At 64.5% G+C, this 57,671-nt stretch carries 45 protein-coding genes and 1 pseudogene (1 of these 46 running past the window's edge); 24 read left to right on the plus strand and 22 right to left on the minus strand.

What is annotated here, in order from left to right; all coding sequences use genetic code 11:
• Positions 1–67 precede the first annotated feature (67 nt).
• Positions 68–856, minus strand: coding sequence for an undecaprenyl-diphosphate phosphatase (locus BM125_RS15560; RefSeq protein WP_092409643.1), 789 nt, complete (start codon positions 854–856; stop codon positions 68–70).
• A gap of 152 nt (positions 857–1,008) precedes the next feature.
• Between BM125_RS15560 and glnA the strand changes: the two genes are divergently transcribed.
• The 3 genes from glnA (at position 1,009) to BM125_RS15575 (ending at position 4,802) form a co-directional block, all read left to right on the plus strand.
• A complete protein-coding gene (glnA, locus tag BM125_RS15565; RefSeq protein ID WP_092409645.1) occupies positions 1,009–2,418 on the plus strand; it encodes a type I glutamate--ammonia ligase in 1,410 nt (469 codons plus the stop codon).
• 288 nt (positions 2,419–2,706) lie between these two features.
• The gene (locus BM125_RS15570) at positions 2,707–4,305 is read left to right on the plus strand and encodes a tetratricopeptide repeat-containing sulfotransferase family protein (protein WP_092409647.1); all 1,599 of its coding nucleotides are present in this window, start codon (positions 2,707–2,709) and stop codon (positions 4,303–4,305) included.
• Between the two features lie 191 nt (positions 4,306–4,496).
• On the plus strand, positions 4,497–4,802 hold the full coding sequence (locus BM125_RS15575; RefSeq protein WP_139225057.1) for a hypothetical protein: 306 nt from the start codon (positions 4,497–4,499) through the stop codon (positions 4,800–4,802).
• A 45-nt stretch (positions 4,803–4,847) separates the two neighbouring features.
• Here the strand turns inward: BM125_RS15575 and BM125_RS15580 are convergent, their stop codons facing one another.
• The 5 genes from BM125_RS15580 to BM125_RS15600 form a co-directional block, all read right to left on the minus strand.
• A complete protein-coding gene (locus BM125_RS15580; protein WP_092409650.1) occupies positions 4,848–5,750 on the minus strand; it encodes an ROK family protein in 903 nt (300 codons plus the stop codon).
• Positions 5,751–5,754: 4 nt separating this feature from the next.
• On the minus strand, positions 5,755–6,780 hold the full coding sequence (locus BM125_RS15585; RefSeq protein ID WP_092409652.1) for a LacI family DNA-binding transcriptional regulator: 1,026 nt from the start codon (positions 6,778–6,780) through the stop codon (positions 5,755–5,757).
• 91 nt (positions 6,781–6,871) lie between these two features.
• On the minus strand, positions 6,872–8,257 hold the full coding sequence (locus tag BM125_RS15590) for an MFS transporter (RefSeq protein WP_092409654.1): 1,386 nt from the start codon (positions 8,255–8,257) through the stop codon (positions 6,872–6,874).
• Positions 8,258–8,359: 102 nt separating this feature from the next.
• Positions 8,360–9,757 carry a GH1 family beta-glucosidase gene (locus tag BM125_RS15595; protein ID WP_217647893.1) on the minus strand — a complete coding sequence of 466 codons (1,398 nt, stop codon included), beginning with the start codon at positions 9,755–9,757 and terminating at the stop codon, positions 8,360–8,362.
• 180 nt (positions 9,758–9,937) lie between these two features.
• Positions 9,938–12,370: a TonB-dependent receptor gene (locus BM125_RS15600; RefSeq protein ID WP_092409656.1), complete on the minus strand. Its 2,433-nt coding sequence runs from the start codon at positions 12,368–12,370 to the stop codon at positions 9,938–9,940.
• A gap of 235 nt (positions 12,371–12,605) precedes the next feature.
• Between BM125_RS15600 and BM125_RS15605 the strand changes: the two genes are divergently transcribed.
• Positions 12,606–14,162, plus strand: a complete 1,557-nt coding sequence (locus tag BM125_RS15605; RefSeq protein WP_092409658.1) for a tryptophan halogenase family protein — start codon at positions 12,606–12,608, stop codon at positions 14,160–14,162.
• A gap of 161 nt (positions 14,163–14,323) precedes the next feature.
• On the opposite strand, the gene BM125_RS15610 is transcribed toward BM125_RS15605, so the two are convergent.
• Positions 14,324–15,480, minus strand: a protein-coding gene (locus BM125_RS15610) for an IS3 family transposase (RefSeq protein WP_092409660.1) whose coding sequence is annotated in 2 segments (ribosomal slippage) — positions 14,324–15,240 and positions 15,240–15,480 — 1,158 coding nt in all. Because the reading frame shifts where the segments join, the coding sequence is not laid out codon by codon here.
• Positions 15,481–16,145: 665 nt separating this feature from the next.
• Between BM125_RS15610 and BM125_RS15615 the strand changes: the two genes are divergently transcribed.
• The 3 genes from BM125_RS15615 to BM125_RS15625 are packed head-to-tail and all read left to right on the plus strand — an operon-like array spanning position 16,146 to position 25,416.
• Positions 16,146–18,881, plus strand: coding sequence for a hypothetical protein (locus BM125_RS15615; protein WP_139225058.1), 2,736 nt, complete (start codon positions 16,146–16,148; stop codon positions 18,879–18,881).
• Entirely contained in the window at positions 18,878–19,954 is a 1,077-nt protein-coding gene (locus tag BM125_RS19935; protein ID WP_139225059.1) for a hypothetical protein, read from the plus strand. The genes BM125_RS15615 and BM125_RS19935 overlap by 4 nt, the downstream gene beginning before the upstream one ends.
• On the plus strand, positions 19,951–25,416 hold the full coding sequence (locus BM125_RS15625) for a DEAD/DEAH box helicase (RefSeq protein WP_092409666.1): 5,466 nt from the start codon (positions 19,951–19,953) through the stop codon (positions 25,414–25,416). The genes BM125_RS19935 and BM125_RS15625 overlap by 4 nt, the downstream gene beginning before the upstream one ends.
• On the opposite strand, the gene BM125_RS15630 is transcribed toward BM125_RS15625, so the two are convergent.
• Positions 25,402–26,583, minus strand: a complete 1,182-nt coding sequence (locus tag BM125_RS15630; RefSeq protein WP_217647894.1) for a Druantia anti-phage system protein DruA — start codon at positions 26,581–26,583, stop codon at positions 25,402–25,404. The genes BM125_RS15625 and BM125_RS15630 overlap by 15 nt on opposite strands.
• Positions 26,584–26,666: 83 nt before the next feature.
• Between BM125_RS15630 and BM125_RS15635 the strand changes: the two genes are divergently transcribed.
• The 6 genes from BM125_RS15635 to BM125_RS15660 all read left to right on the plus strand — a co-directional run bounded on the left by BM125_RS15635 (position 26,667) and on the right by BM125_RS15660 (position 32,959).
• Complete coding sequence (locus BM125_RS15635; protein WP_092409670.1) at positions 26,667–27,284, plus strand: ImmA/IrrE family metallo-endopeptidase; 618 nt, start codon at positions 26,667–26,669, stop codon at positions 27,282–27,284.
• Positions 27,281–28,405 (plus strand): hypothetical protein, encoded by a 1,125-nt coding sequence (locus BM125_RS15640; protein WP_092409672.1) that lies wholly within the window; start codon positions 27,281–27,283, stop codon positions 28,403–28,405. Before BM125_RS15635 ends, BM125_RS15640 begins: the two co-directional genes overlap by 4 nt.
• A 321-nt stretch (positions 28,406–28,726) precedes the next feature.
• Positions 28,727–29,746 carry a two-component system sensor histidine kinase NtrB gene (locus BM125_RS15645; RefSeq protein ID WP_092409674.1) on the plus strand — a complete coding sequence of 340 codons (1,020 nt, stop codon included), beginning with the start codon at positions 28,727–28,729 and terminating at the stop codon, positions 29,744–29,746.
• The gene (gene ntrC, locus BM125_RS15650) at positions 29,743–31,143 is read left to right on the plus strand and encodes a nitrogen regulation protein NR(I) (protein ID WP_092409676.1); all 1,401 of its coding nucleotides are present in this window, start codon (positions 29,743–29,745) and stop codon (positions 31,141–31,143) included. The genes BM125_RS15645 and ntrC overlap by 4 nt, the downstream gene beginning before the upstream one ends.
• Positions 31,140–32,489 (plus strand): hypothetical protein, encoded by a 1,350-nt coding sequence (locus BM125_RS15655; protein ID WP_092409678.1) that lies wholly within the window; start codon positions 31,140–31,142, stop codon positions 32,487–32,489. The genes ntrC and BM125_RS15655 overlap by 4 nt, the downstream gene beginning before the upstream one ends.
• Positions 32,486–32,959 carry a GNAT family N-acetyltransferase gene (locus tag BM125_RS15660; RefSeq protein ID WP_092409680.1) on the plus strand — a complete coding sequence of 158 codons (474 nt, stop codon included), beginning with the start codon at positions 32,486–32,488 and terminating at the stop codon, positions 32,957–32,959. The genes BM125_RS15655 and BM125_RS15660 overlap by 4 nt, the downstream gene beginning before the upstream one ends.
• 79 nt (positions 32,960–33,038) lie before the next feature.
• Here the strand turns inward: BM125_RS15660 and BM125_RS15665 are convergent, their stop codons facing one another.
• A complete protein-coding gene (locus BM125_RS15665; protein ID WP_139225060.1) occupies positions 33,039–33,743 on the minus strand; it encodes a hypothetical protein in 705 nt (234 codons plus the stop codon).
• A 176-nt stretch (positions 33,744–33,919) separates the two neighbouring features.
• Between BM125_RS15665 and BM125_RS15670 the strand changes: the two genes are divergently transcribed.
• The gene (locus BM125_RS15670; RefSeq protein WP_092409684.1) at positions 33,920–34,846 is read left to right on the plus strand and encodes a hypothetical protein; all 927 of its coding nucleotides are present in this window, start codon (positions 33,920–33,922) and stop codon (positions 34,844–34,846) included.
• Between the two features lie 9 nt (positions 34,847–34,855).
• Here BM125_RS15670 and BM125_RS15675 read toward each other — a convergent pair whose 3' ends face one another.
• A complete protein-coding gene (locus BM125_RS15675; protein WP_092409686.1) occupies positions 34,856–35,575 on the minus strand; it encodes a 2OG-Fe(II) oxygenase in 720 nt (239 codons plus the stop codon).
• A 72-nt stretch (positions 35,576–35,647) separates the two neighbouring features.
• On the opposite strand from BM125_RS15675, the gene BM125_RS15680 reads away from it, so the two are divergent.
• The 3 genes from BM125_RS15680 (at position 35,648) to BM125_RS20310 (ending at position 40,072) form a co-directional block, all read left to right on the plus strand.
• On the plus strand, positions 35,648–36,928 hold the full coding sequence (locus tag BM125_RS15680) for an acetyl-CoA C-acetyltransferase (RefSeq protein ID WP_245778948.1): 1,281 nt from the start codon (positions 35,648–35,650) through the stop codon (positions 36,926–36,928).
• 71 nt (positions 36,929–36,999) lie between these two features.
• Positions 37,000–38,358: an RDD family protein gene (locus BM125_RS15685; protein WP_092409690.1), complete on the plus strand. Its 1,359-nt coding sequence runs from the start codon at positions 37,000–37,002 to the stop codon at positions 38,356–38,358.
• A 136-nt stretch (positions 38,359–38,494) separates the two neighbouring features.
• The gene (locus BM125_RS20310; protein WP_175498131.1) at positions 38,495–40,072 is read left to right on the plus strand and encodes an RDD family protein; all 1,578 of its coding nucleotides are present in this window, start codon (positions 38,495–38,497) and stop codon (positions 40,070–40,072) included.
• Between the two features lie 93 nt (positions 40,073–40,165).
• Here BM125_RS20310 and BM125_RS15695 read toward each other — a convergent pair whose 3' ends face one another.
• The 7 genes from BM125_RS15695 to BM125_RS15725 all read right to left on the minus strand — a co-directional run bounded on the left by BM125_RS15695 (position 40,166) and on the right by BM125_RS15725 (position 46,596).
• Complete coding sequence (locus BM125_RS15695) at positions 40,166–40,741, minus strand: YkvA family protein (protein ID WP_092409692.1); 576 nt, start codon at positions 40,739–40,741, stop codon at positions 40,166–40,168.
• Between the two features lie 101 nt (positions 40,742–40,842).
• A complete protein-coding gene (locus tag BM125_RS15700; RefSeq protein WP_092409694.1) occupies positions 40,843–42,666 on the minus strand; it encodes a phospholipase D family protein in 1,824 nt (607 codons plus the stop codon).
• Positions 42,663–43,304 carry a YceI family protein gene (locus BM125_RS15705; RefSeq protein ID WP_092409696.1) on the minus strand — a complete coding sequence of 214 codons (642 nt, stop codon included), beginning with the start codon at positions 43,302–43,304 and terminating at the stop codon, positions 42,663–42,665. The genes BM125_RS15700 and BM125_RS15705 overlap by 4 nt, the downstream gene beginning before the upstream one ends.
• Entirely contained in the window at positions 43,295–43,780 is a 486-nt protein-coding gene (locus BM125_RS15710; protein ID WP_092409698.1) for a SixA phosphatase family protein, read from the minus strand. Before BM125_RS15710 ends, BM125_RS15705 begins: the two co-directional genes overlap by 10 nt.
• A gap of 64 nt (positions 43,781–43,844) precedes the next feature.
• Positions 43,845–44,477: a ParA family protein gene (locus tag BM125_RS15715; protein ID WP_092409700.1), complete on the minus strand. Its 633-nt coding sequence runs from the start codon at positions 44,475–44,477 to the stop codon at positions 43,845–43,847.
• A gap of 63 nt (positions 44,478–44,540) precedes the next feature.
• Entirely contained in the window at positions 44,541–45,512 is a 972-nt protein-coding gene (locus BM125_RS15720) for a hypothetical protein (protein WP_139225061.1), read from the minus strand.
• A 193-nt stretch (positions 45,513–45,705) separates the two neighbouring features.
• Complete coding sequence (locus tag BM125_RS15725) at positions 45,706–46,596, minus strand: hypothetical protein (protein WP_175498132.1); 891 nt, start codon at positions 46,594–46,596, stop codon at positions 45,706–45,708.
• A 450-nt stretch (positions 46,597–47,046) separates the two neighbouring features.
• Between BM125_RS15725 and BM125_RS15730 the strand changes: the two genes are divergently transcribed.
• Positions 47,047–47,367 carry a PGPGW domain-containing protein gene (locus BM125_RS15730; protein ID WP_092409706.1) on the plus strand — a complete coding sequence of 107 codons (321 nt, stop codon included), beginning with the start codon at positions 47,047–47,049 and terminating at the stop codon, positions 47,365–47,367.
• Positions 47,368–47,586: 219 nt separating this feature from the next.
• On the opposite strand, the gene dinB is transcribed toward BM125_RS15730, so the two are convergent.
• Positions 47,587–48,651, minus strand: coding sequence for a DNA polymerase IV (gene dinB / locus BM125_RS15735; RefSeq protein ID WP_092409708.1), 1,065 nt, complete (start codon positions 48,649–48,651; stop codon positions 47,587–47,589).
• Positions 48,652–48,887: 236 nt separating this feature from the next.
• Between dinB and BM125_RS15740 the strand changes: the two genes are divergently transcribed.
• Together BM125_RS15740 and BM125_RS15745 are read left to right on the plus strand one after the other, a co-directional pair.
• Positions 48,888–49,412 (plus strand): DUF4124 domain-containing protein, encoded by a 525-nt coding sequence (locus tag BM125_RS15740; protein ID WP_175498133.1) that lies wholly within the window; start codon positions 48,888–48,890, stop codon positions 49,410–49,412.
• A 74-nt stretch (positions 49,413–49,486) separates the two neighbouring features.
• A complete protein-coding gene (locus BM125_RS15745) occupies positions 49,487–50,203 on the plus strand; it encodes a hypothetical protein (protein ID WP_139225062.1) in 717 nt (238 codons plus the stop codon).
• A gap of 97 nt (positions 50,204–50,300) precedes the next feature.
• Here the strand turns inward: BM125_RS15745 and BM125_RS15750 are convergent, their stop codons facing one another.
• The 4 genes and pseudogenes from BM125_RS15750 to BM125_RS21005 form a co-directional block, all read right to left on the minus strand.
• Complete coding sequence (locus BM125_RS15750) at positions 50,301–50,501, minus strand: CsbD family protein (protein ID WP_092409714.1); 201 nt, start codon at positions 50,499–50,501, stop codon at positions 50,301–50,303.
• A 953-nt stretch (positions 50,502–51,454) separates the two neighbouring features.
• Complete coding sequence (locus tag BM125_RS15755; protein WP_092409716.1) at positions 51,455–52,627, minus strand: nucleotidyltransferase domain-containing protein; 1,173 nt, start codon at positions 52,625–52,627, stop codon at positions 51,455–51,457.
• Positions 52,628–52,640: 13 nt separating this feature from the next.
• A complete protein-coding gene (locus tag BM125_RS15760) occupies positions 52,641–53,423 on the minus strand; it encodes an SAVED domain-containing protein (RefSeq protein WP_245778949.1) in 783 nt (260 codons plus the stop codon).
• 126 nt (positions 53,424–53,549) lie between these two features.
• Positions 53,550–53,834, minus strand: a pseudogene (locus BM125_RS21005) (HNH endonuclease); the annotation flags it as partial.
• Positions 53,835–53,915: 81 nt separating this feature from the next.
• Between BM125_RS21005 and BM125_RS15765 the strand changes: the two are divergent.
• The 4 genes in view from BM125_RS15765 to BM125_RS15780 are tightly spaced (at most 17 nt apart) and all read left to right on the plus strand, a layout consistent with a single transcriptional unit that may run on beyond the window.
• A complete protein-coding gene (locus BM125_RS15765) occupies positions 53,916–54,503 on the plus strand; it encodes a restriction endonuclease subunit S (RefSeq protein ID WP_092409720.1) in 588 nt (195 codons plus the stop codon).
• A 17-nt stretch (positions 54,504–54,520) separates the two neighbouring features.
• Positions 54,521–56,032, plus strand: coding sequence for a type I restriction-modification system subunit M (locus BM125_RS15770; RefSeq protein WP_092409722.1), 1,512 nt, complete (start codon positions 54,521–54,523; stop codon positions 56,030–56,032).
• Complete coding sequence (locus tag BM125_RS15775; protein ID WP_092409724.1) at positions 56,025–57,101, plus strand: virulence RhuM family protein; 1,077 nt, start codon at positions 56,025–56,027, stop codon at positions 57,099–57,101. Before BM125_RS15770 ends, BM125_RS15775 begins: the two co-directional genes overlap by 8 nt.
• Positions 57,091–57,671, plus strand: the beginning of a protein-coding gene (locus tag BM125_RS15780; RefSeq protein ID WP_175498134.1) for a restriction endonuclease subunit S. It continues 706 nt past the right edge of the window; 581 of the gene's 1,287 nt are visible here — the first part of the coding sequence; its start codon is at positions 57,091–57,093; the stop codon falls past the right edge of the window. The genes BM125_RS15775 and BM125_RS15780 overlap by 11 nt, the downstream gene beginning before the upstream one ends.

The following is a 57,671-nucleotide window of genomic DNA, read 5'->3' on the forward strand; positions in this document are numbered from 1 at the left end:
CTCCTCGCGCCTTGTCTCGCCATGAAATCCATCCGGAATTTCTTCGCGTTATTTGCGAGACACCACACTAGTTCCCGGGCACCAGCAGCAGCAACAGGCCGCCGAAGACGATGCGATAGACGGCGAACGCGTTGAACGTGTGCGTGCGGATATAGCCAAGCAACCACTTCACGGCGATGAAGGCGGTGATCGTGGCGACGACGAAGCCGACCGCCACCGCCGACCAGTCCTCCTGCACGCCGCCTGAGCGCAACTGCTTGAAGATCTCGTAGCCACTGGCCGCGTACATGGTCGGGATGCCGACCAGAAAGGCGAACTCGGTGGCCGCCGCCCGGTTGTTGGTGCCGGCCAGCATGGCCGCGAAGATCGTCGCTGCCGAGCGTGATACGCCAGGGAAGATTGCCGCGACGATCTGGGCAAGGCCGACCGCGATGACCACGGTCCAGGTGATGCGTTCGCTGTCCGGCCGCTTCGCGCTCCACCATTCGGCAGCGAAGATCCAGAAGCCGCCGACGATCAGTGCGATCGCGATCGGGGTGACGCGATCGGGCAGGGTGAAGCCGAGCTTGGCGACGATCAGGCCCAGGATCGCGGTGATCAGGAAGGCCAGGACAAGCTTGAGCAGATAGTCGCGGTTGTCCGGCTCGCGCCAGCCGGTCGCCAGCATCCACAGCCGCTTCCAGTAGATAAGGGTCACGGCCAGGATCGCCCCGGCCTGGATCACGATGTTGAAGGTGTCCGAACGCGCGCCAAGCCAGTGCTGGGCGATCAGCAGGTGCCCGGTGCTCGAGATTGGCAGGAATTCGGTGATGCCTTCGATGATGCCGAGCAGGATGACATTGATCAGGTCGGACACGGGCCGGCTTCCGGTTGCAAACGCGCAAGGATAAGGCAGAAGGGCAGGGCCGAGGCGGGGGGCCTCTCGGCTGGCGGCGATCGTGCGAGAATTGCCGCCCCGTCGGCGGCCGCAGCCGCCTCCGCCGATACCCACCTTCCCGAGGCCAAGTCATGTCTGTCGCCAACGTGCTCAAACTGATCAAGGACCATGAGGTCGAGTTCATCGACCTGCGTTTCGCCGACATGCTCGGCAAGCAGCATCACGTCAGTTTTCCGGCGCACTCGGTCGATGAGTCCTTCTTCGAGGACGGCAAGATGTTCGACGGCTCATCGATCAGCGGCTGGAAGGGCATCAACGAGTCCGACATGGTGCTGATGCCGGATCCCGACACGGCGATCCTCGATCCGTTCATGGCCGACCCGACCCTGATCCTCACCTGCGACGTGCTCGAGCCGCACACGATGCAGGCCTATTCGCGCGATCCACGCTCGCTGGCCAGGCGCGCCGAAGCCTATCTCAAGTCGACCGGCATCGCCGACACGGCTTTCTTCGGCCCTGAGCCCGAGTTCTTCATCTTCGACGCCGTGCGCTGGCAGAACACCATGGGCAAGGTCGGATTCGAGATCGAATCCGAGGAAGCGGCCTGGTCGTCCGACAAGCGCTACGAGGCCGGCAACAGCGGCCATCGACCCGGGGTCAAGAGCGGCTATTTCCCGGTGCCGCCAGTCGATTCATTGCAGGACCTGCGCAGCGAGATGTGCAAGCTGCTCGAACGTGTCGGCCAGGTGGTCGAGGTGCACCACCACGAAGTCGCCACGGCCGGCCAGTGCGAAATCGGCACGCGTTTCAACACGCTCGTGCGCAAGGCTGACGAACTGATCACGATGAAATACATCGTGCGCAATGTCGCCCACCAGTACGGCAAGACCGCCAGCTTCATGCCCAAGCCGCTGGTCGGCGACAACGGTTCGGGCATGCACGTGCACCAGTCGCTTGCCAAGGGCGGCAACAACATCTTCGCCGGCGACCTCTACGGTGGCCTGTCGCAAACCGCGCTCTGGTACATCGGCGGCATCTTCAAGCATGCGCGCGCGCTCAATGCGTTCACCAATTCGACCACGAACAGCTACAAGCGCCTCGTGCCCGGTTTCGAAGCCCCGGTCATGCTCGCCTATTCGGCGCGCAACCGTTCGGCCAGCTGCCGCATTCCGTTCGTCAACAATGCCAAGGGCCGGCGCATCGAGATCCGCTTCCCCGATCCGGTCAACAGCGGCTACCTCACCTTCGCCGCCCTGCTCATGGCCGGACTCGACGGCATCCTCAACAAGATCGACCCCGGCGCGCCCTCGGACAAGGATCTCTACGACCTGCCGCCCGAGGAGGAGAAGAACATCCCGACCGTCTGCCACTCGCTCGACCAGGCCCTCGAAGCGCTCGACAAGGATCGCGCCTTCCTGACCGCAGGCGGCGTGTTCTCGGACGACTTCATCGACGGCTACATCGACCTCAAGATGCAGGAGGTCACGCGCTTCCGTGCGGCCACGCATCCGCTCGAATACCAGATGTACTACTCGATCTGAGATCGGGGCGACTCGGGGCGAGGGAGAGCGAACCTCGCAGGTTCCCTGAGCGCAGCGGAGCCGTTGGGCATCGCTTGCGCTCTGCCCAACCTACGGGCAACTCGGATGGCGCGGGAAACGCGGCAAAGGTAGGTTGGGGTGAGCGAAAGCGAACCCCAACGTGGTGTTGGGAGGCGCGCCGAAAAGCGTCTGCTGGAGAATCAGGTTGAGCATCGAGCTTTCCGACATCGAGCGGCGATCCAAACCGTCGCGAAGCCATCGCCAGGAAAGCGGTCGGATTTGCCCGACGTGAATGCCGCTTCGATAGCGGCAGCCCTCGATCGCCTGCGCGGCGTGCTGCCCGCCGCCGGTGCCGAGGCGCTGATCGATCGCCTGCGCGATGGAACCGCGAGCGAGACCGATTGGGCGATGTCCGGCGAAGCCTTGCTGCGGTTGGAGCCGCCACTCGCGCGCAACTTTCTCGAAATCGCCGTGCAGCGCATCCCCGAATCGGCAACGCTGCATTACCTGCTCGGCAACGCCTTGCGCATGAGTGCGCGGCCTGTCGAGGCCGAGGCGGCCTTGCGCCAGGCCATCATCCTCGATCCGGCGCATGCCAATGCCAGCCTTTCACTTGCGCACCTGCTGCGCGAGCAGGGCCGCATGCGCGCACTCGCCGAAATCATGACCGCGCTCTGGCATCACGAGCCGCGCACGCTCGAAAGCGATCGGCGCACGCTGGCGTTCCTCTGCGAGTGCGAGCGTTTCGCAGAAGCCGATACCTTGCTCGCGCCGATCCTCGAGGCGCATCCGGGAGACGCCCCGCTTCAGCGCCGTGCCGGCGAAATCGCTCTCGTGCTCGGGCGCTTCGACGCGGCGCGCGACCATCTGCGCGCGGCGATCGACGGCAATCCGGGCCAGGCCTCGGCCTGGTTGCGCTTGGCCCATACGCATCGTTTCGTCGATGCCGATGACCCTGACCTGCAGCGGCTCCGCGCGGGTGCGTCGCGCAGCGATCTCGGTACCGATGTCGAGACCGCGATCGGCTTCGGTCTCGGCAAGGCGCTCGACGACCTCGGTGAATACGGCGAGGCCGCGCGCATCCTGAGGCAGGCCAATGCGCGCTGGCATGCGGCGCATCCTTGGGACGCCGATGCCTGGAAGCGCTTCGTCGATACGCAAGGGGCCGCAGCCAGGCTGCAACCGGTGCCGGCTTCGGCCGAAACCGTGCCGGTCTTCATTGTCGGTCTGCCGCGTTCAGGGACAACCCTGGCGGCCAGCCTGCTGGCGCGCGATCCGGAGGTCCGTGCGCGCGGCGAACTGAACTGGATCGCGGCCCTGGCCGCTCGCATCGGCGCGCAGCCAACAGTCGAAACACTGGCTGCCGCCGGAACTTTCTATCTGCGCCATCTGCGCCAGGACGACGAACCGGCGCGGCTGTTCCTCGACAAGAATCCGCTCAACTTCCGCCACCTCGGCCTGATCGCCGCGATGCTGCCGCAGGCGAAGATCATCCATTGCCGGCGCGACCTGCGCGATACCGCGCTGTCGCTGTGGAGCCAGCATTTCGCCCACGAGGACATGGCCTGGAGCTACGACTTCGGCGACATCGCCGCGTTCGCCGACGGCCATGCCCGACTGATGCAGCGCTGGAAGCTGCAACTCGACCTGCCGATCTTCGAGCTCGACTACGAGGCCCTGGTCGGCGACAGCGAGGCCACCCTGGGCCAGCTTCGCTCGTTTCTCGGTCTCGACGCGACAGCGACTTCATCGCAGCCGGCCGCCGCGGAAGTCTTCGCCACGGCCAGCATCTGGCAGGCGCGACAAGGCATCCACGCCCGCTCGGTCGAACGCTGGCGGAACTATGCCGGGTTCCTGCCCGAACTCGGCGATACCCGCTTCGACTGAAGCCACGGGTGACCGGTCGAGCCAGGCCCCGCTTCGGCGCGGGCCTGCGGTGACGCACCCACCACGCCCGAAGCTGTCGCCAAGCCGCCCGAAAATGTGATGCAGTTCACAGGTCGTCCGTGATCCAGCCGCGCGGAAGCGGCCACGGCGACGGGCATGCTCGCGGTCAGTTCATCGACCCGGGAACCTCCATGACCCACGCCAGCTTCGATCCCTGTCCCTCTGCGAACACCGTGCGACGCATCGCCACTGCGCGCTGGACGCCCTACGTGGCCGCCACGCTGCAGACTTGGTGCCGTACGGCACTGTCCGAACCCGGCGCCTGCATCAGCAGCCGGGCCGGCGAATGCAAGGCCTGCCGCGCCCTGCAGAAGATCGCCGCGCTGCACTGGAACGAGGCCCTCGGTGAACGCATCCAGCAGATCGCCCGCGAGGCTTGCGAAATGAGTGTCATGCGCGCGGTCGTCGTGCACCCGATGAAGTACGCCTCGTTCTGAATTGCCGACCCGGCGCGATACCGGCAAGCCGCGTATCGCGCGGGCCTACTCCCGACACGCAGCCAGCGCCCCGCCGATCAGCGCATGCGCGTCGTCGTCGGGGGCCAGGCGGACCATGGCGTTCCAGTCCTGGCCGCACTGCCAGCCCTGTTCGGGCAGGCGGCGCACGATCGCGGCACGCAGTGTTTCGCCGAGCGCTTCGCTGAGCCCGCCAGAAAACAGGAACAGCTCGAGTCCAAGCGCGTAGTGGAGCATGGCCACGGCGCGGGCCAGCGGTTCGACGAAGCCATCGAGATCGGGCTGCTGTCCATCCTGTTCGGCCGCTGCGCAGACACGTTGCCAGGCGCGTCCCGAGGCCAGCGCGCCGAGATGGCCGCGGCCACCGCAGTCGCAGGCCGGCGCGCCGGGCGAGGGATCGAAGACCATGTGGGTCAGCTCGCCGCCCGCGCCGTGTGGACCGACTTGCGCCTGGCCGTCGATGAAGACCTTGAGGCCGACCCCGCTGCCGAGCGTGAACAGGGCGAAATCGCGATGCTGGCCGACGAAGCGATGGCCGGCGGCGGTGACGTCGTTGAAGAGGCATATCGGCAGACCCGGCAGTCGCGCGGCGAGCAGGCCGTCCAGCGCCAGCGGGCACAAGGCCTGGCCGTCGTCGCCCCATAGCGTCGGCAGGGCGGCGATGCGGCCCGCGGCGTCGACCGGGCCCGGAAACGCCGCCGCCACCGCATCGATGACGTGGCTTTGGCGCGCCTCGCTGACCGCAGCGACGATAAAGTCGAGGACCGCATCGAGCCGTTCGGCAGCGCTCATGGCCGGCAGGATCAGGTGATTCGGGGTCTCCTGACGCCGTTGCGACACGACGCGTGCCGTGCCGTCATCGACGGCGACGACGGCCGCGCGCAGATTGGTGCCGCCGATATCGAAGCTGGCGACGTGGCGCACCGGCATCGGTTCAGGAGGTCTGCGTTCGCGGCGGTGCAATCGACTCGCGCAGGATGACCCGGGCCGGATGCATGCTCGGATGCGGCTCTGCTTCGCCGGCGCGCAACTGCTCGAGCAGGATCTGCGTCGCGGTCTTGGCCATCTCGCGGATCGGCTGCTGGATCGTGCTGATCGACGGCCAGACCTGGCGCGAGATCGGCGCGTCATCGAAGCCGACCACCGAAAGCTGCTCGGGGATGCGCAGGCCCATGGCCAGCGCGGTCTTGATCACGCCGCCGGCCATCTCGTCGTTGGCGGCGAAGATCGCGGTCGGCGGTGACGGCAGCGAAAGCAATTGACGCGCCCCCTCCTCGCCGGCATGGAAGCGGTTGTCACCGAGGGTGACCAGCTCGCCCTGGAAGGCGATGCCGTGCGCGCGCAGGGCCTTGCGGTAGCCTTCGAAGCGCAGGCCGACGGCGCGGTGATCGGGGTGGCCGGTGATGAAGCCGATCCGCCGATGGCCGAGCCCGATCAGCACTTCGGCCAGTTCGAACGAGGCCTCGAGGTCGTTGGTCTCGACGAACGGATGCGCCGTCTTGTCGATGGTCGGCGCAATGCGCACGAGCGGAATGCCGGCCTCGACGAGCAGCCCGATCGCTTCCATGTGGTCGGAGATCGGCGGCGACAGCAACACGCCATCGATGCGGCGATCGAGGATCAGCTCGGATACCTCGTTGACGAGGTCGCCATCGCGGAACTCGCCGGGATGGATGACCAGCTCGTAGCCGTGCGGCCGGCATATCTCGAGGATGCCCTCCTGGATGTCGAGCACGTAATGCGCGCCGGGCTTGCCGTAGATCAGGCCGAGCATGAACGAGCGGTTGCCGGCCAGGCTGCGCGCCGACAGGCGCGGTCGATAGTTGAGCTCGGCGATCGCCGCCTCGACCCGGGCCCGGGTCTGCGGGCGCACGTTGCGCTCGCGGTTGACCACGCGCGAGACGGTCTTGATCGACACGCCCGCGCGCGCGGCGACATCGTCGATGATTGCCTTGCTCATCCGTTCGGCCTCCGCAACGCCACGCGTTGCCCGGCCCGATTGTATCCGCAAGGCCGAGGGCGCTCGGGGCGGGCGGCCTGTTCCGCGCCGATCACGCCGAAGGGCGCACCACCGTGCGCGCCGCGATCTCGGCGACCAGCCGCGCATGGTGGGCCGCATTGAGTTTGTAGAACAGCATCACCGCGCACGAGGCGAGCATGCCGAGCATCGGGAACAGGGTGATCATGTACTTGAGTCCCTCGACCGTGGACGGCGCCTGGGCCTGGTTCGGCACGTAGCCGATCCAGGTCAGGTACAGGCCGACGAAGGCCGAGGAGATGCCGAGCGCCGATTTCTGGATCAGGGTGACGAGGCCGAACACGAAGCCTTCCACGCGCACGCCCGAGCGCCACTCGCCGTACTCGACCGTGTCGGGCACGATCGACCAGAAATTGACCGCGATCGCGGCCGATCCGAACGCGGAGATCGCGATCAGCACGAACAGCGTGGTCGTGTCGGGCTTGCCGACCAGATGCAGCACGGCCAGTGCCGCGGTGGCGATCAGCAGGCCGCTGATCCAGGCCACGCGCTTGCCGGTGTAGCGGCTGATCACGGTCCACGGCAGGATCGCCAGCATCTGCACGAACGGGATCATGCTGGCCAGGTCGCCGGTCATGGTCGCCTTGCCGCCCATGTAGTACTGCACGAAATAGGGCAGGCTGGCGCTGGTCACGGTGCTGGCGAAACCGAACAGGGCGATCGCCGCGGCTGCCTGCAGGAACGGCGTGTTCTTCGCCAGCATGCCCAGCAGTTCGCCGGTCGGCGGATGGCGTTGCTGTTCGCCGACCGGTTCGAGGCGTTCCTCGGTCAGTCCGTAGCTGGCGAAGATGACCAGGGTCGCGAACGAGGACAGGATCGCCGCCGACCAGAAGTAGGCCGAGTCCGGATTGGCGATGCCGAGCCAGGTGACCAGCCGCGGCGTGGCATAGCCGACCACGGCCGAACCGCTGAACGCGAACAGCATGCGCGCGCCGGCCAGCCAGTTGCGCTCCATCGAGTCGCGCGTCATCGAGGCCATCATCGCGCCGTAGGGAATGTTGACGGCCGCGTAGACGGTGCGGAACAGCAGCTGGGTCGCCAGCGCGTAGACGATCAGCGCGGTGTCGTGGAACGGCACCGGCAGGAACACGAAACTGAAACTCGCGGCCAGCGGAATCGCGCCGAACAGCATGTACGGCCGGTAGCGGCCGAACCGCGTGCGCGTCTTGTTGGCGACGATGCCGATCAGCGGATCGACCAGGCCGTCCCAGATCAGGCAGATCATCACGATGATGCCGGCCGCGCCGCTGTCGAGGCCGAGCACGTCGGTGTAGTACTTGAGCAGGAAGACCTGCAGCGGCAGCCAGTAGAAATTGAAGGCGAAGTCGCCGAGGCCGTAGCCGAGGTAGCGCCGCGGCGGCAGGCGCTCGGCGGTCGCTGCAGGAGGAAGGGCGCTCATGGTGTCGGTGGCACTCCGGCGGCAGGCGAAGGGTCGGCGAGGCAGGGTAGCGCGCAGGCGCCGCGGCGCAACGGCGGCGATGCGATCCGGTCGATGTGCGGCTCAGCGGATTGCATGGTCGGCCGCCACCCGCGCGTACCAGTGGCCCGAGGCCTTGAGCTTGCGCGCCTGCGCATGCTCGAAATCGACATGGACGACGCCGAAGCGTTGCGAATAGCCCTCGGCCCATTCGAAGTTGTCGAGCAGGCTCCAGTGGTGGAAGGCGCGCACCGGTACGCCGCGCTGCATGGCCCGGGCCATCGCCTGCAGGTGCCGGCGCAGGAAATCGATGCGGGCCTGGTCGTCGATCTCGCCATCGGCGCCCGGACCCGTGTTGAAAGCCGCGCCGCATTCGCTGATCTCGATCGGCAGGTTGCCGGTTTCCTCGCGCATGCGCAGCAGGATGTCCTCGAAACCCTGGGCGTCGATATCCCAGCCGATGTCGGTCTTCGGCAAGGTGCCACGGCCGCGGGCCCATTCGCCGATGCAGTTCAGGCCCGGAATGTCGCAGCCTTGCGGTGCATCGCTGACCAGCCACGGCGAGTAGTAGTTGAGTCCGACGAAGTCGAACGGCGCCTTGATGCGCTGATCGTCGCCGGGCAGGAAGCCGAGCAGGTCGTCGATCTCCTCGACCGGCAGCACGCCATCCGGATAGCGACCGTGCAACGCTGGCAGCAGGAACCAGAGATTGAGGAAGCGGTGCCAGCGCTCGGCCGCGGCGATGTCGCGATAGGCCGGGCTCTTCGGATACATCGGCGCGACGTCGAAGGCGCTGCCGACTTCGCAATCGGCCCGGTGCGCCTTGAGCGCGCGGAAGCCGAGGCCCTGGGCCAGGTTGGCGGTGTGGGTCGCGCGCAGGAAGGCGCGGGGATCGCTGCGTCCCGGTGCGTGCACGCCGAGCCAGTAGCCGGTCGAGGTGAAGGTCTTCGGTTCGTTGAGGACGACCCAGTGGCGCACGCGATCGCCGAGGCCATCGGCGACAAGGTTCGCAAAGTCGCCGAAGCGCGCAGCGGTATCGCGATTGGCCCAGCCGCCGGCATCCTCGAGTTCCTGCGGCAGGTCCCAGTGATAGAGGGTGACCAGCGGGCGCAGGCCGGCTTCGAGGACGGCGTCGGTCAGGCGCCGGTAGTAGTCCATGCCCTTCGGGTTCGCGCCACCGCGACCACCCGGTTGCACGCGTGGCCAGGCGATCGAATAACGGTAGCTGCCAAGGCCCATGGCCTTGACCAGGGCGATGTCCTCGGCAAAACGATGATAGCTGTCGCAGGCCACGTCGCCGGTGTCGCCGCCACGCACCTTGCCGGGCGTATGCGCAAAGCGGTCCCAGATCGACTCGCCCTTGCCATCGACGTCCCAGGCGCCTTCGATCTGGTAGGCCGCCGTGGCGGCGCCCCAGATGAAGTCCGCCGGGAATCCTGGCCCGTCGTTTCGATTTTCGTCTTTCGGCATGGTCTCGCTCATGGCTGCGGGGTCTCGGACGCCGGCGGTCGACGCGGCGTGCGCAGGAATCGTTCGGATATGGCCCTCGTGCGGGTCCGGACCGGAACCCGCTGGCGCTCTTGGGAAGACGCCAACGGATCCCGATCCTCGCCGGAGAGCGCGGTCGCTCAGTGCATCGGGGCGCGGAGCAGGCGAATGCCGCTAGAACCAGAAGCCGAAGTTCACGCCGACGGTTCGCGGTGGCAGGTATTGCGAGAGGTATTCGAAGCCACTGCCGACGGCGGTGCGCCCGGCACTGGTGCGTACCTTCTTGTTCTCGACGTTGTCGACGTAGGCATCGATGTACCAGGTGCCGGTCGGGTTGAGATAGCGCATGCTCAGGTCGGTGCGGTGGTAGCTGGCCTGCTTGTCGCCGTCGCCGAGGTTGAAGGCGCTGAGCCAGCTCTCGGTCTCGTAGTGCGTGCTGATGCGCGGGGTCAGGCGGGCGCCGCTGGCGAAGCGGAAGTCGTGCTCGTAGACCAGGGTGAACGCGGCGTCCGGTGCGTGCGCGAGTTCGTTGCCCGATACGTCGAGGCAGTTGCCGATGCCCGATTCGGCCGGGCAGGCCGGCAGGCCCTGGTAGTCGTTCGATCCGGCATAGAGCAGGGTGCCGAGCTTCTTGTGCGGAATCGCCGAGAACACGAACTGCAGGCGGTCGTCATCGCTCAGGCGTGCATTCAGTTCCGACTCGAAGCCCCAGACCTTGGTGCTGCCCTTGACGTTCGAGAAGCCGAGGCCGCGGCTGCCGTCGACGAAGGTGATCGGCGCGGCGAGCTGGAAGTCCTTGAAGTCCTCGTAGTAGATCGCGTTGTTCCAGATCACCTGGCCATCGAGGAAGGACGACTTGGTGCCGATCTCGAAGTTGGTCAGCTCTTCGTGCTTGTACGGCACGCCGCCATCCTGCAGGCCGCCGGACTTGTAGCCGGTCGAGACGCTGGCATAGAGCAGCATGCTCGGGCTCAGGTCGTAGTCGGCGCGGACCAGCCAGGTCAGCTGGCCGTGGTCGTATTTGCCGTCGTTGATGCCGCCGACGCCGAAACCGAAACCGGTTTCGGTGCTCGGGATCGTGCCGGGCGCGACCGGCACCTGAGGCACATCGGGGTTGTATTGCCAGCCCCAGCCGCGGCCGCCGATGTTTTCCTTGGCGTCGTCGGTGTAGCGCAGGCCGCCGGTCAGGCGGAACACGTCGGACAGGTTCCAGGTGGCCTGGCCGAAGATGGCCTTGGAGTCGACCGTCTGCTTGGGCTGGATGAACGAGCCCTGCCAGGCGACCGTACCCTGCTGGGTGCCGTTGAAGATCGGGATGTCGAAGCGGATCTTGTTCTTCTCGGCGGCGTAGTAGAGGCCGAGGATCCAGTCCACCGTGTTCTCGCCGTTCGACTTCAGGTCGAGTTCGTGGCTGTGGTTGCGATAGACCGAATAGTTGGTGCGGTCTTCCTGGAAGGTCGCGCCGGTCGTGTAGCTGGTCGGCACCTGCACGCCACCGTCCTGGTCGAAGTCCGACGAACCCTCGAAGCGGCTGAAGCCGGCGGTGTAGGAGAGCGACAGATAATCGCTGAGCTGCCAGTCCATGCGGCTGCGCAGCGTGTGCACTTCGCGATCCAGATACGGCGCGGTATCGGCGAAGGTCGACCAGAACTCCTGGCCGGCGCGCGGCGTCTGCATCAGGTTCATGTTCGGCGTGCCGGTGTCGCGGAAGTATTCGTAGGAGACGTTCCACCTGAAATCGTCGCTCGGCTGGAACAGGCTGCTGACGCGCAGCGCGCTCTGGTTCTGCGCGTTGTACTTGTCGCCGCCGTTGACGAACAGGTTCGGATTGATCGCCTGGAACGCGGCCGGATCGCCGCCCGAAGCCAGGTAGGCCGCCTGCTGCGATTCGAGCGAAGGCAGCAGCTCGCCGGGATTCTGGTAGTCGACGTAGCCTTCGTGTTCCTCGTGGGCAAAGGCCACGCGCATCGCCCAGCTGTCGCTGATCGGCAGGTTGAAGGCGCCGCGACCACCGAGGCGTCCGTAGTCGCCGATGCCGAACTGTACGTTGCCCGAGCTGTCGCCGATAACCGGCTTGGCGGTCTGCATGTTGACTGCGCCGACCGTCGAGTTGCGACCCCACAGGGTGCCCTGCGGACCGCGCAGCACTTCGACCGATTCGAGATCGAGCAGCAGCGAGGCGGCGCCTTCCGCGCGCGGCGTGTAGATGCCGTCGACGAACAGGGCGACTTCGGGATCGGCGTACTCGGTCTTGGCGCTGTCGTTGCCGATGCCGCGCAAGGTCAGGGTGATCACACCGTGGTCGCCCTGGGTGGTCGCGGCAAAACCCGGGACCAGGCTGGTGATGTCCTGCACCGTGATCACGCGTTCCTTTTCGAGCTGCTGCGCACCGATCGCGGTGATCGCGATCGGCGTCTTCTGCAGCGGCGTGCTGCGCTTGGTCGCCGTCACCGTGATCGTGTCGAGCGAGGCGCTGGATTCCGGGGCGCCGCCGTCGGGCTTGGACGCGGGATCCGCGCCGGACTCGGACTGTGCCGCGGCCATGGCCGAGCTGGCCGCGAGGACCGCTGCGATGGAACGATGAAGCAAGGTCTTGCGAACGAACATTGGACTCTACCTCCCGATGGTGACGCCCTCTGAGCCTTCCCCTGAGCGCCGATGGATGCCGCGTGGCGACGCAGAGTGCACACCGATGACAACGCTGTCAAGAACTTTTAGACAGCGTTGTCATTCGGTCTAAGTCATTGTTGCAGCGCAAAATGACAGCGCAGTCATCAAAGCGTAACGTCCCCCGATTTCCTCCATCCGCGCCCGGCTCGCGCGCCACCCGGAGAGTGCCATCATGCTGCGAAGCATACTGATTGCGGGGGGTGGTACGGCCGGCTGGCTGTGCGCCTGCTACCTGGCGAAAACCCTCAACAGCGGCGCGCAGGGCGCAGTCCGCATCAGCCTGGTCGAATCGCCCGACATCGGCATACTCGGCGTCGGCGAAGGCACCTTCCCCTCGATCCGCGCCGCGCTCTCGCAGATCGGCATCAGTGAATCGCGCTTCATCCGCGAAACCCAGGCCACCTTCAAGCAGGGCATCCGCTTCGTCGACTGGGTGCGCCCGGCCGGATCGCCCGGGCGCAATCACTACTTCCATCCGTTCAACCTGCCCAGTTCGCGCGTCGACGGTCTCGACCTGCTGCCCTACTGGTTGCTCGGCGAGGCCGGCGAGGGCGCGTCCTTCGCCGATGCCGTGACCCTGCAGACCGCGGTGGCCGATGCCGGGCGCGCGCCGAAGCGCCGCGGCGACGCCGACTACGACGGGCCGATGAACTACGCCTACCACTTCGATGCGATGCAGGTCGCCCGCCTGCTCGCCGAGCAGGGCCGCGCCCTCGGCGTGTCGCACCATCTCGGCACCATCGTCGATGTCCCGCTCGACGCGCAGGGGGCCATCGCCGGCGTCACCACGAAAGAGCTCGGCACCCTGCACGCCGATCTCTACGTCGACTGCACCGGCATGCGCGCCGCGCTGATCGGCAAGGCGCTCGGCCAGCGCTTCAAACCGGTTGGCGATGTCCTCTTCGTCGATCGCGCCGTGGCCATCCAGGTGCCCTATGCGCAGCCCGACGCGCCGATTCCGTCCTACACGATATCCACGGCGCACGAAGCCGGCTGGACCTGGGATATCGGCCTGCAGGAGCGCCGCGGTGTCGGCTACGTCTATTCGAGCCGCCACACCAGCGACGACCGCGCCGAGGAAGTGCTGCGCCAATACATCGGCCCCGCCGCGGACGGATTGAATGCGCGCCGCCTGCCGTTCGAAACCGGCTATCGCCCCGTGCAGTGGAAACACAACTGCGTGGCGATCGGGCTCTCCGCGGGATTCCTCGAGCCGCTCGAATCGACCGGCATCGGCCTGATCGAAATGGGCACCTACCTGCTCGCCCACCTGCTGCCGATGGACGGCCAGTTCGAGCGCGCCTCAACACACTTCAACACGATGATGCGCGAACGCTACACACGCATCGTCGATTTCCTCAAGCTGCACTACTGCCTGACCCAGCGCCGCGACAGCGCGTTCTGGACCGACAACGCCGACCCGGCCAGCATCCCCGAAACACTGCGCGACCGCCTCGCCGAATGGCGCCATCGCGCCCCGCACCGCCTCGACTTCATCACCGACCTCGAGATGTTCATGCCGGCCAGCTGGCAGTTCATCCTTTACGGCATGGAATTCCAGACCGACCTCAGCGCCCAACGCGCCATCTACCCGCGCACCGCCGAAGCCCGCCGCGAATTCGAAATGCTGCGCGCGGTCAGCCCGCATGCGATCAGGGATCTGCCTGGGCACCGCGCGCTGGTCGATGACCTCTGCGCCACGACGGCGCCGCGATTGGCGGTGGTCTAGCTGCAGGATAGCCAATGTTGGTCGAGCAGGGTTAGCGCAAAGGGCTGCTTTCGACCCAAAGCAGCCCTTCAGCGCATTCTGGTAGCGACAACTCCGCCCTCAATTGCGCCGACCCATGCCGTAGACAGCTGCCCGCCGTTCGAATGCTTGCCGGGAGGGTTCTACCCCGAAATCACGGACGGTTGAAAAAGGGCTGCGAACTTCCGGTCTTGCCTGGCGACACTTCTCCGCATTCTTGGGTTGTGGAACCGCTCGATGTATTCGAACACATCGGCTCTGGCCGCATCGAGTGTCGGGTACTTCATTCGGTGGATGCGTTCGCGTTTGAGCATGCCGAAGAAGCCTTCGCAGGCGGCATTGTCCCCGCAGTGACCCACCGCGCTCATTGAGCACAGCAGGCCGTTGCCAGACAGGTAGTGTTGGTAGTCCCCACTCCGGAACTGACTGCCACGATCGGAATGCAGGATCACCGGATCGCGACCCTGCCGTTGCCAGACCGCCATCTGCACGGCCCGGATCACCATCTGGCGATCCTGCCGGTGGTGCATTGTCCAGCCCACGATGCGCTGGTCGAACAGATCCAGCACGATGCACAGATACAGCTTGCCTTCGTGGGTCTTGATCTCGGTGTTGTCGGTGACCCACTTGGTCTCCGGCTCCAATGCGATGAAGTCCCGCTCCAGCAGGTTGCGTACACCCGGGGGCGTCAGCGCTGGCCGGCCGCGCTGACCACGCCGCTTCGGCCGCGGCCAGCCCTGGAGGCCGTCGGCTGCCATCAACCGCGCCACCCGGTTCACGCTAGCCGTCTCGCCTTCCTCGGCCAGGTCTTCGTGCATGCGACCGGCGCCAAGGGTGCCCCGGCTGTCTTCGTGCAGCTCGCGGATACGCCCGACCAATCGCTCGTTGTCGAGCTGTCGGGCGCTGGGCAGTCGCTGGCTCCAGTCGTAGTAACCGCTGGCCGATACCTTCAGGCAGCGGCACATCAGTCGAACCGGAAACTCGTCGCGGCAACGTTCGATCACCTGATACCTCAGGATGATCCCTTGGCAAAGAACGTCGCCGCTTCTCGCAAAAAATCCCGTTCCTTCTTGACCCGGGCCAGCTCGCGTTTGAGGCGAGCCAGTTCCTCGTCCCGGGGCGTGCCGGTGCCACCGAAGGCCGTCTGCCCCTGTTGTTCTGCTTCCCGCTTCCAACGGGTCAGCAGACTGTCTCGGATCCCCAGCTCCCGGGCCACCTGGGCACAGCTGACGCCTGGCCGGGTGGCCTGCTCAACCGCACCGCGCTTGAACTCCGCACTGAACTTCCTTCGCTTCGACATGAACACTCCTCATGGCCTCGATCGGCCTTCTCGTAAGTGTCCGTGAAAACGGGGGTGAACCCCGCTGACGCCAAGAGCCGCTGGCCGAGCCAGCGAATCAACGGCTGCTACTACTGAGCCAACGCCTGCTATACCACCTGACCCAGTTGGCTGCTTGGCTTTATTCACGTACACCAGCGAGATTGACTATCAAGACTCACTGAATCGCCCCGGGTCAGTTTTGCGTGGAGATCAACTCACGCATACCTGGGTTGGTCAATCGAGAGATGCTCAGACTTTCCCACGCCAGTCGCTGCCTGCCTCTCACCGCAAACAGTACGCAGTTCAAGGGAATGCGCACCCCACCGGTGCTGACGATTACCCTGCCTGACCGGCGATTACAGGCAAGGCCTGTAATTGTGTTCGCGCAGGGAATCCAAGGCCGCCTTGACCATCAAGGCGTGGCGTTGCACAGTCGGGGGGGTGAACGACGTGGCTCGGGACTTGGATGACATAAGGAAGGTATGAACAAGTCGCCGCGAGTGTGCTGGGATTGCCCCGTCACCGCATGGCCTGGATTCAATGGATCAGATGAGCTTTGGCGACGCCGAGTACGCCGCCAAGAAGAAGACGCGGCGCGAGCGATCACTTACAAGTCCGCGCGGCTGAGGGCTGAGGGCCACTGCATGAGCTCATTGGAAGAGACCTGTCGCCGCCTACACGACCACTTTGTGGCGCTGAAGACGAGCCGTGATCGAAAGACCCAAGGTCCTGTCTACGTGCTCGAGCATCCGTTGTCGATCGCCGAGTGCGACGCACTCACATCGCAGCTTCGTGTTGCCTACCGGACAATGGGTGCACGCCAGGGTCACTGGCTGGCTTGGCTCGTTGCCGCGACAGAACTGGGCTACTCCTACAGCGGATCCGACTACTGGCCTCGTCTGCAGAAACGGGTGCCCGAGTGGGAATTCAACGACCGCGGGCGTTTGGCTCGGTGGTTTGAGCGCTTCGCCAAGGAGTTTGCCGGCGCGCGTCCCAGCGGTGCGTGGGCGGCTCAGTTTCGACTCATCGCTTGGCCGATCACGCACGCGATCCTTCCGACCGATTTGCAGGTCCAACTCGCACGCGCCATCTACACAGCGCGGCACTACCTGTTTGGCATTGAGGAGAAGTCGGACGAAGAGCTCGGCCAGACCATCGCCCGCCGCTGGGTACCGCATGGCGACCGGTTCGAAAGGTTGCTTCAACGCGAGGCCTTCGTCGGCTCGTTGGTACGCATGCTGCTGCAGCCCAAGGCCGAGCAAGACGCGCTGTCCCAGCAGACACTCCGGCGGATTGTGGCCGATGTGGACTCGAAATCAGAGGCAGAAATTCTATTGCGAGATGCCCGGGCTTCTTGCCGTCCGACGGTGCGTTTCGCGGCCCCAGCACCAAGAGCGGAGCAGAGCGCGGTGTCGAGGCCACGCTTCAGCCCAGATCTGGTGCTCGAGCAGAGCACCGACGGCCAATGGCAGTCGTTCGTGTATCCCAGCTCTGCCGTCGGCTTGGCCGCAGAGGCACCCGCGCTGAGAAAGTCGCTCGAGCGGCTGCGCTTCTCGGTCGCTGGGAATCCGACCCAGGCGTTTAGCGCACTTGAGCTGCTAAATGCCTCGCCGCGCAAGCGTCCGCTCGGCACGTTTCCAGTCACCGGAACCCCGGTCCTGCGCTTTTTCCCGTCAGACGCGCCGGACGCCGTGCTGCTTACCCGTGATTGCGTGATGGCGCCCCGCGAGTACTGGGTATTTAAGATCCGCAACGACGGCAGCGCGTGGCTGCAGTCGACCCCAACGTTGTTGTCCGGAGCGAGCTACCTGGTCGGTAGCCTGGACCCCACGAAAGTGCTCCCAGGAAAGACGCTGGAACGACCCCTCGGCGACCTGCGGCTGGCCCGGCTGGAATTGGCTAGTACCCTGACGGAGACAGACCGAGCCGCACTTCGCTCAGCCGGCTTCCAGGTCGCGCAGCGCACCGCGCTCCACCCCTGGGGTGTGTTGCCTCGCGTGTGGCGGGAGGATGGCTTCGCCGAATATGTCCAAGGTGAGCCCTTGCTCCTTCGCGTTGAAAGGGATCATTACTTTGCGGCGCTTCGCGTGACGGTCGACTCTGAAGCCGCCCAGGAACTCCCGTCCGCGACATCTGATGCCTTCCTGCTGGAGATCGGCGGACTGGCACTTGGCGATCACGAGATAGGCATCGACACCCTGACGGTGGAGCGCAAGGCCAAAGTGCTCACGACCACGCGCGTGGCCAGCACGCTGCTCCATGTTCATGTGCGCGCCCCCAGTGCCTGGCAGCCCGGCGTGCTGCCAACCGAGGCGTTGGCCGTCAACGTGGAGCCAGAAGGAACGACGCTTGAGCAGGTTTTGGACGGCGTGGCGGATCTTTCGGTCGAAGGGGCCGCCGAAGATGTGGTCGAGGTCACCTTACAGATCGTCGATGGCGGCGGCGAACGTCACGGCCACACCATCCTGCGCCGCCGTCCGCCTATCACGAGGGCCGACTGGCACAAACACCTTGAGGCCGCGACGAGGGATTCCGAACTGCCGTACCACGCGTTGGGGGCAACGCAGGCCGCGCTCGTTATTAGCAGCGAGCGCTTTGGCAGCCATCGCAAAGACGTGTCCGTCTTCCCGTCACCGCTGCGTTGGGCCTTAAAGCCTCATGGCTCCGGCTTCATCATTCAACTGCATACCGACGATGATGTGCCGGCCCAGGTCACGTTTCATTCGCGCGCCACCCCATGCGCGGAAGTACCGATCGCCTTCGCTCGCGTTTTCGATGCGATGTCGGCGTGTGACGGACTTTACGTGGCCCGTCAGCATGAGACGCAGGCTGTGCTGGAGGTTTCCTCCCCGCCAGCGCAACTGACTGGCTTCGAGGCCCTGGCTAGCGCGCGAATCGAAGAGCGCGACCCGCTTCGCCTGCTGGCTTGCCTGGCGTGCTGGATCGGAGCGCCGATGCTTGGACGACTAGCCAAGACTCGTCACACCCAGACGGTAAACGGACTGCATACGCAGCTGGTCCACGTGCTGGCGCGCGATCCTTGGCCGTACTACGAGCAGCGGGTCGCAAAGCATCGCTCGCTCAAGGAACTGGACGACCTGGTCGTGCCGAAGGTTCCCAATTACGGCCGTGTCTTGGGACTACTGCGTGGATCGCGTGATCCCGACGTCGCGCGCACGAAATTCCTGAGCGCCTCAGACCAGTTCGCGGTGTGCAAGGACCCAGCGCGCGTCGCGCTGGCATGGCAGCTGGTATTCGACCCGCGATCGGCTCGTGACTTGAGACTATTGGGCGAAAGCCTTGCTGACCCGGCTCTGCAGGCATTAATCCGAGGCGCGCGTTTGATCCAGTTGGGCATGAGGGAAGAGGCCGCGAAATGATCGAAATCCGACAGCACGCGTGGGACAACGGCCCCTTGGCCGCCCTGCATTCGGCGCTCAATCTGCGCATCGGAATTAGCGCAGACGCTGCGTGGACGACGGCGGCCTGCGTGGTTCGGCGCCTGGCGGCCGTCCATGCCCCCTGCCCTCGTCGCCAGTTGGTCGCCCAAGCGTCTCACGCCCTAGCCGGCGCCCTGGCCGATGATGCCACCACGACCTTGCATGAAATCGTTGATGATCTCATCGCTGGTGGCGATCTGACCGAGCAGGTGGGGCTGCGCGCTGGGACGGACGAGGCCCCAGTGCTTATCTTCCTGACGGCGCCTCGCTTCGCGCGCGCGCCCCACCGGATTTACCTGCGAGGCGTGGCAGCGGACGACGCGCCGTGCATTCCGCGAGCAGTTAGTGCTGACATGATCAGTGCGGGTTCCATGCGCTATCTACATAGCGACGACGTGGATAGCAGTGCTGAATTGCTGCGCAAGCTTGGCTTGGATGAAGAAGCTCTCGACCACAACGCGCGCGCTGACCATTGCCTGCAGGGCGAGGCCCTGATTGCGCGCTATCGCGTCGCACTTGCCAGCGGCGACCGGCTGGAGCGTGCTGAGGGGTTCCGTTGGCTCGCCCCGGGCGGCGACTCGCCCTACCACCGGCGCTGGAGCCAGGACGCCGCCGCGCACGGCTTGCAGATTGGGCGCGTCCCGCAATTTTTCGGTGCCGATGCCTGGATAGTCGCCGACCACAGCGCCAAACCGGCGCGCTTTGCACACCTTCCGCTTCGCGATTTGCGCGATGACCGGGGCTGCGATGCGGCGTGGCGATTGCAGCTTGCGATCGACAGCGATGCGGGGGCGCCCGCGCACTACCAAGTGCAGGTCGACGAAAACCTCGCCCACCTCAAGATCAGCTTCCCACTGCCGCAACGCGAGCGTGCCCGACTGCTGCACCTGGGAGGCATCCGACCTAGTACGGCTCGCCCTTACGACTTCTGCCTGCCCCGCGATGCCCTACTCGTAGCCCGGCAGGTGCTCGATTCGCTCGGCTTTTCGCCTTCGACGGAGTCAGTTGCATGAATGATGTATCGATCCACGGTTTGGCCCAAGAGCTGCGCGACACGCTGATCGGCTACATCGAAGCAACGTACCACATCAGCGATGCGGATCTCTTACGTCAACGCACGACTTCCTTGGAGAGCCTCGGAGTCATTCACCAAGCGCCGTTCCTGGAGTCGACGCCGCGTTACCTCACAGAGCTGCGGTTCGAGCAGATCGCCGGGCTGCACCCGGCGGCGCTTGAAGCGCTCATGGTCCTCGCCACGCGCAACTCACATGGCAAGTCGGTCCTCTTCAACCCCCCGTACGTGCACCAGGCTGATGCAATTGCCAACGGCGCCGTAGCGGGCAAAAACCTCGTCATCATGACAGGTACGGGCTCGGGAAAGACGGAGTCCTTCCTGATGCCCGTGCTGTGCAAGCTGGCAGCAGAAGCCAGGGACCGGCCGAATCATTTCGAGATGGCAGCAGTTCGCACAATGGTGCTTTATCCGATGAACGCTCTGGTCAATGACCAGCTTTCGCGGCTCCGCAGCATGTTCGGCGACCCGCGCATTGTCTCGCTGTTCACCTCCTGGGCAGGGCGGCCAGCGCGGTTCGCGCGCTACACCAGCCGCACGCCCTACGCCGGCATTCGCACGTCCAAAGGGGACCAGCGAAGCTTGAAGTCATTCGGCGACTTCTACGTGGCGTTGGCTGAAAAGGCCGCGGCCGGCGATGGCGATTCCATTGCGCTGGTGACCGACCTCAAAACGCGTGGCAAGTGGCCCGCCAAACCCGATGTCGCCGCGTGGTACGGGGCACCCGGATCGCGGTGGACAAACGCCGCGGGTCGCCCCAAGCGCGCCGTCACCCTGCCCGCGGACGCAGAACTCATCACTCGCCACGAAGTTCAAGCCGCCCCGGCCGACGTCATCGTCACCAACTACTCGATGCTTGAGTACATGCTGATGCGTCCGGTGGAGCGCGACATCTTTGAGGGTACGGCCGCCTGGCTCGCGGCCTCTCCCCTCAACCGATTCACGTTGATTCTCGACGAGGCGCATTTGTACCGCGGCGCCGCCGGTACCGAAGTTGCGCTGCTGGTCCGGCGGCTGCGCGATCGACTGGGCATCGACAACAGACAGTTCCAGGTGATCTGCTCCACGGCGAGCTTCAGCAGCAAGGAAGGCGCCGTCGCCTTCACTGCGCAGCTCACCGATACGCCACCCGAGCAGGTTCACCCTGTTGAGGGAAGGCTCGCACGTCGCGAGCATGCTCGGCTTGGCACGCCTGCGGAGGCGCATCTGCTGGCCGGGATGGACCTTTCCGCCTTTCATCACGGCAACGAGCAGCAAAAGCGCGCGGTGGTCGCGCCGTTGCTGAAGTTGCAAGGAATAACGGGTGACGGTCGGACGGCGGGGCTGCTCTATCGCGCCCTGGCTTCGTTCGGTCCGCTGGACCAACTCGTTAACCTTACGATGGGGTACGCGCAGCCGACCTTCGAGCTTCCATCGATGGTATTCCCCACCGACGACGTCGACGTCGCGGTCGCCGGGGCCGCGACGCTGGCGCTTTCCTCCTTGGCGAGTTACGCCAAAGATGACGACGATGGACCCAGTCTGCTTCCGGCCCGCGTCCATTCGTTCTTTCGCGGGCTACGCGGGCTGTGGATCTGCATGGACCCCAAATGTACGGGCACATCCGGGACGGTGGCCGGGCGTCTTTACACCCAGCCGCGAGAGCGCTGCGAAGCGTGCAACGCCATCGTCTTGGAGCTCTACACCTGCCGCTATTGCGGCACGGCCTATGCCCGTGGCTTCAGCCCCGAGCCCGCCCATCCGAGGATGATCTGGGCAGAAGCCGGGACACGCCTGCGATTTGAACAGGAAACCGCAGATCCTCTCTTTCCGGTTGACTTGATGCTAAGCCGACCGCTGTTGGAGCATGTGACGCCGTCGACGTTTGATCTCCTCACCGGCGAAATCGATTTCTGTCGCCCGACCGAGCGCACGCGGACCGTCTATCTCGCTCCGGCACCTCAGAAGAGCAAGAAATCGGACGATGAAGATGACGAGCCCGAATCCATCTCATTGCCAGGACGGTTCTCCAAGTGCGGCGCGTGTGGTGAAAGCAGCCGTTACGCCGAATCCCCAGTACAGGACCACGAGACCAAAGGCGACCAACCACTCCAAAACCTCATCAGCCGCCAACTGCGGCTGCAGCCGCCGAGCAAGGAAGCAACGGAGCTTGCGCCACTAGGCGGGCGCAAGGTTCTCGTTTTCTCTGATTCACGCCAGGTGGCGGCTCGCCTGGCCCCTGTCCTCCAGGACCTGGCCTCCAAGGACGCGGTCCGTGCGTGTTTGGCCGTGGGCTGGCAGCAATTGAGCGCGCACTATCCCCGCGCGTCTTTGCAACAGCTCTATACGGCCACGCTGATCGGGGCCCACATGCTCGGCGTGCGCCTGCGCCCGGCGCGTGAAGAGCACCGGCCATTCGACATTTTCGACAAGGTAGGCGCCTTGGTTCGACGGGGCGATCACACGAGTGCTAGCGGCATGGCGAACATCATGGCTGACGTCAGCGGCTACGACCCGCCGGTCGCGTTGCTCGCGGCTATCGTGGAGGCAATCCAACACGGATTGACCGGCTTGGAGGCATTGGCGATAGGCTCGCTAGGTCCCAAGCGGGAATTGTTGCCCGAGATCGAAAAACTTCCCGACCTGGCAGGCGCCGCTACGTCCGCGGCCGAGAAGCACGCACTGTGCGTTGCTTGGGTGCGCGAATGGAGACGCTATGGCTTTTTCCTCAAGGAGATGCCGCCGGAGTGGACCACCACCGGCGCCGAATCCGATATCAAGGTCCGCACGCGCGGGGCGGCGTTCGACCGCTTCGTCAAACTGCTGCCGGATACAGCGCGCAAGAAGTTCAAGTCGGACTGGTTGCCGTGGCTGACCAAGCGCCTGTGCTTTCCGAGCGGCAAACACTTCCGCCTCGCTGGCATGCAGCTTTCAATTGATCTTGGAGGCGAGTGGGCGCGATGCGACGTTTGCAAAGTTCCACAGCGCCGCTGGGCGGCGGTTGCCGTTTGCCTGAAGTGCAAGAGCCCCCAGGTGGCAGCCTTCGATCCGGACACCGACGAATACTTCCAGCGTCGCAAGGGGTTCTATCGCCGTCCAATCATGGCCGCGCTGCGCGGCGACCTCGATGCGAGCCCGCTCGCGCTTATTGCCGCTGAGCACACCGCGCAGCTCAATGCGGCCGAGCCCGAAGACGTTTTCTCAAAGGGCGAGCGCAACGAGTTGCTCTTCCAGGACGTCATCGTGCCTTCCGATGATGAAAGCGGCCTGCCCCTGCCCGCGGTCGACGTTCTGTCCAGTACGACCACCATGGAGGTGGGCATCGACATTGGCCAACTGTCGGGGGTTGCACTGCGCAACATGCCGCCGTCGCGCGCCAACTACCAGCAGCGTGCCGGGCGCGCGGGTCGCCGGGCGAATGCATTGGCAAGCGTCATTGCGTTCTCTGGTTCCGACACCCACGACGAACATTTTTTCACCGAGCCGGCAGAGATGATTTCAGGGCGCGTAGTGGATCCCACGCTGAGCCTGGACAATCCTGAAATCGCCCAGCGGCATCTCCACGCCTTTCTATTGCAGGCCTACTTGCAGTCCAAGCAGCTGGTTCCAGAAGCGCAGCTGTTTGCCGTGCTGGGGACAGTTGGCAACTTCAGGTCACATGGAACACCGCTCAACATTCACGATCTGGAGGCCTTCTTGCGCGGCAACGAGCCGGCGTTGCGCGCGAGAGCGGAACACATCGTGCCGACCGATGTAGAAGGGGAGAAGCGCGATCGCATGTTGGATGGAATGATAGGGACGCTCATCGTTGCGCTCGAAAAGGCATTTGACGATGCCGACGACGCGTCACCGGCCGCCGATTGGATTCCCGATTTTGGTGCAAATGCGGACATTCCTGAGGAAAAAGAGGAATCGAGGCCGCCGCACCCAACGGCCGACAGCAAGATGTTGCTGGACCGCCTGCTTTACAAAGGAGTATTGCCCCGCTACGCGTTTCCAACCGATGTGGCGACTTTTCACGTGTTCGACAACACCGAGAGCACCTCGTACCGCGCACGGCTGAAGTATTCGCCTAGTCAGGGAATGATGGCGGCGCTCAGCCAGTACGCGCCAGGCAAGGAATTGTGGATCGACCACAAGATGTACCGTTCTGGTGCCGTGTATTCGGCCATGCGAGGCGAGCGTCCTAAGGCGTGGCGGGCCAAGCGCCTTTACGCCGAGTGCCGCCGCTGCGGCTATTCAGAACGCTGGAGCGTAGACGGCCCAGTCGAGATCAAGCAGACCCTGGACTGCCCTGCTTGCAAAGGCGAAGAAACGTTGGGGCCGGTGCGGTATTGGTTCCGTCCGCCTGGCTTTGCGCATCGGCAGAACCTCGAGCCCGGCGTGCGCCCCGATCTGATCATCCCGCCGAGCTATGCCACACGTGCCAAGCTGACGCTTCGCTCCGAAGAAGCTGAGGGCTGGGAACGCGTCAACCCCCGCGTGCGCGTCTTTCCGGCGCGCGATCAGCTCCTCATTACTAACACCGGACCGGCACACGAAGGCTTCGAGTATTGCGCACGCTGTGGCCTGATCGAGGCCAGTCATATGCCCTCGGGCGTTATGGCGGCCAATCACCTCAAGCCCTATCCCGATCCGGACGACCCCTACTGCCCAGGGGCGGTCGCCCACTGCATCGTCCTCGGTACGGATTTCTATTCCGACGTGGCACTGCTATCACTCTCGTTCGGCGAACAGGTGCGCTTGCCGCCTGGGGCATCCGTGACCGGGGTGGCACTGCGAACCTTGGCGGAGGCCCTGGCGCGGGCAGCCACCGAAAGCGTGCTCGAGATCGAGTCCGGCGAAATCGTCGCCGAGTACCGACCCGCGCTAACGGAGGGTGGTGTCAAAGGCGAAGAAGCCGAGCTGTTTTTGTACGACACCTTACCAGGCGGTGCCGGCTACTCGCGCAAGGTTGCCAGCCTGACGCCTGCCCTGCTGGCGGCCGCCCTACAACGATTGGAGGGCTGCGCTGGCAATTGCGACTCCTCGTGCTATCGGTGCATACGAACATTTCGCAACCGCCCGGACCACGGACAGATCGACCGTCATGTTGGAAGCGCACTTCTGCGCTACCTCATCGATGGTCACCTCACGCCGTTCAATGCCTCGCGCGTGGCTTCCGCTCAGGAATTGCTTGTCCGCGACCTGCAGCGTTCGCTCGATGGCTGGACGTTCGCCACCGAGCCCGGGATCGCCTGGATCGATGCAATGCGCGATAGCGACACCGCGCGGATCCACATCGGGCATCCGCTGGCGGTGCCCGATGGATTCGCACACCGACTCGGACCCGCGGGTGAGGAACTGGTCCTCAACGAACTGCTCGTACGCCGCAATCTTCCGCAGGCCGCTCGGCGAGTTCGCGAATTCCTAAGGATCGACTGAATGTGGGGTCAGAGCATCGCGCAACTGGGTTCGGGCCGGAAATTCGTGCCAGTCCGGATCCCGATGGGCACGCGGCAGGCACCAGCGCTCGCGCCAGAAATCGCCCCACGCGCAATCATCGAATGCAATGGGCGACGGCAAGTCTGCGTTGTTGCAAACCGCCAGCAGGTTGTCCACCAGATCGACCAGGAAAACCTGGCGGCAAATGCCGTGTTCGAGGAACTTCATTGGCAACCGAAGACTAACCAGGGTGTTCATGATGTTTTGCCAGCGCACCTTCGGGCCATTCCCGAAACCCGCTGGCACATGCTTGCCGATCGACTGCAGCCATTCGACCATGCGCGGATACACTTCCTCCAGATGCACCGTGCCGTAGCCCTGCGTGTAGCCGAGCGGTCGAGCGAGCAGCCGATTCTCGAATTTCAGCCGGTTGTAAATCGAGCTGCGACCGAAAGCGCTCGCCGTGCTGATCGCCAGCAACGGCTGGGGAATACGCTTGCGCAACTGGGTCGTGCGCCGATTTCCGTAGACGCTCCAATACTCTTGTCGGATCTTGGGAGAGCACAGGTAGCCTGCGACCAACTTGCCCGCCAACAACGGCGCGTAGGCGGGGGTCGCCCCGACTGTGTACGCGTCGAGCGTGTTGTTCACGAATGCGAGCTTCTTGTCGCGCTCCATGCCAAGGTACTGATCGCGGCACGCCAAGTCCGCGGATGGCGACTGCAGGCCAATGATGCCGATCAGCGCCTCGTGGTGCTCGTCCATGATGACGAACCGCAGGCGCCGCCCATATCCCTTCGAATACGGCATGGACCAGTAACCGCGTGCCACGCGGAACAGACGCTCTTCCAGGGAATTGGGAACCACCGGCACGACCACCGGCGAAATGCGTGCAGGTTCAATGCGCGAGGGCGTCGGGAAGTATCGCTGAGACTTGTCCAACACGCGACGCAGCGCGGCGAAATCGGTAATCGCATCATGCGCCTTGGCTCGCAGGTGCAATTCCTTTACCAAATTCTTGTTCCCCGAGGCAACAGCTACCCTGCACTGCGCCCAGGCCGACTCGATGTCGACCGCCAACGCGGCTGCCGCCCGCCTCTGCATGGCGGGCGGCAACGCTCTGTTTTCGCTGATTTTGGCGGAGGGCAGTTTGTGTTGGCGATGCATGCGACCATGGTATCGCAAGCGCTTCGGCTTGGCCAGCCCGATCGACCCACCGACCCCCATGGGTGTGACCAGGAATTTGCCCCTTGGCTCGCGTCGGCGGCGCGCAACTTCGGAGTGTCGGCGTGGTCGATAAATTCATGGCGAACTTACACGCCGGGGCGGGGAAGATGACTGACTCCAACCTCTCCCGCTACCAAGCGCCGACAGCGGTGGATCTGCCGCGGTCGGACATTTCCGCTATCGCCGAGACGGTGCGGCGCAAAGTCGAGTACCTCCCGGGTGTTTCGCTGGAAGACGTCATCAAGCGTCTCGGTGGTGAAGTTTGCTACAGCGAGAGCGAGGAGACTCCGAGCTACCTAGTCGTAGAACCCGAGGGCTTCGCAATCTGCTTGCCGCGCGGGACAAGTCGGGCTCGCGATCGATTCACCATTGCGCAGATGCTGGGCCACTATGTCCTGCACTATCTCTATCAGCGGCAGCGCAACCGACGCACCATCCAGTTCCTCCGAGTATCCCTCCCGGTTCCTGAACAGGCAGAAAAAGAGGCCAACTGGTTTGCGGCGGCGTTCTTGATGCCCGCGGCGATCTTCAAGGAGAAATTCAAGGACTTCGAGAAAAACGACCTCGCCCTGGCCGAGCACTTCGGCGTGTCCTCGCAAGCTGTCCAGCTTCGAGCTGATTCGTTGAACTTGCGCACATGAGTTTTTTCGCCGACCACGTCATTCCGGCCGTACGGACGTCGCTGCGCCCGAGTATGCGTCTGTTCCTGAGCGCCGACATCGTCGGATCGACAGCGTACAAACAGCGGCAATCAGACTCCGAACGCTGGTTCAGCGTCGTCATGCGCTTCTATCGTGATGCGGAGGGTCACTTCCTAAAGCAATGGCAGTCGCGTGCAGCGCGCGCGTCCGATCCGGCCGTGCGCACAGAGTTGTTCGGGGACGAACCGCCGCAGCTTTGGAAGACGATTGGAGACGAGGTCGTGTTCACCCAGCGGGTCGAACAGCCGTGGCAGGTGGCCTCCTGCGTGGACGCTTGGATCGAAGCATTGAACATGATGCGCGACGAGTTGACAAAGGAAGACGCCTCCCTCGACGTAAAATCAAGTGCATGGCTGGCTGACTTTCCCTTGCGCAATCGCGAGGTCGGTTTGCGCGTGACGTCCGAGGAATTGGAGGAGCCGGAGGATCTGGGCAACGCCAATCAGGTGCGTCTTGCGGCCTACTATGGTGGAAAGGCTGGATTCGTCCGCGACTTTATCGGCCCCTCAATTGACACTGGGTTTCGCATTGGCACTCTCGCTTCGCCGCGTCGGCTCGCCATCTCTCTGGAACTCGCCCATGTCCTGAGCGGTGTGTACGGCGAGAACCTGAATGCGCGGTCGATGCCTGCACAGGTTCCAAAGGTTCAAGCACCCAGGTTCTTCTATGACGGCGCGGATCCATTGAAAGGGGTCATGGGGGGCGTGCCCTACCCACGCTTCTGGCTGCATGTGGGCGAGGATCCGTTGCACGAGCACGAAGACGCACTCTTGGGGCGATTTCCTGCACCCGTTGACATAGTCAATCGGTACACAAGCGGGTTTATCCAGCAGTATCCGGAGCAGTTCTGCGCCGGGCTTCCGTGGTGGATGCTGCCGGTGCCGGCGAGCTATCGCCATTTCTGCGCCGGTCTGCTCGACCAATTGGCGCGGGAGGAAGCGCGCCTGGCGGAGGCCGAAGTCGTCCGAGCGCGCGAAACCCGCTTCGGGCTCACGCCTGATGAAGACCCGGAAAAGCTACTCGGGCCTGAATTCGACCTTGAATTGAGACCGCAGACCTGAACGCTGGCGCCGGGTTGCGTGTACTGCTTTTGCACATACGCAAGTGAGCCACATTGGCTCTCACTGGGGGCTCTCGGCATTTTTTGCAGCCTGATTACATAGTTGGGCGCCAATGACAACACTTAGAATTGCAACGACACAGCTGCTGGCAAGAGGCCAATGCAGCCAGTGACACGATTTAGGGTCAGTGACAGGGTTTCGCGCCCACTGACAGAGTTAACGGATGCGGACAGTTGCAGCCTCATGCGCTGTAAGCCCAATATCCCGAGCGGCAGCATTTTGCTCTAATGTAGTGCAATGGCGAAAGATCGCACCACATTAATGCAATTCGCGGATCGCGAGGCGCAGGACGTGCTCGCACAGTGCGTCACGGCAATGGCGCGGCTCGACACCGAATTGCATTTCACCTGGATGAATCCGGCCCTGGCCGAATTGCTCGGAGCCGGCATGTTGCGCTGGCAGGGCGCATCGCTCGAGGTCATCGAGCCGGGATCTTCCGGCATCGTCGATGCGGCCCGACGGGCGCTCGCCGACCAGCAGGTCGTGGTGCTGCGCCAGGTGGCGGTCCGCAGCAGTGCCGACGCCGACCTGATTGGTGACATCGCTTTCACGCCGCTCGGCGACCAGCACCTGTTGCTCGAGCTGCATCCGCACAGCGCCACCAGCGAGCGCGGATCGCCGCTGCTCTCGGAATCGCTGCGCGGCTTCGCCCATGAGGTCAAGAATCCGCTGGCCGGTGTGCGCGGTGCGGCGCAATTGATCGGTCGCCGGGTCGACACCGACGAGCTGCGCGAACTGGCCGATCTGATTATCGGCGAGAGCGACCGCCTGACCGCACTGGCCGATCGCCTGCTGCGCGCCCGCGGCAAGCCGCGTCTCACGCGCCTCAATCTGCATGAACTGCTCGAACGGGTCGCCCTGCTCATCGCGGCCGAAGCCGAGGCACCGAACGTGCGCCGCGACTACGACCCGAGCTTGCCGCTGGCCATCGGCGACGGCGATCGCCTGTATCAATTGATCCTCAACCTCGCGCGCAACGCGGTCGAGGCCGAGGCGACGACGCTGACGCTGCGCACGCGGGTCGAGTTCGGCGTGCGCCTCAACGAGCGCCTGCGCCGGGTCGTCCTGCGGGTCGACGTGATCGACGACGGCCACGGGGTGCCGGCCGATATCGCCTCAACGTTGTACCAGCCCCTGGTCTCGGGTCGCCCGAACGGCACCGGCCTGGGCCTGGCCCTGGCCCGGGAAATCGCTCATGAGCATGGCGGCGAATTGCGCCACGGCAGCCGGGCCGGCGCGACCACGTTCACCCTGCTGCTGCCACTGGAGCTGTCGCCATGAGCGAATCGCACGTCTGGATCGTCGATGACGATCGCGGTGTTCGCGTGGTCCTGAGCGCGGCGATGCGCGACGCCGGATTGCAGCCGCGCGAGTTCGCCGACGCCGAATCGCTGCTCGAAGCCCTGCAGTCGGATACGCCCGATGTGCTGTTCACCGATGTGCGCATGCCCGGCGCCAGTGGTCTCGAGCTGCTGACCCTGCTCGCCGCGCACACGCCGCGCTTTCCGATCATCGTCATGAGCGCGTTCACCGACGTGGCGACCTCGGCCGCGGCCTACCGCCAGGGCGCCTTCGACTATCTGCCGAAACCGTTTGACCTCGACACCGCCGTGGACATGGCCGAACGCGCGGTCGCGCAGTCTGCGCAGGAAGCCGCACCGGCCCGCAAGGCAGCACCCAGCCCGGAAGCCGAACTGATCGGCAACACCGCCGGCATGCGCGAGCTGTTTCGCGCGATCGGGCGCGTCGCGGCGAGTGGACTCAATGCCCTGGTCACCGGCGAAACCGGCACCGGCAAGGAGCTCGTCGCGCGCGCATTGCATCGCGAGAGTCCGCGTTCGAACGAGGTATTCGTGGCCCTCAACACCGCGGCCATTCCTTCCGAATTGCTCGAATCCGAACTGTTCGGCCACGAAGCCGGCGCCTTCACCGGCGCCACCCGGCGTCACGCCGGGCGTTTCGAGCAGGCCGATGGCGGCACGCTGTTCCTCGACGAGATCGGCGACATGCCGCTGGCCCTGCAGACCCGGTTGCTGCGCGTGCTCGCCGCCGGCGAGTTCTATCGGGTCGGCGGACGAGAGCTGATCCGGGCCGACGTGCGCGTGATCGCGGCAACCCATCAGGACCTCGAAGCCAAGGTGGCCAGCGGCGAATTCCGCGCCGACCTGCTGCATCGCCTCGATGTGTTGCGCTTGCGCGTGCCCCCGCTGCGCGAGCGGCGCGAGGACATCCCGCGCCTGGCCGAACACTTCCTGGCCCAGGCCAGCGTCGAGGCCGGCCTCGAGCCTAAACGCTTCGCCAGCGCTGCGCTCGGCGCGCTGCGCGAATACGCCTGGCCGGGCAATGTGCGCCAGCTCGAAAACGTCTGCCGACGCCTGGCCGTGCTCGCCAGCGGACGCCAGATCGGCGTCAGTGACCTGCCTGCCGAGCTGCGAACTCATGCACCCTCGATGCGACCGGCCTGGAGCGCGGCCCTGGCCGACTGGGTCGAGCAGGAGCTGAAAGGCGACGGGGAGAACCTGCATGCGCGCGCCCTGGCCGAGTTCGAGCGCGTCCTCCTCGAGGTTGCGCTCACGGTCAATGACGGTCATCGTCAGAACGCCGCCCGGGCGCTCGGCGTGGGGCGCAACACGCTGACCCGCAAGCTCGGCAGCTCGCGCAAGAGGAAGGACCCATGATCTGGATGTGGAAAGTGCTCAAGGCCGTGTTGTGGCTGGTGGTCGCTGTCGTCGCCCTGTTCCTGCTCAATATCGCCTACTTCCGCTGGCGCGGACCGAGCGAGGCGCAGAAGGCCGCGCTGGCGCGCGTCGAGGCGGGCACGCCGGAACCGGCCGGCCGCAATGCCTTTGCCTGGATGCTGCTGTTCAACAAGGACATCCCGGACGAGGCGATCGAGGCGACGGCGCGGGAGGATGTGAAGTTCGCCCTGGACCACGCCCATCTGGCCAGTGCGATCGACGAAATTCCCTCGTCGCGGCTGCCGAGCCTGGCCGAACCCAAGCCCGATTCGGCCGCGTTGTGCCAGATGCAGGAACCGGGATGTCTGGCCAGGGTCCGCATGGATCCGCAGGCCACGCGCAACGTGCTCACGGCGCACGCGCGGCTGGTCGCGCGTGCCGCGCAACTGGAGGACTTCGACTTTCTGCGCAGCGAATTTCAGCCACTGGCTGGCATGCCGATCGCCTATCGTGCGAGTGCGCAACGCCTGCGCCTGACAGCCCTGGCCCTGGCCCATGTGGATGGCCAGCGTGAGCAAGCCTTGGCCGGGACCTGCCGCAACCTGGCTGCCTGGCGACGCTTCGGCCGCGATAACCCGTCCCTCATCTACAGCATGATCGCCATCAACCAACGCGATGCCGCCCTGCATCTGCTGGCCGAAATGCTGGCGCGGCAGGAACCCGGCGACGCCATTCCCGCCGAATGCCACGCGGCCCTGGCCCCGGTCGCGGCCGACGAGGTGTCATTGTGCGCGCCGATGATCGGCGAGTTCGATTTCATGGAGGCCTCGCTGAAGCAGATGCAACAACCCGAAACCGGCGCCGGGGCGGATCGCGAAACGTCCACGAGTGATGATCGGGCGCTGCTCGCGGATGCCCAATACCGCTACTGGCGGGCCGAGAATGCGACGGCCTGGTGCGCAAGCGCGGCGCAGCAAGCGGCGCTGGAAGATCACCTGCTCGAGCAGACCGAGCCGGCCGTGGGTCCGCTGGAGTGCGCCTCCAATCCGGTTGCCTGCATCCTGATCCGGATCGCAGCGCCGGTGTATCCCGACTATCAGGCCCGCCTGCTCGATGCGGCCGCACATCTGCGCCTGGCCGCTACGCTGCTCTGGCTGAAGGAAGCCGGAGCGGACAAGCGCGAACTGGCGACCCGCTTCGGGCAACGGCCCGACTCGCTGCGCAGCGGTTCGCGGGCCAGCGGCATCAGCGACGACGGCCGCTTGCTCTGGGTCGACAACCTATACCGACAGCGTGGTGAGCGCTTCGAGCTGGAGCTGGCGCCAGCCCCGGAGGCCGCCCCATGAATCCCGCGATCATGGTCCGCGCCGCGACAACGGCCGACATTCCGTTCCTGGTCGAATGCAACGCCGCCATGGCCCTCGAAACCGAGCACAAGACCCTCGACCGCGGCCTACTCGAGCGTGGCACGCGCGCCGTGTTCGAGGAACCGAGGCGCGGCTTTTATCGCGTCGCCGAACGCGCCGGCGAAGCGATCGGCAGCCTGATGGTGACTTACGAATGGAGCGACTGGCGCAACGGCGACTGGTGGTGGATCCAGAGCGTGTACGTGACCCCGCCAGCACGGCGCAGCGGCGTGTTCAGCGCGCTCTATGCCGACGTCGAGCAGCAGGCGCGCGCGGCGCCGGGCGTCGTCGGCCTGCGCCTTTACGTCGAAAACGAGAACACGGTTGCGCTGGCGACCTATGCAGCACTTGGCATGAGTGATGCCGGTTATCGGCTGCTGCAGGCCGGCTTTATCGCCTTTGACAGTTGAGGTCACGCCGCGCCGGTGCTGACGACCGTCACCGGAATGCCAGCCCAGTCGAATGCCCGTGTTGGTGGCGGCGGTCCGCTCAGTGTGCGGCCGTGCGCTCCCGCAAGGACAGCCCATGCGCGCCGAGAATCGCGCGGAACTGGGCGAGCCGGCCCCGATCGGTCGCGTCGGAATACACGTCGCCGGCCTCGTAGTGCAGGGTGCTGCCATCCTCCAGCGTCGCCGTCTGCGCTTGGTCCGGTTCGAGCAGGGCTGCTTCGATCATTTGCCACAACCCGCCAAGTCCCGCGTGTTCATACTGGGCGCAGGCCAGCGCGCACAGATCGAGCGTGGTCAGATGCCGGGCATGCGCGGTCTTGATGCCGAATGCCTCGCCCAGCGCGAGGGCGAGCTCGGCACCGATCAGGCCCTGTTCGAGCAGCTCGCGCTCGAGCCGGGGTGCGACCTCTTCGAGTGCTGCGGTCGGACCCGAGAGCAGCCAAGGCAGGACCAGCATCGGACTGCCGAGCAACGCCCTGTCCGGTTCAAGGTCTGCCGTCGGCAGCCGCCCTTCATGCGCACCCAGGGCAATGACATGCGCGCCTTGCGGACTTCGTGGAAGCCGATCGAGCGCTTCGGCCAGGGCCGCATGCAGGGGCCAGCCCGGCCGCAGCAACTGGGCCTGGTCGTATAGCGCACCGACGAAAACGAAGTCCAGCGAACGGATCGCCGGGATATGCCGGGCCAGGTCGTGCGCCAGCGCATCGGCGAGGATGCTGGCCGTGCCGCGTTCCAGTGCGAGCACCGGAGGCACGCCGGGCGCTTCGCATTCCACGGCAACGAGAGCAAGAAGATTCAGGATACGACTCGGCGCTGGCGGGGACGGGAATCGGAGGCGCGCAGTGTAACATTGCGCAAGGCCTGTTCCCGACCGCACTGGCCCCCGGAAATGGCCGTCTCCCGACCCTGGACGCACTGCATGTGATCGATCTGCTGAAACGCAATGGCGCGGACCTGATCAACCTGTTTGTGCTGCCGATCCTCATTGCCCTGTTGCCGTGGCGGATCGGTTTCGCCGTGCTCCGGTTCATGGCGAGGCATGATCGTAGCCACAACGCCGCGATCGAGCAGGCGTGGCTGGCCGCCGCTCCACACTGCCCCGGGGAAGACGCGGCAAACTGGAAATGGCGGTTTCGATTGCTGCGCTTGCTCGAACGCGTCGATACCTGGCTGGTCTTCCTGCGTTCCTCGCGCTGGTGGGCGCGGCATATCGACCGTGACGGCGAGTGGCCGCGCGAGCGGGGCCCGTTCGTCATGCTCACCTATCACTGGGGCGGTGGCCAATGGATCTGGCGGCAATTGCAGGAGCAGGGCATGCCGGCCCATTTCATCGCCCGGCGCGCGCATGCCAATGATCTCGGTGCCGGTCGGGTTGCCCTCTGGTATGCCCGTGTCCGCGAATGGGGAATCACGCGCCATGGCAATCGGGACATCATATTCACTGGCGGCAGCCGTCGTCGCATCGACGAAGTGATGGGCGCTGGCGGCAGCGTGGTCGGCATGATGGATCTGCCGCCCGCTGCCCACCAGAAGACCATCGAACAGCCCCTGCTCGACGGCGTCGTGCGGATTCCCCTGGGCCTGGCGAACCTGGCGGCCGAGGTCGCCGCGAGCGTATTGCTGTTTCATTGTTCGTTCGATATCGGCACTGGCCGACGCAAGCTGAAGTTGCTCACGCTGCCTGCCGGATGCCCGGCCGAGGAGATCGGCAGACAATACCTCGCGGAGCTGGATCGCTGCCTTCGACGCGAATCTGCGTTCTGGCAACTATGGCCGACCGCGCCGCTGATGTTCGTCGCGATGCCATCGCGATCGGTCAGTGGGGGGCCGCCCGCGGGGCCCGCCTGATTCTCGAATTCAGTCGAGATGCAGCCCTTTGTAGAGCGTGCTATGCGGTGGTCGCACCGCGGCACCGGCTTCGGCTTGCGCCGTGTAGTAGTAGAGCGCAATCGACTGGCGGTGGACCGTGGCGGATTTCCAGTGGTTCGGATGACCATGGAAACTGTCCGAGCGCGTAGAAAAGATCACGGCGCGGTTGAACAGCGGCTCGACGATTCGCTGGCAAGCCTTGGCCTGGCGATCCCACAGCTCAAGTTCGCCACCGAGGGCGCTGGTCCAGTCCGGGGTCAGGTAGATCAGAACATTCAAACGTCGATGTGCCTGCAAGCGTTCGTGCCAGTTGAAATCGGCGTGGATGCCGAGATGTCCGCCTTGGCGGGTCAGGTGGATTCCGCCGCCGACCATGTGCGGATCGGGTAGCAGATGGCCGATGCCGGTCAGCTTCTCGAGAAAGTCGACGAAGGGGCCGGAATTCAGATCGTGTAGCGCCGAACGCAAGGCCTGCGGGAAACGCTGCTCGTGCGAGCAACCCATTTTGACTTCGAAATGCTCGGCGCCAAAATAGTCCCAGCCGATGTCATCCTCGGGTCGAGGGAAACAAGTGCTGAGTTCCTTCGCGCACTCCGGCCGCAGGAAATCATCGATTACCGCATGAGGGTAGGGTGTCGCCGATCGGTACGTGTCCGCCTGCATGGCCGATAGCTGCTGCAGGCGGACGGGGTCAAATACGTAAGACATGCAATGCGGCACCGACGGCGTAGGCGTTGCATAATAGCAGCGGATTCCAGGCAACCCCAGGTGAGGTTCGACGTGACTGCGATCAAGCGTGTCGGTGTGATCGGTGGCGTGCGCATTCCGTTCTGTCGCAACAATACCGCCTATGCCGACATCGGCAACTTCGGCATGTCGGTCAAGACCCTGGGTGCACTCGTCGAACGCTACGGGCTGCATGGCGTCGAACTCGGCGAAGTCGCTTTCGGTGCGGTCATCAAGCATGCGTCGGAGTGGAATCTCGCCCGCGAGGCGACGCTCTCCTCGGGCCTCGCGCCGACCACGCCGGGCATCACCACGGCGCGCGCCTGCGGCACCGGGCTCGACAACGCGATCCTGATCGCCAACAAGATCGCCTGCGGCCAGATCGAGGCCGGCATCGGCGGCGGTAGCGATACCACCAGCGACGTGCCGATCGTCTACGGCCGCGCCCTGCAGCAGCGCCTGCTCGCGGTCAACCGGGCCAGGAAGCCGGTCGACAAGGTCAAGGCCGCGCTCAAGGGTTTTTCCTTCGGTGAGCTGGCGCCTTCATTCCCCGGCGTGGCCGAGCCGCGCACCGGCAAGTCGATGGGCGACCACTGCGAGCTGATGGCGCGCGAATGGAAGATCTCGCGTGAGGACCAGGACAAGCTGGCCTGGGAAAGCCACCAGAAAGCGGCCGCTGCCTACGAGCGCGGATTCTTCAAGGACCTCGTCGTGCCGTTCCGCGGCCTCGACCGCGACAACATCCTGCGTCCCGACACGACCCTCGAGAAACTGGCCAGCCTGAAACCGGCCTTTGACCGCACCTCGGGCCACGGCACCCTGACCGCGGGCAACTCGACGCCGCTCAGCGATGGCGCCTCGGCGGTACTGCTCGGCAGCGAGGCATGGGCCAGGGAGCGTGGCCTGCAGATCCAGGCCTGGATCACCCATTCCGAAGTGGCCGCGGTCGACTTCGTGCATGGCGAGGGCCTGCTGATGGCGCCCACCGTGGCGGTGCCGCGCATGCTCGATGCCGCCGGCATCAGCCTGCAGGATTTCGATTTCTACGAAATCCACGAGGCGTTCGCGGCGCAGGTCCTGTGCACGTTGCGGGCCTGGGAGTCCGAGGACTACTGCAAGAACCGTCTCGGCCGCAAGAAGGCACTCGGATCGATCGATCCGGCCAAGATGAACGTCAATGGCTCCAGCCTCGCGCTCGGCCATCCGTTCGCCGCCACCGGTGCGCGCATCGTCGCCACGCTGGCCAAGCTGCTCGAGCAAAAGGGTTCCGGACGTGGACTCATTTCGATCTGCACCGCCGGCGGCATGGGCGTGACCGCGATACTGGAGCGCTGAAAAAGTACGGTTGCCGGAGCGCGTCCGCAGCGGGCGGCAACCCAGGGAAGCAACAACAGGGGGAGGGGAACATGGAAAACCGCAAGCATGCCTTGGTCCTGACCGGCGAGTTGCTGCCGGGATTCGAGGCCGCTGGCACCTGGCCCGAGATCGCGAAGTATTTCCGCATCGACGATGCGCGCCTGAAATCCGACGTGCTTGCGCGCGTGCCCATGACGATCAAGGAATCCGATGACCTCGGCGATCTCGAGAAGCGCCGGGCGTCACTGACCGGACTCGGCGCGGCCAGCGAGATCCACGTGCTCGGCGGGAAGAGTTGTTTCGCGCTGGTCGACAACGTGCCGCGCGGACCGCTGCCGCGCAGCTACATCGAGCAGCGCGTGCGCAGTGGCGCCTGGCCGGCCAATACCCGGGTCGCCGCGGTCGGCAGCACCGACTGGCGCCCGCTGGACGCCGAACCCGTGTCAGCCGCCACGCCGATACCCGCACCTGCGGCCATGCCCGGTCCGGCCCAGGACGATGCGATGGATGAAGCCGATACGGTCGCGGCGAAGATCGCGCGCGTCGCCGACAGCGTCGCCGGCCGCCTCAATGTGCCACGGGTGTTGCCGGCCGGAGCGGCGATCCATGCCGGATTCTGGCGCCGCTGCGCGGCCTACCTGATCGACGGCCTGATCCTGTTCGTGCCGGGTCTGGTCCTGATGCTGATCCCGATCCTCGGCATCATCCTCTACTTCGTCGGTCGCTGGCTCTACTTCGCGATGATGGAGAGCTCCGAGTCGCAGGCCACGCTCGGCAAGCGCGCAATGGGCCTGATCGTCACCGACGGCAAGGGCCAGCGGTTGGGCTTCGGCCAGGCCAGCGGCCGCTATTTTGCCGGCGCGGTCTCCTACGTCACGTTCTATATCGGCTATGCGCTGGCCGGCTGGACCCAGCGCAAGCAGGCCCTGCATGACCTGATTGCCGATACCTGCGTGGTCTTCGACACGGTCAGGCCCGGCGAGGAACTGCCGACCGTGCGGCCGCCGATGCCGTGGTATGGCTGGGCCGCCAATTGCCTGCTGCTGGCGATCTTCCCGATCGCGATCCTGGCTGCGATCGCCATTCCGGCCTACAACGACTATCTGGTTCGCGCCAAGACGGCCACGGCGATGATCGAGATCCCCTCGGCCAAGGCCGAGGTCATCGCGGCACTCGCTGCGGGCGGCGGTTGTCCCGGTGAAGTGCGCGAGAGCAGCGATGCGATGGTCGAATCGATCAGTTTTTCCGGGACGGCGCCGAACTGCGTGATCACCCTGACCTTCGCCAGCGACAGCGATGTGCCGGCCAGCGTGCGCGCCCAGGCGGTGGAGCTGGCCTACGCCGAGGACGGCACCTGGACCTGCTCGTCGCCGATCGCCTCCAAGTACCTGCCAGCCGAATGCCGCTGACCGGCGCGAACACATCCGCCAGCGAGTCGCGGCGCGTGCATATCCGCAGGCTGGCGGCGATACTGGGCAAACTGCCGGGCAGCGAGCGCACTCGCCGCCCTTGACCACGAACTGACTTCAAACGGGGAAGGGAACGATGGAACCCATCAAGCATGCCTTGGTCCTGACCGGGGACGTATTGCCGGGATTCGACGCGGCCAAAGTCTGGCCGGCGCTGGCGGCGTATTTCCGCATGGAGCCCGAGCGGCTCAAGGCGGAACTGCTGTCCAGGGCGCCGATTTCGATCAAGGAAAGCGATGACCTGACCAAGCTGCGCAACCTGCAGGACGGCGCTTCCGCCATCGGCGCGGTGACCGATCTGCAATCCATGGGCGGTGGCGAGAACGTCTTCGTGCTCGTCGACGGCACGCCGCGCGGCCCGGTGCCGCACGCCTACGTCGAAGGGCGTGTGCGCAGCGGCGCCTGGCCCTCGAGCATCAGCGTCGCCGTGGTCGGCAGCTCGGACTGGCGCCCGTTCCTGGTGCCGGCTACGCCAGCTACCGAGGTCGACCAGCAGGCCACCGTCGCCTTCAATACCCTGAGCCCGGAAATGGCACCGGCGCGATCGGCGCCCACCCCGGCCGCCGCGCCGGAAATGCGCATGTCCGCCGCCGCACCCGCAGCCACCCCGGCGGCCCCCGCCGGTCCGCCGATGGCGGCCGGCGCGATGCTGCCCGAGGGCGGCATCGTGCATGCCGGCTTCTGGAGGCGCTTCGCCGCGTACAGCCTCGATTCGCTCATCCTCACGATTCCGTTCCTGCTCGTGTTCGGTCTGCTCGCCTACCTGAGCTTCCGCGCCGCAATGTCGGGTGAGGGCCCGGGCGGCCTGATCCTGCTGTTCTATTTCCTCGCCTATGTCGGCGCCATTGTCGGCTCCTGGCTGTATTTCGCGAAATTCGAGAGCGGCGCGAACCAGGCCACCCCGGGCAAGCGGATCATGGGGATCAAGGTCACCAACACCAGCGGCGAGCGCATCACCTTCGGCCGCGCCACCGGTCGCTTCTTCGGCAAGATCGTCACCGGAATCATTCCGTTCGGCATCGGCTGGATGCTGGCCGGCTGGACCGGGCGCAAGCAGGCCCTGCACGACATGATGGCCACCACCTGCGTCGTCTTCCGCGGAGTCGAGCCGGGCCGGCCGATGCCGACCGTGCGCCCGAAGATGCCGTGGTACGGCTGGGTGCTCAACTCGCTGCCCATCCTCGCGGCCCTCATCATGTTCGCAAGCTGGGGCTACATCATGAGCCAGTTGATCGGCATGGGATCGCGGGGCGTGGACATGTCCGACACCCAGATGCCCGACATGGGCTCGTCCGATACCTCGACCATGTCCAGCAGCAGCTCGGGCGTCGACGAGGCGGAACGCGAGGCCGTGCGCGCCGGCCTGACCTCGGTGTTCATGGATGCGACCGCGGCGCAGACCGAAGTCGCGGCCATCGCCGACGGTGGCAGCGACTGCCCGGCCGAAGACCGGACATCGAACAACACCTGGATCGAGTCGATCCAGCTCGGCGGCATCTCGCCCGAGTGCACCGTCACCGTGCGCCTGTCGTCCTCGTCCGACATTCCGTTCGCGGCGCGCATCGAGCGCATCGAGTGGACCTACCAGGGGGGCGGCAACTGGCGCTGCGAATCGAGCATGGCCGCCGACCTGCTGCCGTTCAGCTGCAACTGACCGCGCCAGGGCTGACCGCGCCACGGCGCAAGCGAAAAAGGCAGCCCTCGGGCTGCCTTTTTCATGGTCGCGGAAGAACTCGGGTCGACGCGATCAGCGCGTCCTGAACAGGGTCGGTGCCCACGTGCTGCCGCTGCCGTAGCCCTCGCGGCGACGGCTACGCATGGCTTCATGCGCTTCCAGGCGACGCGTTTCCAGCCAGTCCACACGCTGCGTCTTCAGGCTGACCGGGTCCACGCCGCGACGGGCCGCTTCCTGGTTGCGATAGAGCACGAAATCGCCGTAGGAATCGATCTCGGGCTTCAGCTCGCGCACGCACAGCTCGATCATGATGGCGTCGTCGAGGAACCCGATTACCGGCACGTTGTCCGGGATGATGTCCTGCGGATCGGCGAAGTAGGCCAGGCAGGAAAGGACCCGCTTGCGGTCTTCCTCGGGCAGGCCGTAGCCCTCGTCGACCACCAGCTGCAGCATCTGGTCGAGCTTGTCGAGGCGGTCCTTGATGAAATCGGGAATCTTGGTCGTCGGCACGTCGACCAGCAGTTTCGATGCCGCATCGACGATCTGCTGCGCGCTGAGGCCGGCCGCCTTGACCTGGGCACGCTGCATGGCCTCGATAAAGTGGTCGAGGTCGTCGTCGCCGAGTTGAATCGTGATGTCCAGGGACATGGGTGCCACTCCGGGGAAAATACCAGCGCTGAGACTAGACGGCGCATTGGGGCGCGTCAATCGGCGCGCGGGGCGGAAGCGGCCCGGAGTGCTGTCGTTGCCTACAAAATGCCCACCGCGCTGGCGCCGAAGGCGGTGACGATGCGCGTATAGATGGTCTTCAGTGGCAGGTCGACCTCGGGGAAGTCGCCGACGGCCGTGTAGCAGTCGTAAAAATGCGGGTCGTCCTGCGGCAGCGGCGCGCAGTCCGGATTGAGCTCGTAACTGGTGGCGTAGCGGAACGGCCAGAAGTCGAACAGCGGCAGCGCGGCCGAGAAATCGGCGATCGCGTTGTTGATGCGGTGGAGCAGGTTGGTGCGCGGGCGCTTGGCGATGGTCCAGGAGTTCTGCGGTTCGATGTCGCGCAGGATCGCCGAACCGACCGCCTCGGCCACGGCCTTGTCGTCGATGATGAAGCCCGACTCGGTGTTGTAGTTGTCGGAACGCGGATCGAAGTTGTGCGATCCGATCATGGTCAGGCGATCGTCGATCACGATCGACTTGGCATGCATGCCGACGCGCACGCCATTGGAGGTCAGGGGTGCCTTGCCGTAGCGCTGGTAACCGTCGCCGTTGCCGTCGCCACCGAGCAATGCATAGTCGGCGAACAGGGCCTCGGCATCGCCCGGGAACGGCTTGAATTCGTAGATGCGGAAGCCGAGCTTGAGGTAGCGCTTCTTCCACTTGTGTGACAGGGCGTAGACATAGAAGGCGTCGGTTGCGGCCAGCGAGTTGGTCGATACGATGATGTCGGGTGAATCCTCGCGGTCGCGCAGCTGGCGAAAGACGCGCCGAGCCGGCTTGCTGATGACGAGGTAGGGCGTCTGCAGGATGATCCGCCCCTGCGCCGCGGCGATCAGGCCGGAAATTCGCTCGCTGAGCTGCTGGTTGCTGTCGGAACCCCGCTCCTGCTTGTTCGGTTGATCGGAGAAGTAGTCGACATGGCCGACCGGCAATGCCTGGTCGATGAAGCGGCGTTCGATCTCGGCCAGGTTGCCTGCATGCGCGCGCAGGGCGCCGACCCGCATCGGATCGACTGCGCGCTCGGCCTCGGGCAGGGGCAGCGCGTCGCCGGCTTCCGCGACCAGGCGCCGGTTGACATCGTTCAGCCGGGTCAGCGGCGCGGCCCGCTTGTAGTTCCAGAAGGTATCGAACGACGCCTGCATTTCCTGCCCCGCATCAGGGCCGGTGACGAGCACGTCGCGATCGCGGTAATCGAACTCGTGGTCCCAGTCGAAGTAGCGATTTTCGTAGTTGCGCCCGCCGGCGATGCCGAATTCGCCGTCGACCAGGAACAACTTGTTGTGCATGCGCTGGTTGAAGCGCGTAAAACAGCAGACGATGCTGACCGCGAATTCGAGCGGCTGGGTCACGGCCTTGTGGAAGGTCGGATTGTAGATGCGCACTTCGAAGTTGCGGTGGATGACGGCGAGCCGGGCCAGCAGCTCGGTGTCCTCGAGCGAAAACAGCTGGTCCGCCAGAACGCGCACGCGCACACCGCGCCGCGCTGCGGCCAGCAGCTCGTCGAGAATCAATCGCCCGGCATCGTCGTTGACCCAGATGAAGGTCTGGATGTCGATGCTGTGTCGCGCCGCGCGAATCAGGTGCACGCGCAGCAACAAGGAGTCCTCGCCCTGTTCGAGCACGTTGACATAGTGCAGCGGTCGCTCGGGGGTGCTGCCCGAGCGCGATGCTTCGGCCAGGCGTCGAAAGGGCGATTCGATCGCGCAGTGGTCGCTGCGCGCGCAGGTCAGGGCCTGCGGCTGTGCGCTCGCGACGATGCGGTCGGCCTGGCGCGCGAGCTGGCGATTGACGCCGCAGCCGGACAGCAGGATCGCGCACAGCGCCAGCAAGAGCCGACGCCCAGCTGGACTGCGCGGACTCATTGCGGCGGGCGCGTCATCGGTTCAGGGGCGCGCGCGGCGGGCGCCACGATACGGACACTGAAACTCAGCTCGACCTTGTCCGACAGCGAGGCGCGCCGGGTGGTCATGCCGAATTCGCTGCGCCGGACCGTGCCGTCGGCCATCACGTCGCAGTCGATCGCAGGGCGGTCGCAGGTCGAGGGCTGAACCTGGAACAGCACCGACTGCTCGATGCCGCGCATGGTCAGCACGCCCGGCAGATCGCCACCGCCATGCAGGCGGGAGATCGGAAAGGAATCGGAGTGGAATCGGATTTCGGGATACCGCTCGACATCGAAGAACTCGGCTGACTTGACCCAGTTTTCGTAGGCGCTGCGACGCATCGTGACGCCGTCGGCATCGATCCTTGCATCGACGCGGGCCTGGCTGCTGAAGTGATCGACCACGACTTCGCCGCGCAACCCGCCGAACTGGCCGTCGACCGGAATCATCCAGAACACCTTGACGCTGAACTGTGCGCTGGAGCGCTTGCTGTCGAATTGCAGGGTTTCCATGCGCGGCGGTTCGGCGCCGGGCGCTGTCGTCGCCAACGTCATCATCGCGATCAGACAGCCCGGCAAGAACAGTGCCGCCACCATGGTCCGGCCGATCAGGGCCACCAGAAATGACGAAGGCTGGCGGCGCCGGGTTCGATTGCAGCGTCGCCATCGAGATGCATCCAGGCAATGGCCCCGGGCGGCATGCCGCGGCCGTGATCGGAAGCGCCGTCGGTGAGCAGGGCGACCAGGGTTTCCAGTCCCGGATTGTGGCCGACCAGCAGCACGCAGTCGGCACTGTCTTGTTCTTCGAGGACCTGGATCAGCGCTGCCGGCGTGGCTTCATAGATGCGCGCATCGACCTGCGAGTCGACATCGTCGCCGAATTCGGCCAGTACGCGCGACGCGGTTTCTCGGGTCCGCGTCGATGGCGAGAACAGCACCACGTCGGGTTCCGCGCCGTGCGCCTTGAGCCAGGCCGCAGCCATTTCGGCTTCACGAACCCCGCCACCGGTCAATGGCCGCGATTCGTCGGTCTGCCCGTCGGCCGGGGGCTCCGCGTGGGCGTGTCGCAACAGGATGATCTGACGAACCGACATGGCGACTCCTTGGCTGGAACCTGCATCATGCCGCAACGCCGCCGGATTTCCCAAGCCGCGACGTTCAGCCCTGCTTCTTCAGCCAGCGCAGGAGCTTCTCCCAGTCTTCCTGGTGCGAGCGCACGATCTCGGAGTGGTAGTCGAAAATGCTCTTGCCGAGGCCATTCAGCAACGAATAGGCCTGGGTGTCGCGCAGCTGGGCAACGAGCGGAAAGGGGAATCCCTTGATCTCGCCGAGAGCCATCTGGGTTGCATTGGTCCACGGCCGGGTCCGGTTGGCGACCAGACCGACGGCGACCTTGCCCTTCTTGATGCGCGGAAGTGCGGCCAGATCGGCGAGGAAAGGCGCGCTGGCCTCGAGGTCGATCACCGACGGCAGCACAGGAACGACGATCGCATCGATATCGTCGAGGAATTCAGCGATCTCGCTGGCCCGGATGCCGGCTCCGGAATCGATGATGACGCGCTCGGCGTCATCCGGGATGCGCTGTTGCCAGCCCTTGCGGGTGGCGTCGATCGGCAGCACGGCCGATTCGAGGGTGGCGCGCTTCTCGCACCAGCGGCTGCTCGAGGCCTGCCGGTCGGCATCGGCGAGAACGGTCGCCTTGCCCTTGAGCGCGGAATGCGCCGCCAGGTTCGAGGCAATCGTGGACTTGCCACAGCCACCCTTGGAACTCGCCACCAGGACTTTCAGCATCACGGCCTCCGTCGGTCAGCACAGCGCGACAAAGGGTACTACAGGCCGGGCGGGGGTGTCGGATCAGCCGCCGATGCCGGGCATCCGCGCCTGCTGCCCGGCCTGCCAGTCGTCCGGAGGCGAAGGCGCGATGCCGCGTCTCGCCAAAAGGCGTCGGACCGCCTCGATCTCGCTGTGGGTATCGCGCAGGTCGGCTTCGAAGCGCTGGATGGCGGCGAGGTCGTCCGCCACCGAGTCCAGCGCCTTGGCGCCCTGGATATCCAGCCAGTCCAGCTCGCGTCGGGCTCCCAGGTATTCAGCATCGTCGCTACCGGCAACATGCAGCAGTTCGATACCGACGCGACGATTGGCCAGGGTATTCGCCTTGCTGGAGACCAGGCGACCGACCGAAAGGCACGCGTCGCGCCGTCGCGTTGATATCGATTGAATGTCCGGAGGGCACGCATCAAGCAGGTGCTGCCGAAGGTGCATTTTCGGATTCCACATCAGGGCTTCGGCGGCAAGCAGGGCGATCGCCTCGTCGGAGACCGCGGCCGCAGGAAGGTCCTGGCGTGGAAAGGGCTCAGCCCTCAGCACCGGTAGCCACTCGAAAACCAGGTCGATCGAGTAGTCCTCGTAGCGCTTCGTGGACGCGATCTTCTCGAGCATCGCGCTGATATCGTCGTCCTTCTTCGACTGCCAGGCGACCGCGAGCGGAACCAGCCATGAAACACCGTTGTCGGAATCGATCTCGAGCAGCCGGGTGGCCGCATCGGACACGCCTGCCGGCAACGGACGCTCGACGGCGAGCAGGGTGACTTCACCGAGTTCCATGGCGACGTGCCACTGCACGACTACGTCGGTGGGCGCCCGCTGCATGGCCAGCAAGGCCAGCTCCGCCTGGCTCGAGGCGTTCGTGGCGAGGTCGCTGCCGAGCTTGTCGCGAAGGGTCGAGGCCAGGATCAGTGCGCGCGGGGTGTTGCGGGCCACCAGCGCCTCGAACACACGGCCCAGATACTGCTGCAGCGGAACGGCCACGCTCGGCTTGGCCGGCACCGGGCCCTCCGCCAACGCGAGCGCGCCGGAGCAGGTCATGACCACGAAGGAGAAGGCGGTGAGGAGGCACCTGATCACAGCGGAGCCTGGCACCGGCGAGCCGCACGGATCGGCGTTTGAGGATCCTGACGCGCGGCCTGGGCCAGTCAGGGCCGTCCGCCGCGCGGCCGCGCCATCGCGCCTCCGGTTCGGCTCAGCGGCCAAGCGACGAATCCCGCAATGCGACGCTTTCTGTCGACAGCGGTTTCCAGTCCGCCGGTGGCTTCATAGGCAGTCCCGCCCGCCTGAACAGACGTCCGATTACTGCGGGTTCGCTGCGCGTTTCGCGCCAATCGGCGGCGAATTGCCGGTACGCCGCCTCATCGGTCTGCAGGAACTCGAAGGCGGAGACATAAGTTTGCTGTAGGTAGTCGAACGTCCGCCTCGCCGTCTCCCGATCCGGCGCGTCGGCCTTCTCGAGGATCGACGTTCCTATGGCCATCGAGGCCTGCTCTGTGGAATGGTCGACCATGAGCCGGCCGGCAGCGATGCAGGCCTTGCGACGTTCGCCACCGAGTGGCGCATTACCGGGCGAGCAGGCTCGCAGCAGCGACTGGAGCGCGGGCATGGCAACCGCCGCGGCGCTGGCGATGCCGCGGATCAATGGCTGTTCGTCGATCTGGAAGCCCGCCGGGTTGCCGGTCGGCGGCGGCGCCGGATGGGCCTCATGGATCGCCTCCCATGCCAGCGCCACATCGGCGAAATGGGTATCGAAACGCGCGGCGGCACCGATTCGTCGAAGCGCCTCGGTCACGCCGTCGGCGTCGTTGGCGTTTGCGGACGCTTGCAAGTCAAACATCCAGGCCGCGCCGTTGCCGGGCTCGAGCCGCAACAGGGCCCGGGCTGCGGGCGAAAGCGTGGCGTCCGCTGGCGCCAGCAGCGCGGCAAGCCATTGCACGAGCACGTCATCCGGCGCGCGCCGCGCCGCTTCGGCGAGCAGATCGGCCTGCGACCGTGCCGGCGCCGAGGTCGCATTGCCGGCCAAGGGCATCAGTGTGGAAGCCAAAGCCATGCTGCGCGGATCAGCCTTCGCCAGTTCGTCCACGAGTTCGGCGTTGAACCTCTGGCTGGCACTTGTAGTCGCATCGGGCCCGACGCGGGGGCTGGTTGCAGCCAGCGCGGCGCCAGCGCCGAGTGTCGTCGTAAGGATGCAGGCAAACCATGAAGCACGAGAAACCATCAGGCCATCACCCCCCTGGCGCAATGCGCCGTCTGCTGGCGATTGGCGTACCCGCAGGCCGCTCGCCGAAACCTGCGGCGCGCGAACCGCAGCGCCGCACCATGGTGCCTCATTATACACGTTGGGCATTTTCCTCCTGTTGCGCGTGCGGCGCTCCGTCCTGCGGAGTCCTGGCCAGCACGGCTTCACAACTGAATGGACCGGCATTTCATCGCGGACGGGGATTGCATCGGCGGTGAATCGTCTCAATCCTTGCCTGTGGCGGCCCGTCGGTCGCCGTAGGTCTGCGCGCCCTGTCGAGGAGCCCCGGAACCCGTGACCCTTAGCGAACAATGGAAGCACTTCACCGGCGTGCCGAGCGGCCGCCGCTTCATCACGCGCTATCGCGCCCGGCGCGGGCAACAGGGCAGCCTGCTGCGCAAGAGCCTGATCGTCAGCGCAGGCCTCCTGCTCATGCTGGCCGGCGTGGCGATGCTGGTGTTGCCGGGTCCCGGCATGGTCGCGATCGTGGTCGGCGCGGTCTTCATTGCCGAAGAGTCGCGTATCGCGGCCCACATCCTCGATCGGATCGACCGTTGGGGCACGCGGATCTACACGCGTTGGCGGGCGCGACGTGCCGCGCGATCAGGCGACTAGGAGCCTGTCGGATTTGAGCGGCCGAGGCGAAATTCGGCTGAGAGAGGACAGATTTTCGACGATTCGCAGGCCCATAGCGGTTCCATGGGCCAGGAAGCGGCGGAAACATGGACCGCGCAGACGGATTTGCAGCCCGATCGATTCAAGTCCGACAGGCTCCTGGGAAAGCTGAACAAGGCTAGCCGCCGCCCAAACTCGGTGGCCTGATGCTTCGACCGTTCAGGCGCCGAACAGGGCCTGCTGCACGCCGGTTTCCTCGGCATCACGGAAATTGCTGATGCCGACACCGACCAGCCGGTAGCGCGTCGTCTCGGGCAGGTCCACGCGTTCGCGCAGGGCCAGCGCGAGCGCGGCCAGGGCCTCGGCCGAATCGGGCATGCGCGGCGGGCTCAGGCTGCGGGTCAGGATGCGGAACTCGCGGGTCTTGAGCTTGAGCACGACGGTATGGCCGATGCGCTCGACCTTGCGCGTGGCCGCCCAGACCTTGCCGGCAAGCTCGCGAATGGCCGGCTCGAGCGCGGCCAGTGGCAGGTCCTCGGCAAACGTGTCTTCCGCGGAGATCGATTGCACCGGACGGTCCGGCGTGACCGGATTCTCGTCGATGCCAAGGCTCAGCTCGTACAGGCGGCGACCGTAGCGACCGAAGCGGGTCTCCAGCTCATGCACATCGCGCTGGCGCAGCTCGCCGACCGTGCGGATGCCGAGCGCGGCCAGCCGTGCGTCCATGACCTTGCCGACGCCATGGATGCGGCCGACCGGCAACGGCGTCAGGAAGGCCTCGACCGCATCGGGCTTGATCACAAACAGGCCGTCGGGCTTGTTCCAGTCCGAGGCGATCTTGGCCAGGAACTTGTTCGGTGCGACCCCGGCCGATGCGGTCAGGGCGGTCTCCTCGCGGATCTGGGCGCGTATCGCCTTGGCCACGGCAGTTGCGGACGGCAGTCGCCCATGGTTCTCGGTGACATCGAGATAGGCTTCGTCGAGCGACAGCGGTTCGACCCGTTCGGTATGACGCAGGAAGATCTCGCGCACCTGGCGCGAGACCGCGCGATAGCGGGTGAAATCCGGGGGCACGAACACCGCATCGGGACAAAGCCGCTCGGCGCGCACGGCCGGCATGGCCGAGCGCACGCCGTAGGTACGTGCTTCATAGGAAGCCGCGCAGACCACCGAGCGCGCACCGCGCCAGGCGACGACCACGGGCCGGCCGCGCAGCGAAGGATCATCACGCTGCTCGACCGAGGCGTAGAAGGCGTCCATGTCGACGTGGATGATTTTGCGCATGAAGCCGGGATTCGGGATTCGGGATGACCAGCCTTCGGCTGTTGAAAGACGGGATTTGTCGGAGCGGCATTCCGGCGCCGGGCGGACGTTCGCACATTATCGATCGCGCAGCATGGCATGAGAGCAAAAGCTTGCGCGCGCTATGGCAATTTTCCTACATGCAGGTGCGGCGATCTCCTCTGGCTGCGGCCGCGATGCGCACGGATCATGCGGCGAACGTACAGGAGAACGGTATCGTGTGTGCAATCAGGGAATCGGCAATACCGTTGGCGCTGCTGGTCGTTCTTGGGCTTGTGCTCGCCGATGGGGTGCATGCGCAAACCGTGTTCAAGTGCATCGATCACCAGAGCCGTGTCGCATTCCAGGAAACACCCTGTGCCGCGGGCGAGGCCGAAACGGTCGTGCAGATCGCGGCGCCACCGCGCGCGCAGCCTTCTCCCGAGTACTATCGCGCGGAGTCGCGGACCGAATCCATGAACACGCGCCGCACGGCGCGTAGCTCGACCGTCATGTCATTCGAGTGTCGCACCGCCAGCGGTGCGCTGTTCTACCGGCACGCCGGTTGCCCGGCCGTGATCGGCCGCGAGAACCCCAAGGCGAACCTGCATGCGAGTCGTGGCGAAAAGGTCCGTGCGCGCCGCATTCCGCGGGCCGAAGCCTGCCATGGGCTGCGTTCGCCCGGTCGCAAGGGTCGTGAATACGACGACGTGACGCCGACCTACGACAAGAACCTCGGCCGCGATCCGTGCCGGCGCTACTGAGCGGCCGCGGTAAATCGCGCTATATTCCGGGGCTCGATTGATTGCCGGGTCTGTTGCCAATGCGCCATTTGCCGATGCTTCTCGTCTCCACCCTGATGCTGGCCGCCGCCGCTGGCTGCTCGAACAACGAGCAACCCGCCGCGCCGTCGGCCGATGCCATTGCCGCCGCCAAGGCCCAGCAGGAAGCCAAGGCCGAACAGCACTACGCCATGTACGAGCAGATGCTCAAGGCCGGCAATGCGGAACTGGCCCTGCCGCTTGGCGACGAGTTGCTCAAGCTCTATCCCGACAGCGCCGCCGCGGCGCGCATTCGTCCGGACATCGAAGCCTTGCGCGAAAAGGCCAACACCGAGGGCGAAGCGCGGCGCATGGCGCGCCTGTGGACCTACCAGACCTCGCCGATGGCCGGCGGCACACAGAGCACGGCCTCGACCTACAGCATCGATGCGCCGGGCTCGGCCGGCAACAAGGTCCGGCTGGTGTTCCGGCGGCATAGCGACTGGGGCCAGAGCGTGTTCCTGTATGGCGACGAGCCCGGTTTCACCTGCGCGAAGAAATGCCGGGTCAGCATGAAGTTCGACGACGAAGCAGGCGTGAGCATGGAGGGCAGCATTCCGCCGACCGGCGAGCCGGCCATCTTCATCGAGGAGGACAAGGCCTTCATCGCCCGCGTCGGCAAGGCGAAGAAGGTCGCCATCGACGTCACCGAGAAGGGCAAGCCAGCACGCACGCTGACCTTCGAGGTCGGCGGCTTCGACCCGGAAAAATTCCTGCCACTGCCGAAGAAGTAGGCAGGGCGTTGCGCAAATGCGGCAGAGCCGCACCGGACGGTGCGGCTCTGCCGTTACAGCCTGGCTGGTGCCGCGAGGCGGCGGCCAGTAATTGCACTCAGTGCAGGTTCTTCTGGAAGCGCTTGACCTCTTCGTCGGCCTTGTCCTTGGCCCAGCCATAGCGCTCCTGCAGCTTGCCCGACAGGTAATCCTGGTTGCCTTCGAGGCGATCGAGATCGTCGTCCGTGAGTTTGCCCCATTGGGCCTTCATCGAGCCCTTCAGCTGTTTCCACTTGCCCTGGATGATGTCCTGGTTCATGCGAGCACCTCATTGATTGTGGGGAGGGTTGCGGCGATGCCAGACGAAGCATTCAGGGGTGGTCATCGCCGCGGAAGTCACCCTACGCGGGGCGATGGGAAATTTCGCTTAGGACACAGTTACCAGGACGTTATCGGTTGGCGAAGGTTCAATAACATGAACGCGGCGTAGCGGCTTTCCGTTATGTGGGTGAAAGCATTATTTGGCCGCGGGCGAGGTCTTGGCGGAAGTCAGCTTTTCTGGTTGTTAGCCAGTCGGGATGAACGAGATGTGGCTGCCCGACTTTTCAGCGCGCGACCTACGTTGATCTGTTCAAGCACGTCTCCGAAGAATGAGCGCGGCAGCCCAGACCTCAGCTCGTTGAGCGTCACCCGATAGTTGCATACGCCTAGTCTCCGGCCACATCCGCAAGGGCAAGCCCGCTTGTTCGCAAGCCGCGGGCGCAATCGGAGAAGCATGATTGCCTCGATCACGTTGTGACGTCCGCTCAACCCCAAGATGCTCGCATAGTCCTCTTCGAGCCCAACGAGACCATGACTGAGTTCCGAAAACGGAAATCCCTGATTGCCTTGCTCGCGCCACGTTGCTGCATATAGGAAAGGCGCAATGCATTCCTCTGCAAAAAGCACCAGGCTCGGTGGATTGGCCAGCTTTCGACGTATGGCCCATGGCGATCCAAGGCACAATGTTCCGTCTGAATTGACATGGTTGTCGATCCCTTGAGGAATTCGTCCCCCCCTCTCATATACGGATGGTGCGAAGTTCGTTCGGAATAGCGGGATGTCTATTTGGATTCTGTAGCTATCCTCGATTTTCGGCCGTCCCGCCGGTTCCATCGAAAAGTCCAGTAGTCCGACGACACTGCACACATCTTTCTTTGTCGTTGGCTGTCTGCGCAGGAGAGGCCAAGCGTCCAACAGTTCGTCGATGTGTGCTTGAGTGAAGCGCACCTCTCACTGAGCCCAAGGCTTTGGGGGCGCCGAGGCAGTTTGGATAATGCGAGGCGAGGAGACCGAAACCGTCGACGCAAGACCCAGCGCGCGGCGCAAGTCGTCTGAAACCTTCACGTTGAGCCTATCTTCTACAATCTCGACGAGACGCGTTGTTTCGTCATCCAGCATTAAGCGGAAGTCTCTATTGGCTTGTTGAACCCAAAGGTGAAAGTTCTGCTTGAGCAAAAACCTTGCGCAGTCCTCTCGGAACCAGCGATCGGCGAAGTTTTCCTTTGGATTGACCGGATTGAGAATTTCATCGGTGTCTGACGCTCGAACTCGTTCAAGTTCGTCCAGGACGCGCTGCATTGATTGCGCGAGCGATTCGCCTTCGACGTATGCACGGCCAGCTATCGTCGTAAGAATGATTGATGCCGGCTTCGAATCGGGCTGGTCCATGAACATGACATCGCGGTGCCTCTTCAGAAGCTGAACTACTCTCTGAAGTGAATTCTTGCTGCGATAGACAGGGACGGGATCAACTTGAGCTTCTGCCAAAAGGCGCTTCTGCAGGCTCATCATTCTCGTTCGGAACCAAAGCAAGTAGCCACCGGGGTTGCTTGAGGGCCAAATTCGGCTCAGGAGCGCGTAGTTCGGATCTTCGATATCGGTGATCCATATGGCTCGACGAGCTGCCTGCTCTGCAACTGCAGATTCCAATCCATTTTGTGCCATCGCCTCGCTCAACTCGCGGCGGCGCAACTCATCAGCAGGGATGCCCGGCACGATGTCCATATGAAATCGCAGCTCGTCTTGGTACCCGAGCCGCCAGCAGCGGTTCTTTTCCTCCAGCTCCTTCTTGATCTGACGCGCTTCGCGGTAAGCCGCAAGCTCAATTCTGAGTAGCTCCTTGAGTTGCTGCTGGGTATGGCTGATGCGCGTAACGCCGCTCTTGAGTCGGCAGGTAAAGTCTAGGTCGTACTCCTCACCGTCGACAATGGGACGAATGGGTGTCCCGAGTGCGAAAGAGCCTTGAACGAAAACGTGGGGTTGGTAAGGCGCCAGAGAGGAATCCACTCGTCCAAGCCAACTCCCAATATCCTCGTAACGATTTTGAGCAAGCTGATAGGCCCGCTCCGGAAGGTCTATCTCCTGAAGAATGGCTTCGAGTCGCTGATTGGCACTGGTCGTCATGGGGTTTCCTTGCTCATTGCTCGATTGCGGTGGGCGATGGTTGGCGGGGTCCAAGCTCCATCATCTTGGCGAATGGATTTGAGCCCCCCTCGCGGTCATAAATCACGTATTGATGAGCGTGGTTGGTGGATAGCAACGCTCCAAACTCCAGGGCGATCGCAGCAGGAATTGCGGCAAACAAGTGCAGCGGGTCGGGAGTACTTGCCTCAAGCTGGCTCAGATGAGGCTGCAACGCGCGCCGGAATGAATCGATAGTCGCGCGATTCCGGATCAAGCCATATTCAGGCGTCGGTAAAGTGAAGCGCGCAATGCGTGCGCCAGGCAGCGCATCAAGAATGGCTGCGTCCGCTAGCGCAGCAGACAGCGCCAGTACAAGCGCAATCGGACCATCTCCTGGTGGCGGCCCGACATAGGTCCATTCGGGCGCCGGTGCCGCAGGGTCAATCCAGCGCAATGTGCCGCTGCGATCTCGCGAGAAGAGAAAGCGGTTGCTACGGTCACCAAGTTGTCGCCCAACCCGAATCAAAGTTGGGATATCCGCCAGTCCTACGACGGCCAGATTGAGGGGATCACCAAGTGCATTGGTGCGCTTCGTCAATCGATCTTGGAGACTTTTGTCTATGTCCTGTTCGATCGCGCGCCAGTAGACCTCATCGCGTCCATCAAGCCCTGGAGCCCGCAAGCGCAAGATCTGGATATCTTCGTCGGCCCATAGACTTTCCGAGAGCATGGCGTCAGCGAGATCCCTGGCGCGAACGATGTTCTCGGTAGCGAAATGTCCACCCAAAATGACCAAGCCGGATGCCCGTTGGGTTTCCCCGCGGCTGGCCGCGTGCCGAATCTGATCAATATGGTCACGGTGATGGCGTGAAAGGTCATGGGTGGGGTACCCATCCGCATCGAGATCCGTGCGAGCGTGGCAAGAGGGGCATAGGAGCATCAGGTTGTCCGGGTCGACCGTGTGGCGCTCTGCAGCACCCTCGTCATACCCCGCCGAAGCCCGTGGCCCTTGAGGGCTTGCCGGCAAGACGTGCGCGACTTCCGCCCAATTGAATGTTTTGCCGGTCCTAAAATCCCGGGTGACGTCTACTCCACACTGTTCGCAATGCCCGGCGGCACGCACCCAGACAAGCCGCCTGACGGGCTCCGGCGTCGAAAAGCGACCCGCCTGCTCATTGTTCCGTTTGGGTTTCTGACCGCCAGCCATTTCAACCTCTCTTTATCTGCATCATCGCCAATGATGCGATGGTATTGACATCAAGACGATGAGTCAAGCATTCTCTGCATCATGACAAATGATGCAACCACAATGAAGCTGGGTGATATAGCCGAGATTCGTTTGGGCTACCCGTTCCGCGGAGCAATACCGGAGGTCCTAGGCGGAAGCATTCGGGTCATCCAGATACGGGATGTAACGCGTGTCGGTCTCAACAACTGCGACGATTTTGTGGCGACCGAAGTGGAAGGTCGCAAGGAGCCCGATTGGGTCCTCGATCAAGACGTGCTCTTTGTTGCTCGAGGTGCTCATGCCTATTCCGCATTGGTTACCAAGCCACCGGCACGAACGGTCTGTTCCCAGCACATCTATGTCATTCGAGTGAAGGCGCCTGATAGCCTTCTTCCCGCCTTTCTTGCATGGCAACTCAACCAGGCCCCCGCACAGCGCTACCTGCGCCAATCGGCCGAAGGCAGTCACCAACTGAGCATCCGTCGAACAGTGTTGGAGTTGACTGAGATACGGATTCCACCGATCACGCAGCAGCGTGCCGCGGTCAATCTGGCGCGTGTCGCAGAGGCCGAGTGCGGTGCATTCCAGGCGCTGATCAAGAACCGCGAAAGAGAGTTGGCGATCCTCGCCGCCCGCCTACTCACATAACGATCATGGAAACTCGAATGAGCAAGAATGACATCGCCCAAAACACCATCAATGCCGCCGTATGGGCAGCCTGCGACACATTTCGCGGCACCGTAGATCCGAGCATCTACAAGGACTATGTGCTGACGATGCTGTTTCTGAAGTACATCTCAGACGTCTGGCAGGATCACTACGACGGCTACAAGACCGAGTACGGCGATCATCCCGAGTTGATCAAGGAGATGCTCAAGAACGAGCGCTTCGTGCTTCCCCCAAAGGCCAACTTCTATGCGCTCCATGAGCAGCGGCATGCCGCCGGCAATGGTGAGCGCATCGACAAGGCGCTGCATGCCATCGAAGAAGCCAACATCGGCAAGCTTCGCGATGTCTTTCAGGACATCAGCTTCAACTCCACCAAGCTGGGCGACGAAGCGCAGAAGAACGACATCCTGCGTCACCTGCTGGAGGACTTCGCCAAGCCTGCGCTCAATCTTCGCCCGAGCCGTATCGGCCAACTGGACATCATCGGCAACGCCTACGAGTTCCTGATCAAGAACTTCGCCTCCAGCAGCGGCAAGAAAGCCGGCGAGTTCTACACGCCGCCTGAAGTATCCGCGCTCATGGCCCAGCTGATGGATCCACAGGAGGGCGACGAAATCAGTGACCCCACCTGCGGCTCGGGCTCGCTGTTGCTCAAGGTCGGCCGGCTGATCCGCGAGCGCTCGGGATCGCGCAAGTACGCGCTGTACGGTCAGGAGGCCATCGGAAGCACCTGGGCGCTGGCCAAGATGAACATGTTCCTGCACGGCGAGGACAACCATCGCATAGAGTGGGGCGACACCATCCGCAACCCCAAGCTGCTCGACAGCGAAGCCAGCCTCAAGCACTTCGATATCGTGGTGGCCAATCCGCCGTTCTCGCTGGAGAAGTGGGGCCATGAGGGCGCCGACACCGACAAGTTCAGCCGCTTCCGCCGCGGGGTGCCGCCGCGCACCAAGGGTGACTACGCCTTCATCCTGCACATGGTCGAGACCATGAAGCCGCGCACCGGTCGCATGGCGGTGGTGGTGCCGCATGGCGTGTTGTTCCGCGGCGCGGCCGAGGGGCGGCTGCGCAAGCAGTTGATTGACGAGAACCTGCTCGAGATCGTGATCGGCCTGCCCGAGAAGCTGTTCTACGGCACCGGCATTCCCGCCGCGATCCTGGTCTTCCGCAAGAAAAAAGCAGACGACAAAGTGCTGTTCATCGACGCCAGCCGCGACTACGAGGACGGCAAGAACCAGAACTCCCTGCGCGACGCCGACCTGCAGCGCATTCTCGACACCGCCAAGGCGCGAGCCAATGTCGACAAGTACGCCTACCTGGCCAGCCCCGCCGAGATCGCCGAGAACGACTACAACCTCAACATTCCGCGCTATGTCGATACCTTCGAGGAAGAGGAGGAAATCGACCTGATGGCAGTGCGCAGGGAGCGATTGGAACTGAAGGCCGAGCTGGCCAGGCTGGAAGAACAGATGGCCGGCTACCTCAAGGAACTCGGCTATGAGTGACCGCCAGTCGCCGAAAAAGGCGCCACCCGAAGAAGGTGGGGCGCCGTCGCCAAGCCATGGCGAGCTGGTGCTTTACCCCACCGAAGACGGCAGTGCCCGGTTCTACTTGCGCGCCGAGCACGGCACCGTGTGGCTGAGCCAGGCGGAACTGGCCGAGTTGTTCCAGACCTCGGTGCCCAACATCAACATCCACATCAAGAACGTCCTGGCCGAAGGCGAGCTGCTGGGCGAGGCAACTATTAAAAATGACTTAATAGTTCGCACCGAGGGCAGCCGGCAGGTGCGGCGCCCGCTCAAACTCTACAACCTCGACATGATCCTGGCCGTGGGCTACCGGGTGAAATCCCCGCGCGGCACCCAGTTCCGCCAGTGGGCGACCACCCACTTGAAGGAGTACCTGGTCAAGGGCTTCGTCATGGACGACGAGCGCCTGAAGGATCCCGCCGGCTGGGACTACTTCGACGAGCTGCTGGAACGCATCCGCGACATCCGCACGTCGGAAAAGCGCTTCTACCAGAAGGTCCGCGACCTGTTCGCGCTGTCGGTGGACTACGGCGACGATCCTGCCGCGGCCGGCCAGTTCTTCGCCGTGGTGCAGAACAAGATGCTGTTTGCCGTCACCCAGCAGACGGCAGCGGAAATCGTGTTCAAGCGCGCCGATGCCAGCCAGCCCAACATGGCGCTCACCAGCTGGAAGGCCGGGCGCGTGCGCAAGACCGACGTGATCGTGGCCAAGAACTACCTCGCCGCGGCGGAGGTGGAGGAGCTCAACCGCATCGCCGCGATGTTCCTCGACTATGCTGAGGATCGTGCCAGGAAGCGGCAGGACATCCGCATGGCCGACTGGCGCCAGTACGTGGACAACTTCATCGACTTCAACGAGCGGCCGCTGCTGAAAGGTGCGGGACGGATCAGCCACGAGCGCATGCAGCAGGTGGCGCATGAGCGATATGCCGAGTTCGATGTGAAGCGGCGTCAGTCCGAAGCGCTGGCGGCGGATGCGGAAGATATCAAGGCGCTGGAGGCGGTGGAGAAGCGTGGTCGCAAGGGAGGCGAAGATGCTTCCTGAAGGATGGGTCAGAAAGCCACTATCAGCGTGCGCGAAATTTGTGTCTGGAGGAACTCCAAGCAAGGGCAACGACGCCTACTGGGGCGGTGAATTCCCGTGGATCACCGCAAAGGACATGAAAACCTTATGGTTGAAGAAAGCCGGCCTCGGCTTGACGGACCAAGGTCGGTCGGCGGCCACGATTGTGCCCAGCGGCTCGATCTTGACTCTGACGCGCGGCATGACACTTCTGAAAGACTTCCCTGTCTGCTTGGCTGGCCGTGAGCTGGCGTTCAATCAGGACATCAAGGCGTTATTGCCACACGGCGATGTCGATTCAACGTTTCTTGCGTATCAGCTCATAGCGAACAAGCAAAACGTGCTCAACCTCGTCGATACAGCGGGCCACGGCACCGGCCGCCTGGACACCGAGCTTCTAAAGGGACTTCTGATCGATCTTCCGCCCCTGCCTGAGCAGCGACAAATCGCTGCTGGGTTAGCGACGTGGGACAAAGCTATCGCCATTGCAGAGCGCCTGCTTGTCAACAGTCGTCAGCAGAAGCTATCCCTCTTGAGCAAGACATTGTGCAT

It is taken from the genome of Dokdonella immobilis, assembly GCF_900115085.1.
In the GTDB taxonomy this organism is placed as follows: domain Bacteria; phylum Pseudomonadota; class Gammaproteobacteria; order Xanthomonadales; family Rhodanobacteraceae; genus Dokdonella; species Dokdonella immobilis.

Excerpts from the sequence above, each read along its gene's own strand:
- BM125_RS15660 (WP_092409680.1), top strand. The coding sequence starts at position 32,486 with ATGAATCCCGCGATCATGGTCCGCGCCGCGACAACGGCCGACATTCCG.
- BM125_RS15595 (WP_217647893.1), bottom strand. The coding sequence starts at position 9,757 with ATGAGCGAGACCATGCCGAAAGACGAAAATCGAAACGACGGGCCAGGA.
- dinB (WP_092409708.1), bottom strand. The coding sequence starts at position 48,651 with ATGCGCAAAATCATCCACGTCGACATGGACGCCTTCTACGCCTCGGTC.
- BM125_RS15695 (WP_092409692.1), bottom strand. The coding sequence starts at position 40,741 with ATGTCCCTGGACATCACGATTCAACTCGGCGACGACGACCTCGACCAC.
- BM125_RS15600 (WP_092409656.1), bottom strand. The coding sequence starts at position 12,370 with ATGTTCGTTCGCAAGACCTTGCTTCATCGTTCCATCGCAGCGGTCCTC.
- BM125_RS15745 (WP_139225062.1), top strand. The coding sequence starts at position 49,487 with ATGCTTCTCGTCTCCACCCTGATGCTGGCCGCCGCCGCTGGCTGCTCG.
- BM125_RS15655 (WP_092409678.1), top strand. The coding sequence starts at position 31,140 with ATGATCTGGATGTGGAAAGTGCTCAAGGCCGTGTTGTGGCTGGTGGTC.
- BM125_RS15625 (WP_092409666.1), top strand. The coding sequence starts at position 19,951 with ATGAATGATGTATCGATCCACGGTTTGGCCCAAGAGCTGCGCGACACG.
- BM125_RS20310 (WP_175498131.1), top strand. The coding sequence starts at position 38,495 with ATGGAACCCATCAAGCATGCCTTGGTCCTGACCGGGGACGTATTGCCG.
- ntrC (WP_092409676.1), top strand. The coding sequence starts at position 29,743 with ATGAGCGAATCGCACGTCTGGATCGTCGATGACGATCGCGGTGTTCGC.
- BM125_RS15685 (WP_092409690.1), top strand. The coding sequence starts at position 37,000 with ATGGAAAACCGCAAGCATGCCTTGGTCCTGACCGGCGAGTTGCTGCCG.
- glnA (WP_092409645.1), top strand. The coding sequence starts at position 1,009 with ATGTCTGTCGCCAACGTGCTCAAACTGATCAAGGACCATGAGGTCGAG.
- BM125_RS19935 (WP_139225059.1), top strand. The coding sequence starts at position 18,878 with ATGATCGAAATCCGACAGCACGCGTGGGACAACGGCCCCTTGGCCGCC.
- BM125_RS15585 (WP_092409652.1), bottom strand. The coding sequence starts at position 6,780 with ATGAGCAAGGCAATCATCGACGATGTCGCCGCGCGCGCGGGCGTGTCG.
- BM125_RS15770 (WP_092409722.1), top strand. The coding sequence starts at position 54,521 with ATGAGCAAGAATGACATCGCCCAAAACACCATCAATGCCGCCGTATGG.
- BM125_RS15640 (WP_092409672.1), top strand. The coding sequence starts at position 27,281 with ATGAGTTTTTTCGCCGACCACGTCATTCCGGCCGTACGGACGTCGCTG.
- BM125_RS15700 (WP_092409694.1), bottom strand. The coding sequence starts at position 42,666 with ATGAGTCCGCGCAGTCCAGCTGGGCGTCGGCTCTTGCTGGCGCTGTGC.
- BM125_RS15630 (WP_217647894.1), bottom strand. The coding sequence starts at position 26,583 with ATGCATCGCCAACACAAACTGCCCTCCGCCAAAATCAGCGAAAACAGA.
- BM125_RS15605 (WP_092409658.1), top strand. The coding sequence starts at position 12,606 with ATGCTGCGAAGCATACTGATTGCGGGGGGTGGTACGGCCGGCTGGCTG.
- BM125_RS15645 (WP_092409674.1), top strand. The coding sequence starts at position 28,727 with ATGCAATTCGCGGATCGCGAGGCGCAGGACGTGCTCGCACAGTGCGTC.
- BM125_RS15765 (WP_092409720.1), top strand. The coding sequence starts at position 53,916 with ATGACAAATGATGCAACCACAATGAAGCTGGGTGATATAGCCGAGATT.
- BM125_RS15675 (WP_092409686.1), bottom strand. The coding sequence starts at position 35,575 with ATGTCTTACGTATTTGACCCCGTCCGCCTGCAGCAGCTATCGGCCATG.
- BM125_RS15750 (WP_092409714.1), bottom strand. The coding sequence starts at position 50,501 with ATGAACCAGGACATCATCCAGGGCAAGTGGAAACAGCTGAAGGGCTCG.
- BM125_RS15615 (WP_139225058.1), top strand. The coding sequence starts at position 16,146 with ATGAGCTCATTGGAAGAGACCTGTCGCCGCCTACACGACCACTTTGTG.
- BM125_RS15710 (WP_092409698.1), bottom strand. The coding sequence starts at position 43,780 with ATGTCGGTTCGTCAGATCATCCTGTTGCGACACGCCCACGCGGAGCCC.
- BM125_RS15715 (WP_092409700.1), bottom strand. The coding sequence starts at position 44,477 with ATGCTGAAAGTCCTGGTGGCGAGTTCCAAGGGTGGCTGTGGCAAGTCC.
- BM125_RS15775 (WP_092409724.1), top strand. The coding sequence starts at position 56,025 with ATGAGTGACCGCCAGTCGCCGAAAAAGGCGCCACCCGAAGAAGGTGGG.
- BM125_RS15755 (WP_092409716.1), bottom strand. The coding sequence starts at position 52,627 with ATGACGACCAGTGCCAATCAGCGACTCGAAGCCATTCTTCAGGAGATA.
- BM125_RS15580 (WP_092409650.1), bottom strand. The coding sequence starts at position 5,750 with ATGCCGGTGCGCCACGTCGCCAGCTTCGATATCGGCGGCACCAATCTG.
- BM125_RS15575 (WP_139225057.1), top strand. The coding sequence starts at position 4,497 with ATGACCCACGCCAGCTTCGATCCCTGTCCCTCTGCGAACACCGTGCGA.
- BM125_RS15590 (WP_092409654.1), bottom strand. The coding sequence starts at position 8,257 with ATGAGCGCCCTTCCTCCTGCAGCGACCGCCGAGCGCCTGCCGCCGCGG.